At 72.0% G+C, this 55,206-nt stretch carries 56 protein-coding genes and 1 tRNA gene (2 of these 57 running past the window's edge); 26 read left to right on the forward strand and 31 right to left on the reverse strand.

Translation table 11 applies throughout. From position 1 onward, the window contains the following. The 4 genes in view from prcB to CWN80_RS07980 are tightly spaced (at most 33 nt apart) and all read right to left on the reverse strand, a layout consistent with a single transcriptional unit that may run on beyond the window. On the reverse strand, window positions 1–83 hold the 5' end (the start) of the coding sequence (gene prcB / locus CWN80_RS07965; protein ID WP_007924236.1) for a proteasome subunit beta. Its footprint begins 742 nt before the window's first position; the window shows 83 of its 825 coding nt (coding positions 1–83); the start codon lies at window positions 81–83; its stop codon lies beyond the left edge, outside the window. Beyond that, a complete protein-coding gene (locus CWN80_RS07970) occupies window positions 80–277 on the reverse strand; it encodes a ubiquitin-like protein Pup (RefSeq protein ID WP_007924235.1) in 198 nt (65 codons plus the stop codon). Before CWN80_RS07970 ends, prcB begins: the two co-directional genes overlap by 4 nt. A gap of 33 nt (window positions 278–310) precedes the next feature. Next, window positions 311–1,807 carry a depupylase/deamidase Dop gene (gene dop, locus CWN80_RS07975; RefSeq protein ID WP_007924233.1) on the reverse strand — a complete coding sequence of 499 codons (1,497 nt, stop codon included), beginning with the start codon at window positions 1,805–1,807 and terminating at the stop codon, window positions 311–313. A 9-nt stretch (window positions 1,808–1,816) separates the two neighbouring features. Further along, on the reverse strand, window positions 1,817–2,362 hold the full coding sequence (locus tag CWN80_RS07980) for a GNAT family N-acetyltransferase (protein WP_128277104.1): 546 nt from the start codon (window positions 2,360–2,362) through the stop codon (window positions 1,817–1,819). Window positions 2,363–2,636: 274 nt separating this feature from the next. On the opposite strand from CWN80_RS07980, the gene CWN80_RS07985 reads away from it, so the two are divergent. Genes CWN80_RS07985 through CWN80_RS15535 form a run of 3 tightly spaced genes read left to right on the forward strand, consistent with a single transcriptional unit; the run spans window position 2,637 to window position 5,183 of the window. Next, on the forward strand, window positions 2,637–3,590 hold the full coding sequence (locus CWN80_RS07985; RefSeq protein ID WP_007924231.1) for an alpha/beta hydrolase: 954 nt from the start codon (window positions 2,637–2,639) through the stop codon (window positions 3,588–3,590). Continuing rightward, a complete protein-coding gene (locus CWN80_RS07990; protein ID WP_007924230.1) occupies window positions 3,587–4,591 on the forward strand; it encodes an alpha/beta hydrolase in 1,005 nt (334 codons plus the stop codon). The genes CWN80_RS07985 and CWN80_RS07990 overlap by 4 nt, the downstream gene beginning before the upstream one ends. Then, entirely contained in the window at window positions 4,584–5,183 is a 600-nt protein-coding gene (locus tag CWN80_RS15535) for a DUF3054 domain-containing protein (RefSeq protein WP_192899850.1), read from the forward strand. Before CWN80_RS07990 ends, CWN80_RS15535 begins: the two co-directional genes overlap by 8 nt. 17 nt (window positions 5,184–5,200) lie before the next feature. On the opposite strand, the gene arc is transcribed toward CWN80_RS15535, so the two are convergent. The 3 genes from arc to CWN80_RS08010 are packed head-to-tail and all read right to left on the reverse strand — an operon-like array spanning window position 5,201 to window position 9,057. Then, window positions 5,201–6,859 (reverse strand): proteasome ATPase, encoded by a 1,659-nt coding sequence (gene arc / locus CWN80_RS08000; protein WP_128277106.1) that lies wholly within the window; start codon window positions 6,857–6,859, stop codon window positions 5,201–5,203. Window positions 6,860–6,919: 60 nt separating this feature from the next. After that, window positions 6,920–7,939 (reverse strand): tRNA (adenine-N1)-methyltransferase, encoded by a 1,020-nt coding sequence (locus CWN80_RS08005; RefSeq protein ID WP_040880507.1) that lies wholly within the window; start codon window positions 7,937–7,939, stop codon window positions 6,920–6,922. Between the two features lie 11 nt (window positions 7,940–7,950). Then, window positions 7,951–9,057 carry a site-2 protease family protein gene (locus CWN80_RS08010; RefSeq protein WP_128277107.1) on the reverse strand — a complete coding sequence of 369 codons (1,107 nt, stop codon included), beginning with the start codon at window positions 9,055–9,057 and terminating at the stop codon, window positions 7,951–7,953. 76 nt (window positions 9,058–9,133) lie between these two features. Here CWN80_RS08010 and metH point away from each other — a divergent pair, with 76 nt between their 5' ends. Together metH and CWN80_RS08020 are read left to right on the forward strand one after the other, a co-directional pair. After that, window positions 9,134–12,856, forward strand: a complete 3,723-nt coding sequence (gene metH / locus CWN80_RS08015) for a methionine synthase (RefSeq protein WP_202865231.1) — start codon at window positions 9,134–9,136, stop codon at window positions 12,854–12,856. Continuing rightward, window positions 12,853–13,692 (forward strand): RecB family exonuclease, encoded by an 840-nt coding sequence (locus CWN80_RS08020; RefSeq protein WP_007924225.1) that lies wholly within the window; start codon window positions 12,853–12,855, stop codon window positions 13,690–13,692. Before metH ends, CWN80_RS08020 begins: the two co-directional genes overlap by 4 nt. Here the strand turns inward: CWN80_RS08020 and CWN80_RS08025 are convergent. Next, window positions 13,689–14,387: an HAD family hydrolase gene (locus CWN80_RS08025; protein WP_007924224.1), complete on the reverse strand. Its 699-nt coding sequence runs from the start codon at window positions 14,385–14,387 to the stop codon at window positions 13,689–13,691. The two genes, CWN80_RS08020 and CWN80_RS08025, sit on opposite strands and share 4 nt — an antisense overlap. A 34-nt stretch (window positions 14,388–14,421) precedes the next feature. Between CWN80_RS08025 and CWN80_RS08030 the strand changes: the two genes are divergently transcribed. Further along, on the forward strand, window positions 14,422–15,279 hold the full coding sequence (locus tag CWN80_RS08030) for a PAC2 family protein (RefSeq protein ID WP_007924223.1): 858 nt from the start codon (window positions 14,422–14,424) through the stop codon (window positions 15,277–15,279). Between the two features lie 161 nt (window positions 15,280–15,440). Here the strand turns inward: CWN80_RS08030 and mshC are convergent, their stop codons facing one another. The 4 genes from mshC to CWN80_RS08050 are packed head-to-tail and all read right to left on the reverse strand — an operon-like array spanning window position 15,441 to window position 18,734. Next, window positions 15,441–16,682, reverse strand: a complete 1,242-nt coding sequence (gene mshC / locus CWN80_RS08035) for a cysteine--1-D-myo-inosityl 2-amino-2-deoxy-alpha-D-glucopyranoside ligase (RefSeq protein WP_040880506.1) — start codon at window positions 16,680–16,682, stop codon at window positions 15,441–15,443. A 23-nt stretch (window positions 16,683–16,705) separates the two neighbouring features. Beyond that, entirely contained in the window at window positions 16,706–17,494 is a 789-nt protein-coding gene (locus CWN80_RS08040; protein ID WP_238148127.1) for an SCO1664 family protein, read from the reverse strand. Between the two features lie 2 nt (window positions 17,495–17,496). Beyond that, window positions 17,497–18,021, reverse strand: a complete 525-nt coding sequence (locus tag CWN80_RS08045; protein ID WP_007924220.1) for a DUF3090 family protein — start codon at window positions 18,019–18,021, stop codon at window positions 17,497–17,499. After that, window positions 18,018–18,734, reverse strand: coding sequence for an MSMEG_4193 family putative phosphomutase (locus CWN80_RS08050; RefSeq protein ID WP_007924219.1), 717 nt, complete (start codon window positions 18,732–18,734; stop codon window positions 18,018–18,020). Before CWN80_RS08050 ends, CWN80_RS08045 begins: the two co-directional genes overlap by 4 nt. 49 nt (window positions 18,735–18,783) lie before the next feature. Here CWN80_RS08050 and CWN80_RS08055 point away from each other — a divergent pair, with 49 nt between their 5' ends. Then, window positions 18,784–19,788 carry a magnesium and cobalt transport protein CorA gene (locus CWN80_RS08055; RefSeq protein ID WP_007924218.1) on the forward strand — a complete coding sequence of 335 codons (1,005 nt, stop codon included), beginning with the start codon at window positions 18,784–18,786 and terminating at the stop codon, window positions 19,786–19,788. A gap of 13 nt (window positions 19,789–19,801) precedes the next feature. Here CWN80_RS08055 and CWN80_RS08060 read toward each other — a convergent pair whose 3' ends face one another. Beyond that, window positions 19,802–20,110: a primosomal protein gene (locus CWN80_RS08060; protein WP_306511886.1), complete on the reverse strand. Its 309-nt coding sequence runs from the start codon at window positions 20,108–20,110 to the stop codon at window positions 19,802–19,804. A gap of 38 nt (window positions 20,111–20,148) precedes the next feature. On the opposite strand from CWN80_RS08060, the gene CWN80_RS08065 reads away from it, so the two are divergent. Next, window positions 20,149–20,349 carry a DUF5703 family protein gene (locus CWN80_RS08065; RefSeq protein WP_202865232.1) on the forward strand — a complete coding sequence of 67 codons (201 nt, stop codon included), beginning with the start codon at window positions 20,149–20,151 and terminating at the stop codon, window positions 20,347–20,349. A gap of 48 nt (window positions 20,350–20,397) precedes the next feature. On the opposite strand, the gene CWN80_RS08070 is transcribed toward CWN80_RS08065, so the two are convergent. Next, window positions 20,398–21,747 (reverse strand): M20/M25/M40 family metallo-hydrolase, encoded by a 1,350-nt coding sequence (locus tag CWN80_RS08070; RefSeq protein ID WP_007924215.1) that lies wholly within the window; start codon window positions 21,745–21,747, stop codon window positions 20,398–20,400. A 129-nt stretch (window positions 21,748–21,876) separates the two neighbouring features. Between CWN80_RS08070 and CWN80_RS15540 the strand changes: the two genes are divergently transcribed. Beyond that, window positions 21,877–22,311 carry an HNH endonuclease gene (locus CWN80_RS15540; protein WP_156811704.1) on the forward strand — a complete coding sequence of 145 codons (435 nt, stop codon included), beginning with the start codon at window positions 21,877–21,879 and terminating at the stop codon, window positions 22,309–22,311. A gap of 71 nt (window positions 22,312–22,382) precedes the next feature. Further along, a complete protein-coding gene (locus CWN80_RS08075; protein ID WP_007924211.1) occupies window positions 22,383–23,117 on the forward strand; it encodes an MOSC domain-containing protein in 735 nt (244 codons plus the stop codon). A 115-nt stretch (window positions 23,118–23,232) separates the two neighbouring features. On the opposite strand, the gene CWN80_RS08080 is transcribed toward CWN80_RS08075, so the two are convergent. Beyond that, on the reverse strand, window positions 23,233–23,598 hold the full coding sequence (locus CWN80_RS08080; protein ID WP_007924209.1) for a VOC family protein: 366 nt from the start codon (window positions 23,596–23,598) through the stop codon (window positions 23,233–23,235). A 45-nt stretch (window positions 23,599–23,643) separates the two neighbouring features. Between CWN80_RS08080 and CWN80_RS15370 the strand changes: the two genes are divergently transcribed. From CWN80_RS15370 to CWN80_RS15550, 3 genes are all read left to right on the forward strand, one after another. After that, the gene (locus CWN80_RS15370; RefSeq protein WP_156811703.1) at window positions 23,644–23,781 is read left to right on the forward strand and encodes a hypothetical protein; all 138 of its coding nucleotides are present in this window, start codon (window positions 23,644–23,646) and stop codon (window positions 23,779–23,781) included. A 149-nt stretch (window positions 23,782–23,930) separates the two neighbouring features. Beyond that, on the forward strand, window positions 23,931–25,073 hold the full coding sequence (locus CWN80_RS15545; protein ID WP_238148129.1) for an MFS transporter: 1,143 nt from the start codon (window positions 23,931–23,933) through the stop codon (window positions 25,071–25,073). A gap of 8 nt (window positions 25,074–25,081) precedes the next feature. Then, window positions 25,082–26,458: a GH1 family beta-glucosidase gene (locus CWN80_RS15550; RefSeq protein ID WP_192899851.1), complete on the forward strand. Its 1,377-nt coding sequence runs from the start codon at window positions 25,082–25,084 to the stop codon at window positions 26,456–26,458. Here CWN80_RS15550 and CWN80_RS08090 read toward each other — a convergent pair. From CWN80_RS08090 to CWN80_RS08105, 4 genes are all read right to left on the reverse strand, one after another. Further along, window positions 26,450–26,914: a hypothetical protein gene (locus CWN80_RS08090; RefSeq protein WP_007924204.1), complete on the reverse strand. Its 465-nt coding sequence runs from the start codon at window positions 26,912–26,914 to the stop codon at window positions 26,450–26,452. The two genes, CWN80_RS15550 and CWN80_RS08090, sit on opposite strands and share 9 nt — an antisense overlap. A gap of 119 nt (window positions 26,915–27,033) precedes the next feature. Continuing rightward, window positions 27,034–27,879 (reverse strand): MaoC/PaaZ C-terminal domain-containing protein, encoded by an 846-nt coding sequence (locus tag CWN80_RS08095; protein WP_007924203.1) that lies wholly within the window; start codon window positions 27,877–27,879, stop codon window positions 27,034–27,036. Continuing rightward, the gene (locus CWN80_RS08100) at window positions 27,879–29,216 is read right to left on the reverse strand and encodes a 3-oxoacyl-ACP reductase (protein WP_007924202.1); all 1,338 of its coding nucleotides are present in this window, start codon (window positions 29,214–29,216) and stop codon (window positions 27,879–27,881) included. The genes CWN80_RS08095 and CWN80_RS08100 overlap by 1 nt, the downstream gene beginning before the upstream one ends. Window positions 29,217–29,250: 34 nt before the next feature. Then, window positions 29,251–30,540 carry an acetyl-CoA C-acetyltransferase gene (locus tag CWN80_RS08105; RefSeq protein ID WP_007924201.1) on the reverse strand — a complete coding sequence of 430 codons (1,290 nt, stop codon included), beginning with the start codon at window positions 30,538–30,540 and terminating at the stop codon, window positions 29,251–29,253. A gap of 124 nt (window positions 30,541–30,664) precedes the next feature. On the opposite strand from CWN80_RS08105, the gene CWN80_RS08110 reads away from it, so the two are divergent. The 3 genes from CWN80_RS08110 to CWN80_RS08120 are packed head-to-tail and all read left to right on the forward strand — an operon-like array spanning window position 30,665 to window position 34,153. After that, window positions 30,665–31,339, forward strand: a complete 675-nt coding sequence (locus CWN80_RS08110; protein ID WP_007924199.1) for a TetR/AcrR family transcriptional regulator — start codon at window positions 30,665–30,667, stop codon at window positions 31,337–31,339. Between the two features lie 25 nt (window positions 31,340–31,364). Then, window positions 31,365–32,738, forward strand: a complete 1,374-nt coding sequence (locus tag CWN80_RS08115) for a M20/M25/M40 family metallo-hydrolase (RefSeq protein ID WP_128277110.1) — start codon at window positions 31,365–31,367, stop codon at window positions 32,736–32,738. After that, window positions 32,735–34,153: an MFS transporter gene (locus CWN80_RS08120; RefSeq protein WP_007924196.1), complete on the forward strand. Its 1,419-nt coding sequence runs from the start codon at window positions 32,735–32,737 to the stop codon at window positions 34,151–34,153. Before CWN80_RS08115 ends, CWN80_RS08120 begins: the two co-directional genes overlap by 4 nt. A gap of 92 nt (window positions 34,154–34,245) precedes the next feature. On the opposite strand, the gene CWN80_RS08125 is transcribed toward CWN80_RS08120, so the two are convergent. Beyond that, window positions 34,246–35,154: a TetR-type transcription factor C-terminal domain-containing protein gene (locus tag CWN80_RS08125; RefSeq protein WP_007924195.1), complete on the reverse strand. Its 909-nt coding sequence runs from the start codon at window positions 35,152–35,154 to the stop codon at window positions 34,246–34,248. A gap of 137 nt (window positions 35,155–35,291) precedes the next feature. Between CWN80_RS08125 and CWN80_RS08130 the strand changes: the two genes are divergently transcribed. The 4 genes from CWN80_RS08130 to CWN80_RS08145 all read left to right on the forward strand — a co-directional run bounded on the left by CWN80_RS08130 (window position 35,292) and on the right by CWN80_RS08145 (window position 40,970). Continuing rightward, the gene (locus CWN80_RS08130) at window positions 35,292–36,248 is read left to right on the forward strand and encodes a cyclase family protein (RefSeq protein ID WP_007924193.1); all 957 of its coding nucleotides are present in this window, start codon (window positions 35,292–35,294) and stop codon (window positions 36,246–36,248) included. A 7-nt stretch (window positions 36,249–36,255) separates the two neighbouring features. After that, window positions 36,256–37,902, forward strand: a complete 1,647-nt coding sequence (locus CWN80_RS08135) for an AMP-binding protein (RefSeq protein ID WP_128277111.1) — start codon at window positions 36,256–36,258, stop codon at window positions 37,900–37,902. Next, entirely contained in the window at window positions 37,895–38,929 is a 1,035-nt protein-coding gene (locus CWN80_RS08140) for a phosphotransferase family protein (protein WP_007924191.1), read from the forward strand. The genes CWN80_RS08135 and CWN80_RS08140 overlap by 8 nt, the downstream gene beginning before the upstream one ends. Before the next feature lie 106 nt (window positions 38,930–39,035). Continuing rightward, complete coding sequence (locus CWN80_RS08145) at window positions 39,036–40,970, forward strand: acyl-CoA dehydrogenase family protein (protein ID WP_051987791.1); 1,935 nt, start codon at window positions 39,036–39,038, stop codon at window positions 40,968–40,970. A 31-nt stretch (window positions 40,971–41,001) separates the two neighbouring features. On the opposite strand, the gene CWN80_RS08150 is transcribed toward CWN80_RS08145, so the two are convergent. From CWN80_RS08150 to CWN80_RS08160, 3 genes are all read right to left on the reverse strand, one after another. Then, window positions 41,002–42,687, reverse strand: coding sequence for an ABC-F family ATP-binding cassette domain-containing protein (locus tag CWN80_RS08150; protein ID WP_007924189.1), 1,686 nt, complete (start codon window positions 42,685–42,687; stop codon window positions 41,002–41,004). Between the two features lie 216 nt (window positions 42,688–42,903). Continuing rightward, entirely contained in the window at window positions 42,904–43,137 is a 234-nt protein-coding gene (locus tag CWN80_RS08155) for a superinfection immunity protein (protein WP_007924188.1), read from the reverse strand. Between the two features lie 15 nt (window positions 43,138–43,152). Further along, the gene (locus tag CWN80_RS08160) at window positions 43,153–43,995 is read right to left on the reverse strand and encodes a PhzF family phenazine biosynthesis protein (protein ID WP_128277112.1); all 843 of its coding nucleotides are present in this window, start codon (window positions 43,993–43,995) and stop codon (window positions 43,153–43,155) included. Between the two features lie 64 nt (window positions 43,996–44,059). Here CWN80_RS08160 and CWN80_RS08165 point away from each other — a divergent pair, with 64 nt between their 5' ends. Beyond that, complete coding sequence (locus tag CWN80_RS08165; protein WP_007925041.1) at window positions 44,060–45,187, forward strand: cysteine desulfurase family protein; 1,128 nt, start codon at window positions 44,060–44,062, stop codon at window positions 45,185–45,187. Continuing rightward, entirely contained in the window at window positions 45,184–45,837 is a 654-nt protein-coding gene (locus CWN80_RS08170) for a hypothetical protein (RefSeq protein WP_007925043.1), read from the forward strand. Before CWN80_RS08165 ends, CWN80_RS08170 begins: the two co-directional genes overlap by 4 nt. A 7-nt stretch (window positions 45,838–45,844) precedes the next feature. Here the strand turns inward: CWN80_RS08170 and CWN80_RS08175 are convergent, their stop codons facing one another. The 6 genes from CWN80_RS08175 to CWN80_RS08200 all read right to left on the reverse strand — a co-directional run bounded on the left by CWN80_RS08175 (window position 45,845) and on the right by CWN80_RS08200 (window position 50,237). After that, window positions 45,845–46,966, reverse strand: coding sequence for a methyltransferase (locus CWN80_RS08175; RefSeq protein WP_007925045.1), 1,122 nt, complete (start codon window positions 46,964–46,966; stop codon window positions 45,845–45,847). 102 nt (window positions 46,967–47,068) lie between these two features. After that, a tRNA-Val gene (locus CWN80_RS08180) sits at window positions 47,069–47,145 on the reverse strand. 234 nt (window positions 47,146–47,379) lie between these two features. Continuing rightward, window positions 47,380–47,940, reverse strand: coding sequence for a PGPGW domain-containing protein (locus tag CWN80_RS08185; RefSeq protein WP_007925047.1), 561 nt, complete (start codon window positions 47,938–47,940; stop codon window positions 47,380–47,382). A gap of 17 nt (window positions 47,941–47,957) precedes the next feature. After that, complete coding sequence (locus tag CWN80_RS08190; RefSeq protein WP_007925049.1) at window positions 47,958–48,806, reverse strand: aminotransferase class IV; 849 nt, start codon at window positions 48,804–48,806, stop codon at window positions 47,958–47,960. Continuing rightward, on the reverse strand, window positions 48,803–49,825 hold the full coding sequence (locus CWN80_RS08195) for a chorismate-binding protein (protein WP_128277113.1): 1,023 nt from the start codon (window positions 49,823–49,825) through the stop codon (window positions 48,803–48,805). Before CWN80_RS08195 ends, CWN80_RS08190 begins: the two co-directional genes overlap by 4 nt. A gap of 19 nt (window positions 49,826–49,844) precedes the next feature. Further along, complete coding sequence (locus tag CWN80_RS08200; protein ID WP_040880679.1) at window positions 49,845–50,237, reverse strand: MmcQ/YjbR family DNA-binding protein; 393 nt, start codon at window positions 50,235–50,237, stop codon at window positions 49,845–49,847. A 120-nt stretch (window positions 50,238–50,357) separates the two neighbouring features. Here CWN80_RS08200 and CWN80_RS16095 point away from each other — a divergent pair, with 120 nt between their 5' ends. The 3 genes from CWN80_RS16095 to CWN80_RS15965 all read left to right on the forward strand — a co-directional run bounded on the left by CWN80_RS16095 (window position 50,358) and on the right by CWN80_RS15965 (window position 51,117). Beyond that, entirely contained in the window at window positions 50,358–50,573 is a 216-nt protein-coding gene (locus CWN80_RS16095; protein WP_420319493.1) for a hypothetical protein, read from the forward strand. A gap of 147 nt (window positions 50,574–50,720) precedes the next feature. Then, a complete protein-coding gene (locus tag CWN80_RS08210; RefSeq protein WP_007925056.1) occupies window positions 50,721–51,041 on the forward strand; it encodes a hypothetical protein in 321 nt (106 codons plus the stop codon). Beyond that, complete coding sequence (locus CWN80_RS15965; RefSeq protein WP_272948434.1) at window positions 50,992–51,117, forward strand: hypothetical protein; 126 nt, start codon at window positions 50,992–50,994, stop codon at window positions 51,115–51,117. The genes CWN80_RS08210 and CWN80_RS15965 overlap by 50 nt, the downstream gene beginning before the upstream one ends. A 34-nt stretch (window positions 51,118–51,151) precedes the next feature. On the opposite strand, the gene CWN80_RS08215 is transcribed toward CWN80_RS15965, so the two are convergent. Further along, window positions 51,152–52,543, reverse strand: coding sequence for a condensation domain-containing protein (locus tag CWN80_RS08215; protein ID WP_128277114.1), 1,392 nt, complete (start codon window positions 52,541–52,543; stop codon window positions 51,152–51,154). Beyond that, entirely contained in the window at window positions 52,540–53,904 is a 1,365-nt protein-coding gene (locus CWN80_RS08220) for a condensation domain-containing protein (RefSeq protein ID WP_128277115.1), read from the reverse strand. The genes CWN80_RS08215 and CWN80_RS08220 overlap by 4 nt, the downstream gene beginning before the upstream one ends. A 193-nt stretch (window positions 53,905–54,097) precedes the next feature. On the opposite strand from CWN80_RS08220, the gene CWN80_RS08225 reads away from it, so the two are divergent. After that, a protein-coding gene (locus CWN80_RS08225; protein WP_007925061.1) for an MMPL family transporter crosses the window boundary here: on the forward strand, window positions 54,098–55,206 show its 5' portion. 1,105 nt of this gene lie beyond the right edge of the window; the window shows 1,109 of its 2,214 coding nt (coding positions 1–1,109); it begins with the start codon at window positions 54,098–54,100; its stop codon lies off the right edge, out of view.

The raw sequence follows: 55,206 nt of genomic DNA on the forward strand, positions 1-55,206 counted from the left end.
GCGGCGACGAAGTCCGTGAAGGAGGAGCTGCCGGCCGCGAGATAGGCGGCCGGCAGTCGTCCGTCGACGGGGTCGCGGCTCACTGGCCGCCCTTCTGCACGAAGCCCTTGACGAACTCCTCGGCATTGGCCTCGAGGACACCGTCGATCTCGTCGAGCACGGAGTCGACCTCCTCGTCGCGCGCGGCGTTGGTCGCCGCGACCTGACCGAAGCCCGTGTCCGGCTCGACGTCGTCGCCGCCACCGCTCGACTGGGGACGGATCTGCTCCTGGGCCATCGTTGCTCCTTCGCTACGGGTCGTGCCCCGACCCTATGCCCCGAGGCCGGCGACGAGGGAGTCCACGTCACCGGCCGAGACGAGGGCCTCCGTGCCGTCCCGACCAAGGGCCAGCGGGTCGGGCATCGCCACGCGGACCACGCGCCCGGCCCGCGGGAGCCGCAGCACGAGGGCGTCCCAGGACGCGGAGACGACCTGCTCGCCGAAGGCCCCGACCACCCGCCCGCGCAACCACGCGCGGGTGTCGGCCGGTGGGGTCGAGACGGCCGCCTCGACCTCGGCGTCGGTCGTCAGCCGGGTGATCCGTCCCGCGGCCTCGAGCTTGTGGAAGACGCCCTTGTCCGGGCGCACGTCCGACCACTGGATGTCGATGGCGCGCAGCCGGTGGTCGTCCCACGCCAGGCCGTCGCGGTCGCGGTAGCGCTGCAGGAGAGCGAGCTTGGCGACCCAGTCGATGTCTGCGGCAGCGTCGAGCGGGTCGTGGGCCAGCAGGCCGAGCAGCCGCTCCCAGTGGTCGAGGACCTCGTCGGTCGCCGGGTCGCTGCCCTCGCGATCGACGAAGGCGCGCGCCATCTCGAGGTACTCGGCGAGGATCTGCACCGCCGTGAGGTCGCGGCCGTCGCGCATCCGCACCGTCGCGCGGCAGGTCGGGTCGTGCGAGACCACCCGCAGCGCCTCGACGGGGTGGAGCACCTCGAGGTCGCGGTCCACGGCGCCGGCCTCGATGAGCCGCAGGACGAGCGAGGTCGCGCCGACCTTGACCAGACCCGCGACGTCGGCCTGGTTGGCGTCGCCGATGATGACGTGCAGCCGGCGCCAGCGGTCGGGGTCGGCGTGCGGCTCGTCGCGGGTGTTGATGATCGGCCGCTTGAAGGTCGTCTCGAGACCGACGGTCGCCTCGAAGAAGTCGCTGCGCGAGGAGATCTGGTAGCCGGCCCGCTCGCTCTCCTGGCCGATGCCGACCCTCCCGGCACCGCAGAGCACCTGCCGGGCGACGAAGAAGGGGGTCAGCTGCGCGACGATCCGCTCGAAGGGGGTGCTCCGCTCGACGAGGTAGTTTTCGTGCGTGCCGTAGGAGGCGCCCTTGCCGTCGGTGTTGTTCTTGTAGAGGTTGATGCCCGGCTCGCGTCCGGCCAGCCGGGCGACGACCTCGCGCATGACCAGCTCGCCCGCGCGGTCCCAGACGAGCGCGTCGCGCGGCGAGGTCACCTCCGGCGAGGAGTACTCGGGGTGGGCGTGGTCCACGTAGAGGCGCGCGCCGTTGACGAGCACGACGTTGGCGAGCGTCGGGTCCTCGACGTCGGTGAGCTGGGAGGCGTCGGCGCGCGAGCGCGGCAGCTCGAAGCCGCGCGCGTCGACGAGCGGGTGCTCGTCGCTGTAGTCCCACGCCCCGTGACCGGAGCGCAGTCCGTGCGCCCGCGCATATGTCGTGACGACCTCGCCGGACGCGGTCATCGGGTTGGCCCAGGGCTGCCCGGGCACCGCGATGCCGTACTCGGTCTCGATGCCCATGACCCGCCGCACGCTCATGGGCCCACCTTAGGTGCGGTCCCTCGCGAGCAGCCCGAAGACCCACGAGTCGGAGACGACCCCGTCGACGACGCAGTCCTCCCGCAGGGTGCCCTCGAGGACGAAGCCCAGCTTGTGCAGGACGCGCCCGCAGGCGATGTTGCGCGTGTCGGCCATGGCCTGGACGCGGTTGAGGTCGAGGGTGGCGTAGGCCCAGTCGAGCAGGGCCGCGCCCGCCTCGGTCGCGTGACCGTGCCCCCAGGAGGCATGCCCGAAGCACAGGGTCAGCTCCGCGCTGCGGAAGGCCGGGTCCCAGCTGCTCACCCCGCACCACCCCAGCCGCTCACCGTCCTGCGCCCTCTCGACCAGCACCCGCGCACCACTCCCGTCGGAGGCGGCGCTGCGGGACTGGTCGACGAACCTCTGGGCCCGCGACGGATCCCTCCACGGCGGCTCGTCCCAGTAGCGCAGGACGAAGGGGGCGGACATCAGCTCCCAGAGGAAGCCTGCGTCCTCATCCTCCACCGGGCGCAGCCGCAGCCGCTCGGTCACCAGGGTCGGGGTCACCAGACTCATGACGGCCATGCTCGTGCAACGGGCCCCGGGGCACCACCGACTTTCGGGGCCAGATCCCTTCGAGACGGTCGCTGGGCGACCTCCTCAGGGACCGGGGGGCGGTCTCCTGGGCGACCTCCTCAGGGATCGGGGGGAGGTCTCGCTGGGCGACCTGCTCAGGAACCGGAGGAAAGCGAATTTGCCTAGGGAGATGCGCGCACCAGCCAGCCCGAGACCTCCTCAGGGATCGGACGAGGAGGCCGCATGCTGGAATGGGGCGATGAGGACGACGTGGATGCCCTGGCGGACGCGGGTGCTGGGGTGGCTGACCCGCAAGGGCGTGCCCGCCGAGGAGATGACGGCCGCCCAGCTGTCGCGGATGCGCGCCAACATCCCGATGCGGGCCCCGTACACGTGGTTCTTCGGACGCCCCGAGCGCGGCGTGACCTCGCAGACCCGGCGGATCGCGGCCCGCGACGGCCACGAGCTGAAGATCCGGGTCCACCGCCCCGAGGCCGACGGGCCGCTCCCGCTGCTCATGCACTTCCACGGCGGCGGCTTCGTCCTCGGCCACATGGGCGTCTACGACCCGCTGTGCACGCGGATCGCCGCGCAGGCACGGGTCGTCGTCGTCACGGTCGGCTACCGGATGGCTCCCGAGCACCGCGCTCCCCTGGCGGCCCACGACTGCCTCGACGCCACCCGCTGGGCGATCGAGCACGCTGCCGAGATCGGCGCGCGCACCGATGCCGTCGGGGTGACCGGCGACAGCGCCGGTGGCAACCTCGCCGCCGGCATCGCCCAGGTCCTGCGCGACGAGGGCTTCCCGGGGCTGCGGCACCAGGCCCTCGTCTACCCCGCGCCGGACCTCACCGACCGCGAGACCGACGACCTGCAGCTGCTCAACCAGCGCTACCCGGTGCTCACCCCCGACATGATGCGGTCCTTCCGCAGCCTCTACCTCGGTGAGGAGGGCGACGACCGCGACCCCGTCATCTCACCCGCTCTCGGTGACCTCACCGGTCTGCCGCCGGCGCTCGTGCAGACGGCGGAGGTCGACCCCCTTCGTCCCGACGGCGACGCCTACGCGCAGGCGCTGCGTGAGGCGGGGGTCGAGGTCCGCCACACGACCTACCGCGGCGCGCCCCACGGCTACCAGACCTTCCCCGGGCTCGCACCGGCCGCCCAGCCCGCTCTCGAAGAGCTCATCGGCGAGATCGCCCACCACCTGCACGAGGAGCACCCGTGAAGCGCCCCTACCCCGGCCTGCCCCCGCTCGTCGCGGCCCTGACGACCTTCCTCGACAACATCGGTCGGGTTTCGATCGTCGACGCCACGCTCGACGACATCCGCGCAGCCCGCGCCAGGGTCTACCCGACCACTCCCCCCTTCTCGTGGATCACCGGGCGGGTGCCCTCGGGCGTGACGATCGACGAGAGCTCCGCGCCGGCCCGCGACGGGGCGAGCATCCCCCTGCGCTGGTACACGCCGGCCGGACGAAGGGAGGACCGCCCCCTCCTCGTCTACCTCCACGGCGGCGGCTGGGTCCAGGGGTCGACCCGGATGTACGACCCGCTGTGCGGCCACCTCGCGGCCGAGCTCGACGCGGTCGTCGTGAGCGTCGACTACCGGATGGCGCCCGAGCACCGGGCGCCTACCGCCTCGTACGACGCGATCGACGTCGTGCGCTGGCTCCACGACCATGCCGACCACGGCGTCGACCGGGACCGGATCGGTCTGTGCGGCGACTCCGCCGGCGGCAACCTCTCCGCCATCGTCGCCCAGCAGCTGCGGGACCTGCGCACGAGTGCCGGCGAGCCGGTGATCCGCCACCAGGCGCTGATCTACCCTGCGACGGACCTGACGATGGCCTCGCCCTCGATCAGGGAGCACGCCGACGGGGCGATCCTCACCGAGGACAAGATCATCGCCTTCCGCACGCTCTACATCGGCGACGCGCAGGACGCGGTCGCCTACACCGACCCGATCGTCTCGCCGCTCTTCGGCGACGTCACCGGAGTCGCCCCGGCCCTGGTGCAGACCGCCGACCTCGACCCGATCCGCGACGACGGCCTGCGCTACGCCGAGGCCCTGCGCGCCGTCGGCGTCGAGGTGCGCGTCACCAACTACCTCGGGCTGCCGCACGGCTTCGCGAGCTTCCCGGGGGTGGCCCGAGCCGGCGCGCAGAGCCGCCACGAGCTCGTCACCGAGATCCGACGGCACCTCGTCGGGGGTGACGGCCGTGCGTGAGCGGGACGAGCCCCTCACCGCCCCGCGGGGCCGGACCGCCCTCGCGGCCGGCCTCGACGTGCTCGTCGTCGCCGTCTTCACGCTCATCGGGCGGCGCACCCACGAGGAGCCGCTCGACCCCGCCGGCTGGTGGGACACGGCCTGGCCCTTCCTCGGCGGGCTGGCTCTCGGCTGGCTCGTCGTCCTCCTGTCGAGCCAGACCTGGCCGACCCGCTGGTGGCACGGCCTGACGGTCTGGATCGCCACGGTCTTCGGCGGGATGGCCCTGCGCGACATGGTCGGTCAGGGCACGGCCCTGCCCTTCGTCATCGTCGCGACGATCTTCCTCGGGGTCACCCTCGTGGGCTGGCGCCTCGTCCTGTGGGCGATCGATCGGCGCCGCCCCACCCCCGCCCCGCAGGAGCGCCCGCGCAGCCAGCGTCGCGGCCGGGTGCCCACGCAGCACACCCGCGTCGGCGACCCGCTCGACCTCGAGTCGCTCGAGGGACCGCGCGACGAGACCCGCGGGCGCGGGCTCGTCGACCCGGCCGACCGCGACCGGGTCGTCGACGAGCTCGGGATCCGCCAGCCCCGCTCGCCCGAGGACCGCTGAGGGGACCGCCCCGGCCGTCAGAGGTACTGGCCGGTGCGCGAGCCAGTGTCGATCGAGCGCCCCGGTTCCGCGCCCCCGGACTTGCCGCCGATGAGGGTGCGGATGTAGACGATCCGCTCGCCCTTCTTGCCCGAGATCCGCGCCCAGTCGTCCGGGTTGGTCGTGTTGGGCAGGTCCTCGTTTTCCTTGAACTCCGCGACGCAGGCGTCGAGCAGGTGCCCCACGCGCACACCCTCGGTGCCGGTGCCGAGGAAGTCCTTGATCGCGGACTTCTTCGCGCGGTCGACGATGTTTTGGATCATCGCGCCCGAGTTGAAGTCCTTGAAGTAGAGGATCTCCTTGTCGCCGCCCTGGTAGGTCACCTCGAGGAACTGGTTGTCGTCGGACTCCGCGTACATGTGGTCCACGGCCGCCTCGATCATCCCGTCGACCGTCGCCTGCCGGTCGCCGTCGTGCTCCTCGAGGTCCTCCGGGTGCAGCGGCAGGTCCGCGGTGAGGTACTTGGTGAAGATGTCCCGCGCGCCCTCGGCGTCGGGGCGCTCGATCTTGATCTTCACGTCGAGCCGCCCCGGCCGCAGGATCGCGGGGTCGATCATGTCCTCGCGGTTGGTCGCCCCGATGACGATGACGTTGTCCAGGCCCTCCACGCCGTCGATCTCGGCGAGCAGCTGCGGGACGATCGTCGTCTCGACGTCCGAGGAGACCCCCGAGCCGCGGGTGCGGAAGAGGCTGTCCATCTCGTCGAAGAAGACGACGACGGGGGTGCCGTCGCTCGACTTCTCCCGGGCCCGGTGGAAGATCAGGCGGATGTGCCGCTCGGTCTCGCCGACGTACTTGTTGAGCAGCTCCGGGCCCTTGATGTTGAGGAAGTAGGCCGTCGCGCTCTCCTGACCGGTGCGCTCGGCCACCTTGCGGGCCAGCGAGGCCGCGACCGCCTTGGCGATCATCGTCTTGCCGTTGCCGGGAGGACCGTAGAGCAGGACCCCCTTCGGCGCCTTGAGCTGGTGCCGCTCGTAGAGGTCGGCATGCAGGTAGGGCAGCTCGACGGCATCGCGGATCGCCTCGATCTGCTCGCTCAGCCCCCCGATGTCGTCGTAGCCGAGGTCGGGGACCTCCTCGAGGACCAGGTCGGCAACCTCCGCCCGCGGGATCCGCTCGACCGCGATGTTGCTGCGCTGGTCGACGAGGACGGCGTCACCGACCCGCACCTGCGTGCCCGTGACCCGGGCGCCGCGGCGCACGACCCGCTCCTCGTCCTGGCGCATGAGGACGAGCAGCCGATCCTCGTCGAGCACCTCCTTGACGACGACCACCTCGCCGGCGACGTCCTCCGGGTGCACCGACACGATGTTCATCGCTTCGTTGAGCCGCACCTCGCGGCCGACCCCGAGCTCCCCCGACTCCACCGCCGGCGAGACCGCGACGTGCATCTTGCGGCCCCCGCTCAGCACGTCGGCGCTGCCGTCGTCGTGGACGTCAACGACCACCGCGTAGGACGAAGGGGGCTGGGCCAGGCGCTCGATCTCCTCACGCAGGGTGACGATCTGCTGGCGAGCATCCTTGAGGGTCCGCACGAGTCGTTCGTTCTGCGAGGCCACGCTCGCCATCTGCGACTGCTGGTGGGTGAGCTTGTCCTGCAGTGCCCGCACGTCCTGGGGGGTGGGCTCTGTCGTCATCTGTCGTGCTCCCTTCCCGCCGAGGTGACGGCGCTCTGGGTCCCAGTGTCCCCCTTCGCCTCACCGTGGGGTCGGGGGGACCACACCTCGGGCGAGCTTGCGCATCTTCTTCTCCGAGGCGACCCGCTCACCGAGGGCCTCCGACGTCCACTCGGCGTCGTCGGCGCCGGGCATCGGCTCGGGGGCCACGTCCGGCTGGCCGGACTCCTCCTGGGCCGCGTAGCCCTTGCCCGGGCGACGCTTGCGCATCGGCGGCGTCACGCCTGGGGCGAGGCGGCGGGTCGTGATGAGGAAGCCGGTGTGGCCGTGCATCCGGTGCTGCGGGCGCACGGCGAGACCCTCGAGGTGCCAGCCGCGCACGAGCGACTCCCAGGCCTCCGGCTCGGTGAAGGTGCCGAAGTCACGCATCGCCTCGGCGACCTTGCTCAGCTGGGTCGCGGTCGCGACGTAGCAGATGAGGACCCCGCCCGGAGTCAGCGCGTCGGCGACGACCTCGAGGCACTCCCACGGCGCGAGCATGTCGAGCACGACACGGTCGACGGAGCCCGGCTCGACCGCCGACGGCAGCGACTCGACGAGGTCGCCCACGGTGACGGACCACGCCGGGTGGTCCTCCCCGAAGAAGGCCTGCGCATTGGCCCTGGCGATCTCGGCGAAGTCCGCCCGCCGCTCGAAGGACAGCACCCGCCCCTCGTCGCCGACCGCGCGCAGCAGCGACATCGACAGCGCACCCGACCCCACACCGGCCTCGACGACCGTCGCCCCTGGGAAGACGTCGGCCATCTGGACGATCTGGCCCGCGTCCTTGGGGTAGACGACGGCGGCGCCGCGCGGCATCGACATGACGTAGTCGGACAGCAGCGGTCGCAGCGCGAGGTACTCGGTGCCCGCCGTGTTGGTGATCGTCGACCCGTCGGGCGCACCGATGAGGTCGTCGTGCTTGACGTGCCCGCGGTGGGTGTGGAACTGCTTGCCCGGCGTGAGCGTGATCGTGTGCAGGCGCCCCTTGGGGTCGGTCAGCTGCACGCGGTCACCTTCACGGAAGGGGCCGCGGCGGTAGGCGGATCCGGTGGCGGTCATGGTCGGCGAGTCTAGTTGCGTCCGAAGGCCGCGTTGACCCGCTCGACCCGCACGATGCCCCGCAGCGCTCCCCCTTCGGTCACCGCGACGACCCGGCCGCGCGACTCCTGGAAGGCGGTGACGAGGTCGACCGCCTCGTGTCCGGGGACGAGCTCGACGGCCCAGCCCTCCGGCGCCGCGACGGTCACGGCGGAGACCGGGGTGCGGTCGACGGCGTCAGGGGCGATCCCGCGCAGGGCGTCGTGGTCGATGACCCCGACCGGCCGGCCCGCCTCGTCGACCACCACGGGCAGGGCACGAAGGGAGGTCAGCTCGCCCACCGGGGCGTCCCGGTGGATCGGCGCGGCCGGCTCGATCAGCGAGCGCACGTCGAGGCGGTTGATCTGCTGCAGCGCCCGGCCGTGGGCGATGGCGGAGGTCGCCCCGGTCCACAGGAAGCTCCCGACGAGCGCGGTCCACAGGACCGTCGTCAGCTGTGGTGAGCGTCCGGCCAGCAGGGGCACGCCGATGACGGCGACGACGATGACGACGACCAGACCGCGGCCCAAGACGCCGGCGACGACCCGGGCCCGCCCCTGGTCACGGGTCACCGCCCACACGCCGGCCTCGACGATCTGCCCGCCGTCGAGGGGCAGGCCCGGCAGCAGGTTGAGCACCGCGAGCGCGCCGTTGACGAAGGCGATGCCGCCGAGCACCAGTCCGGGGATGCCCGACCCGAGCACCGCCGAGGCGACGAGGCAGACGATGGCGATCACCGCATTGGTCAGCGGGCCGACCACGGCGATGGCCGCGGCCGTGGCCGGGGTCGAGCGCGCCGCCTCGAAGGCCGTGTGCCCGCCCCAGAGGTCGGCCACGACCCGGTGGACCGTGTGCCCGAAGGCGCGTGCGGTCACGGCGTGGGCCGCCTCGTGGGCGAGGACGCTCAGCAGGAGCGCGAGCGCGTAGACGACCGCGATGCCGTACCCGGTCACCGGGCCGTGCGCCTGCGCGCTGCCCGGCCCGACGATGAAGACGATGAGTCCACCCATGAGCAGCCAGGACCAGCCGAGGTACACGGGGACCGAGCCGATGGTGGCCAGACGGATGCCTCGGGGGTGCTCCTGGGGGGTCTCGGCCATGCCCAGACCCTAGGCGAGGAGACCGAATGGTGATAATGGCGGTTGCCCATCGAGCCTTCTGCGACAGGATCACCCGGTGACCGACACCGCCCTCCGCCCCGACGCCACACCCCAGCTCGAGGAGGCGCTCCGCGAGCGCGTCCTCATCATGGACGGCGCGATGGGCACGATGATCCAGCGCCAGGGCCTGTCCGAGGAGGACTTCCGCGGGGAGCGCTTCGCCGACTGGAGCAGCGACCTCAAGGGCAACAACGACCTGCTCGTGCTCACCCAACCGGAGCTGATCACCCAGCTGCACCGGGAGTACCTCGAGGCCGGCGCGGACCTCATCGAGACCAACACCTTCAACGCGCAGCGCATCTCGATGGCCGACTACGGCATGGAGGAGCTCTCCCGGGAGATGAACGTCGCGGCCGCGCGCCTGGCCCGCGCCGCTGCGGACGAGTACACGGCCAAGGACGCGACCCGACCGCGCTGGGTCATGGGTGCGCTCGGCCCGACGAACCGCACGGCGTCCATCTCCCCCGACGTCAACGACCCCGCGAAGCGCAACATCACCTTCGACGAGCTCGTCACGGCCTACCTCGAGCAGGCGGAAGGCCTCGTCGAGGGCGGTGTCGACCTGCTCATCATCGAGACGATCTTCGACACGCTCAACGCCAAGGCCGCGATCTTCGCGCTCGAGACGCTCTTCGAGCAGCACGGTCGCCGCTGGCCGGTCATCATCTCGGGGACGATCACCGATGCCTCGGGGCGCACGCTCACGGGGCAGACGACCGAGGCCTTCTGGAACTCGGTCCGGCACGCGCAGCCACTCGCCGTCGGGCTCAACTGCGCCCTCGGTGCCGAGGAGCTGCGGCAGTACATCGTGGAGATGGGCCGGGTCGCCGACACCTTCGTCTCGGCCTACCCGAATGCCGGGCTGCCCAATGCCTTCGGCGAGTACGACCAGGACCCCGCGCACATGGCCTCCCTCGTCGCGGAGTTCGCGACGAGCGGCCTGGTCAACCTGCTCGGTGGATGCTGCGGCTCGACCCCCGAGCACATCGCCGCCATCGCGGAGGGGGCGGCCGGCGCCACCCCGCACGTGCCGGCCGAGGTCGAGCCGGCACTGCGACTGTCGGGCCTGGAGCCCTTCAACGTCACCGCCGACTCCCTCTTCGTCAACGTCGGCGAGCGGACCAACGTCACCGGATCGGCGAAGTTCCGCAAGCTCATCGAGGCCGACGACTACCCGGCCGCCCTCGCCGTCGCGGCCCAGCAGGTCGAGAGCGGCGCGCAGGTCATCGACATCAACATGGACGAGGGCATGCTCGACGGCGTCGCCGCCATGGGCACCTTCGTCAACCTCGTCAGTTCCGAGCCGGACATCTCCCGCGTCCCGCTGATGATCGACTCCTCCAAGTGGGAGGTCATCGAGACCGGCCTGCAGCGCACCCAGGGCAAGGCGATCGTCAACTCCATCTCGATGAAGGAGGGGGTCGAGCCCTTCGTCGAGCAGGCCCGGCTGTGCCGCAAGTACGGGGCCGCGGTCGTCGTCATGGGCTTCGACGAGGAGGGCCAGGCCGACAACCTCGAGCGTCGCAAGGAGATCGCCCAGCGGGCCTACACGATCCTCACCGAGGAGGTCGGCTTCCCTGCCGAGGACATCGTCTTCGACCCCAACATCTTCGCTCTGGCCACGGGCATCGAGGAGCACGCCGCCTACGGCACCGACTTCATCGAGGCCACCCGGTGGATCAAGGACAACCTGCCGGGGGCGCTCGTCTCCGGCGGCGTCTCCAACGTCTCCTTCAGCTTCCGCGGCAACAACCCCGTCCGCGAGGCGATCCACGCCGTCTTCCTGTACCACTCGATCAACGCCGGCATGGATATGGGCATCGTCAACGCCGGCGCCCTCGTCCCCTACGACACGCTCGATCCGCAGCTGCGCGAGCGGATCGAGGACGTCGTGCTCAACCGGCGTCCCGACTCCACGGAGCGACTGCTCGAGATCGCCGAGCAGCACCGTGGCACCGGCGCCGTCGAGGAGACCGCGACCCAGGAGTGGCGCGAGCTGCCCCTGCGTGAGCGGATCACCCACTCCCTCGTCAAGGGCATCGACACCTGGGTCGTCGAGGACACCGAGGCCCTGCGCCTCGAGATCGACGCCGCCGGCGGTGCGCCGCTCGAGGTCATCGAGGGCCCCCTCATGGACGGCATGGGCGTCGTCGGCGACCTCTTCGGCGAGGGCAAGATGTTTCTCCCGCAGGTCGTGAAGTCGGCCCGCGTGATGAAGAAGGCCGTCGCCCACCTCATCCCCTTCATCGAGGCGGCGAAGAAGCCGGGCGACGAGAGCCGGTCCAAGGGCCTGATCGTCATGGCGACGGTCAAGGGCGACGTCCACGACATCGGCAAGAACATCGTCGGCGTCGTGCTGCAGTGCAACAACTACGAGGTCATAGACCTCGGGGTCATGGTGCCGACGCAAAAGATCCTCGACACGGCCAAGGAGCACGGGGCCGACGTCATCGGACTGTCCGGGCTGATCACCCCTTCGCTCGACGAGATGGTCGGGGTGGCCTCCGAGATGCAGCGTCAGGGCTTCGACATCCCGCTGCTCCTCGGTGGTGCGACGACCTCCCGGGCCCACACCGCGGTCAAGGTGGACCAGCAGTACGACGGGCCCGTCGTCTGGGTCAAGGACGCCTCGCGGTCGGTGCCCGTCGTCAGCCAGCTGCTCAGCGACACGGGGCGGACCAAGCTGCTCGACGAGATCGCTGCCGACTACGAGTCGTTGCGTCAGCGGCACGCGGCCAAGACCAATGATCGGCCGATGCTGAGCTACGACGAGGCCCGTGACGCGCGGACCCCGATCGACTGGAGCGTCGAGCACCCGCACCTCACCGGGGTCACGCCGACGCGGATGGTCTTTGCCGACTACGACCTCGCCGAGCTGCGCGAGTACTTCGACTGGCAGCCCTTCTTCAACGCGTGGGAGCTCAAGGGGTCCTTCCCCGACATCCTCAACAACCCGGCGACGGGCAAGGTGGCACGCAAGCTCTACGACGAGGCTCAGACGATGCTCGACCGCATCATCGAGGAGCGGTGGCTGACGGCGAAGGGGGTCATCGGCCTCTTCCCCGCCAATGCCGTCGGCGACGACATCGAGATCTACACCGACGAGTCGCGCACCGAGGTCGCCCACACGCTCCACATGCTGCGCCAGCAGGGCAAGCACCGGCCCGGGGTGCCCAACCGGAGCCTCGCGGACTTCGTCGCGCCACGGGAGACGGGGGTGGCCGACTGGATCGGCGCTTTCGCGGTCACCGGTGGCCTCGGCGTCGCGGAGCGGATCGCGCAGTTCAAGGCGGACAACGACGACTACAACGCGATCCTCCTCGAGGCGCTCGCCGACCGCTTCGCCGAGGCCTTCGCCGAGCGGCTGCACGAGCGGGTGCGCACGGAGTTCTGGGGCTACGCACCGCAGGAGTCCCTGGACAACACCGAGCTCATCAAGGAGGCCTACTCCGGCATCCGTCCGGCCCCGGGCTACCCCGCCTGCCCCGACCACACCGAGAAGCAGACCCTGTGGTCGCTGCTCGACGTCGACGAGATCGGCATCGAGCTCACTGAGGGGATGGCGATGTGGCCGGGAGCCGCGGTCTCGGGGTGGTACTTCGGGCACCCGGAGAGCCAGTACTTCGTCGTCGGACGCCTCGGTCGCGACCAGGTGGAGGACTACGCCGCGCGCAAGGGCTGGACGATGCGTGAGGCCGAGCGCTGGCTCGGCCCCAACCTCGGCTACTCCCCCGAGTGAGGGCCGCGCTCTCCCCCTCGCGGGCCGCCGACTTCAAGCAGTGCCCGCTGAAGTTTCGCCTGCGGACGATCGACCGCCTCGACGAAGTCCCGTCCCCGGTGGCGGCCCGCGGGACCCTCGTCCACGCGGTCCTCGAGGAGGTCTTCGACCTGCCGGCGGCCGAGCGCACGCCGCAGGCAGCCCGCGCCCTCGTGCCGGGGTGCTGGGCGGCGCTCGTCGCCGAGCGCCCCGAGCTGGCCGACCTGATCGCCGACGACCCGTCACTCTCCGAGGAGTCGTGGTTCGCTGCCGCCGAGCGCCTCGTCGACCGGTGGTTCACCCTCGAGGACCCGTCGAGGCTCGAGCCCTCTCAACGTGAGGTACAGGTCGAGACCCAGCTCGACGGACTGCTGCTGCGCGGCATCATCGACCGGGTCGACATCGCGCCCACGGGTCAGGTCCGCATCGTCGACTACAAGACGGGCCGCACCCCGGCCGCGGGCTTCGAGGGCAAGGCGCTCTTCCAGATGAAGTTCTACGGCCTCGTCATGTGGCGACGGACCGGGCGGGTCCCCGACCTGCTGCAGCTCGTCTACCTCAAGGACGGCACGATCGTGCGCTACGAGCCGGACGAGGCGGACCTGCTGGCGCTCGAGCGCAACGTCCGCGCCGTCTGGACCGCCATCGAGCAGGCCGTCGCCACGCGCGACTTCCGGCCGAGCCCGTCGAAGCTGTGCGGCTGGTGCGACTTCAAGCCGCTGTGCCCCGCCTTCGGCGGCACGCCGCCGGCCCTGCCGGAGACGATCGAGATCGTCACCCCGGAGGCCGAGCCGCCCCCTTCGCCTGCCGGGTCCTAAGGCCGCGCGACCGCGCCCAGCGCGAGCGGCATGAGGTCGAAGGGGGTGACCCCGGTGAGCGTCGGGATCCGCACCGAGCCCGCGATGTCGGGCACCTCGACCACGTGAGGGACCGCGAGGGTCGGCACGCCGGCCGCAGCGGCCGACCGGACGCCCGTCGGCGAGTCCTCGATGGCGACGCAGGTCGCCGGCTCCACCCCCAGTCGCTCGGCCGCGGTCTCGTAGGGCTCCGGGTGCGGCTTGCCGTGGGTCACCTGGTCGCCGGAGACGACCAGGCCGAAGGAGCCGGGCTCCGTGGCGTCGACGACCGCACCGGCGAGATCGGCCCACGACATCGTCACCAGCGCCTGCGGGATGTCGAGCTCGCGACAGGCCGCGAGCAGCTCGCGGGCCCCGGGGCGCCACGGCACCTCGTCGGCGATCTGCTCGATCACCCGGGACTGCAGCCGGTGCACGACCTGCTCCGCGGGCAGGTCGACGGGCGAGTTGTCGATGATGAACTGCGCCGAGACCAGGAGCGGGTTGCCGACGAGCTGGAGCGCCAGCTCGTGGGTCCAGGTGCCGCCGAACTCCTCGACGAGCTCGTGCTCCGCGATGATCCAGTAGGGCTCGGTGTCGACGAGGGTCCCGTCCATGTCCCACAGGACCGCGGCGGGCAGGTCGCGGACGTCGGACCGCGTGGTGTCGGTGCTCACGAGGCCCCACCGTACGCGTCGTAGGCTGGTCGACGTGATCCAGATCGAGGAGCTACCCGAACTGCACGACCCGGTGATGATCTGCGCCTTCGAAGGATGGAACGACGCGGGTGAGGCCGCCTCCCGCCTCGTCGGGCACCTCGCCTCGCTGTGGGACGCCGAGATCGTCGCCGCGATCGACCCGGAGGACTACTACGACTTCCAGGTCAACCGCCCGCGGGTGACCAACCAGGGGCAGGGCCGGGGCATCCACTGGGACACCACGCGCATCATGCTGGCCTCCCCGGACAGCCTCGGTCGCGACGTCATCCTCGTCGTCGGCACCGAGCCCTCCTTCCGGTGGCGGGCCTACACCACCGAGATCCTCGACCTGGCGGCCTCGCACGGGGTGCGCACGGTCATCACCCTCGGCGCACTGCTCTCGGACGTGCCGCACTCCCGCCCGATCCCGGTGTCGTGCACGAGCGACGACGAGGCGACGGCCTACCGCTTCGACCTGGAGCCCGCCCGCTACGAAGGCCCCACCGGCATCACCGGTGTCGTCGCCGACGGCGCCCGTCAGGCCGAGATGGCCTCGATCGCCGTGTGGGCCGAGATCCCCCACTACGCCGCGCAGGTGCCCTGCCCCAAGGCGACCCTCGCGATGCTCGTGCGGCTCGAGGACCTGCTCGACACCGTCATCGACCACGACGACCTCGAGGACGAGGCCCAGGCCTGGGAGCGGGGCGTCGACGAGCTGGCCCGCACCGACGAGGACGTCGCCGACTACGTCTCCGCCCTGGAGAGCGCCCAGGACACGACCGAGCTGCCCGAGGCCAGCGGCGATGCGATCGCCAAGGAGTTCGAGCGGTACCTTCGCCGCCGGGGCGACGGCGCCCCCGGCAAGGGCTGACCCGGCGCTCCTCCCCCTTCGCCCGCCCCCCACCCGCCGCATTTCCCTAGGGAGATGCGGACTACAGCCCCATCCAGACGCATTTCCCTAGGCAAATCCCAGCTCAGGGCGACATTTCCCTGGGGAAATGCGGACCCCAGTCCCTCGGCGGGGAGGTGGGTTCAGAGGCGGATGCCGAGCAGCGCGTCGATCGCTCGGGCCAGCTCGCCGGGTGCCGAGCGGATCTGCCCACCCTGCCCGAGCGACTGCTCCACCCAGGCGTCGACCGCGGCCAGGGCCTGCGGCGTGTCGAGGTCGTCGGCGATGGCGGCACGCACGGCGGCGACGGTGGCGGTCGCGTCGGGCCCGCCGTCGGTGGACAGGCCGGCCCGCCACCGCTCGAGGCGAGCCCTCGCCTCGTCGAGGTCGGCGTCCGTCCACTCCCACTCGCTGCGGTAGTGGTGCGCGAGGAGCACGAGTCGGATGGCCATTGGGTCGACGCCTTCGCCGCGCAGGGTCGACACGCGCACGAGATTGCCCTTGGACTTGCTCATCTTCTCGCCGTCGTAGGCGACCATCGCCTGGTGCGTCGTGTGAGAGGCAAAGGGTCGCTCCCCCGTGAGCGCCTCTGCCTGCACGATCGACATCTCGTGGTGCGGGAAGACGAGGTCGGTGCCGCCGCCCTGCACGTCGACGTGGTCGCCGAGGTGCGCCATGGCGATCGCCGTGCACTCGATGTGCCAGCCGGGGCGGCCAGGGCCGAGATCGCCTGCGTCCCAAGCCGGCTCGCCCGCGCGCTCACCCCGCCAGAGCATCGGGTCGAGGGGGTCACGCTTGCCGGCACGCTGCGGGTCGCCGCCGCGCTCGGCCGAGTAGCCGAGCATCGTCTCGCGGTCGAGATGGCTCAGCTCGCCGAGCCCGCCGGCCGCACCCAGGTCGAGGTAGATGTCGCGGACCCCGTCCTCGACGACCTCGTAGGTCACACCTCGGGCGACGAGCTGCTGCACAGCCGCGATGATCTGCGGCATCGACTCCATGACGCCCATGAAGTGCTCCGGCGGGATGACCCCGAGCGCCGTCATGTCCTCGAGAAAGAGCGCGATCTGGTCCTGCCCGAGGTCGCGCCAGTCGACCCCGTCACGGGCGGCCCGCTCGAAGAGCGGGTCGTCGACGTCGGTGACGTTTTGCACGTACGTGACCTGACGGCCGCCGTCACGCAGCGCCCGGTTGACCAGGTCGAAGGTCACGTAGGTCGCGGCGTGCCCCATGTGCGTCGTGTCGTAGGGGGTGACGCCGCAGACGTAGAGCCGAGCGGGGTCCGTCGGCTCCACCGGTGCCACCTCGTCGCGGGCCACGTCGTGCAGGCGAAGGGAGATCGGCTCTCCGGGGACGACGGGTAGGTGGGGGGACGGCCAGGCTCTCACGCGCACAGCCTACGAGGTGCGGCTCACAGTGGTGGCCACGGGATCGAAGGCCACTCCCCCGACGGCTCTGGATGACGCCCTTCGCCCAGCAGGTCGGCGACCCGCTCGGCGAGGGCCGCCAGCTCGACGGGGGTGATGAGCACGGTCAGCTCGGCCCGTACCTCGGCCCGGTCCAACGCCGCGTCGAGGCGGGAGAGCCGCTCCAGGTCAGCCGGCTGGATCGGGTCACCCGCCCACCCCCACAGGACCGTGCGCAGCTTGGGCTCGGCGTGCAGGCCGACGCCGTGGTCGATGCCCCAGAGGCGACCGTCGTGCTCGAGGATGTGCCCACCCTTGCGGTCGGAGTTGTTGAGCACCGCGTCGAGGACAGCCATCGTGCGCAGGCGCGGGTCGTCCGGGTGGGAGACGAGCAGGGGCGCCCCCTCGGCGTCCTCGCCCTCGAGCACGACGATGTTGCCGTCGGGCACGGCATCGGGTGGCGTCACGGCCACCGGGGTCGGGCAGAGGCTGGTCGCGTCGCCGACCCACCGCTGCACCGCTCCGGGGCCGGCCGGTCCGTCGCGCCACACGGTCTCGGGCACGAGGTCGAAGCCACCGAGCCGGTCGACGACCGAGGCGGCCACCTCGCGGGCCGCGAGCGTCCCGTCGGGGAAGTCCCACAGCGGCCGCTCGCCGTCGACGGGCTTGTAGGCGACGAGCAGCGGCTCGTGGCCGGCGGCGCGGACCTCGGCGACGAGCACGACATTGCTCGCGAGAGGGTGCCGGCCGAGGACCGCGAGCTCACCGTCGACGAGCGAAGGGGGACCTGCCACCGTCAGCGCTTGTAGCCGTTGGCTCGGGGGCAGATGTGCCCGTCCTCGTCGACCGGGCCACCGCAGAAGGGGCAGGCCGGACGGCCGGCGCGCACGACGGTCTCGCACCGCTGGGCGAAGGCCCGCGCCTGCGCCGGGGGCAACGAGACGCGCAGGCTGTTGAGCTGCACCATGATGTCCTCCTCGACCTCGTCCGGGTCGTGGTCATGGGCCTCGATGACGACGACCTGCCGCTCGTCGTCCCACGAGAGGGCGAGGGCACTGACCCGGAAGTCCTCGTAGATCGGGGTGTCGAGCGGTGCGTTGTCCGCCGCTTCCACGGCGGCCGCGACGGTCGCTGCGGCCCCGCCCACCTGGTCGAGCAGCTCGCCGATGCGCTCGGCGAGGATCTGAGCGTGCAGCTTTTCGAGGGAGACCTGCACCCGCCGGGACCCGTCGTTGGCCTGGAGGAAGAAGGTGCGTTGTCCGGGCGGTCCCACCGTCCCGAGGACGAAGCGCTCCGGCGGATCGAACTCGACGAGGCTCATGGCGTCGACCCTAGTCCTGCTCCGCCACCGACGGGCGCGTCCCCTGCTGGCGGGGTGTCCCCCTTCGGCCGGGGTGGGGTGAGGGCCGACCGGCCGGTGTCGTTGCTGCGCAGCAGCATGGGGCGGGTCGCGGTGTAGTGGACGACGGAGACCGACGCCGGGTCGACGTGCAGGCGCTGGAAGTCGTCGAGCGCCGTGGCCGTCGCGTCCGCGAGCACGGACTTGATGACGTCCCCGTGGCTCACGGCGGCCCACACGGCGTGCTCGCCGTGCTCGGCCGTGACGGCGGCATCGATCTCCCGGACCGCCGCGACGGCGCGGTCGGCCATCGACCGGATCGACTCCCCCGGGTGCTCCAGCCCGTCGGGGAAGGTGGCCAGGCTCGGCTGGTCCTGCACGACCCGCCACAGCGGCTCGCCCGCGAGCTCGGACAGGGGGCGACCGGTCCAGGCGCCGTAGTGGCACTCACCGAGCCCCTCGTGGACCTGGGCGGTGAGCCCGTGGGCCTCGAGCAGGGGCTGTGCGGTCTCCCGGCACCGCTGCAGCGGACTCGTCGCCACGTGGACGAAGGGGGTGCCCTCCAGCCGCGTCACGAGCGCGGCGGCCTGCTCCCGCCCGGTGTCGTCGAGGGCCACGCCGGGGGTCCACCCGGCGAGCACACCCGCGGTGTTGGCCGTGGACCGGCCGTGCCTGATGAGGATGCAGTACGCCACGCGCCTCACCCTAGGCGCAGGGCGGCGCCGCACCTGCAACGATGCGGGGGTGATCGTCGACCAGGCCCGGTACCACGACGGACGACGCCTGCCCTGTGGGGACATCAGCGAGACCCTGGACGACATCCGGGCCAGTGGCAGCTCGGACTTCCTGTGGATCGGGATGCGCGACCCATCGGACGAGACCTTCGAGCGGGTGTCCGAGGAGCTCGGGCTGCACCCCTTGGCCATCGAGGACTCCGTCACGGGCGACCAGCGACCCAAGATCGAGCGGTACGGCGACGGGCACTTCGTCGTCCTGCGGCCGCTGCGCTACGTCGAGGCGAGCTCGGACGTCGAGTCGGGCGAGATCATGGTCTTCATCGGCGCCGACCACATCGTCACGATCCGCAAGGGAGAGGCGAGTCCGCTGGCGGGCCTGCGCAGCCGGCTCGAGGCCGACGGCCACGATGCCCTGCGGCACGGGCCGTGGGGGGTCTTCCACGCGATCATCGACTTCGTCGTCGACCAGTACCTCGAGATCGAGGACGAGATCCAGCAGGACCTCGACGACATCGAGGCCGGGGTCTTTTCCCCCGACGGGTCGGTGTCGACCGCCGAGATCTACGCGCTCAAGCGCGAGGTCCTCGAGTTCAAGCGGGCCGCTCTGCCGCTGGCCCGACCACTGGCGCTGCTCGTCGGCACGGGGACGCCGGTGCCGACCGAGGAGCTGCGCCTGCGCTTCCGCGACGTCAACGACCACCTGTCGCTCGTCAACGACAACACCGAGTCCCAGGACCGGCTGCTGTCAGACGTGCTGAGCGCGCACCTGGCCCAGGTCGGCGTGCAGCAGAACCAGGACATGCGCAAGATCTCGGCCTGGGCCGCGATGCTCGCGCTCCCGACGATGATCGCCGGGATCTACGGGATGAACTTCGAGGGCATGCCGGAGCTGTCGGCCAGCGTGAGCGTCGGGGGTCACGAGATCCACTACGGCTACCCGCTGGCGCTGCTCGTCATGGTGCTGGCCTGCGTCGTGCTCCACCGGCTCTTCCGGCGCTCCGGCTGGCTGTGAGTCGGAGGCCGACTCAGCGCCGGGCGTCGTCCGCGTCGTAGTCCTCGTCGTCGAGGCCGGAGTAGGACTGCTCGTCCTCGTCGTCGTCGTAGTCGTCGGACTCGTCGTCATCGACCATGAACTGCTCGTCGACGACGACGAGAGGCGTCATCTCGCCGGTGGCGTCGTGCAGGGCGTCGTCGTAGGCCTCGAAGGCGTCGGCGAGATCCTCGTAGGCCGCCACGACGGTGGGGTCGTCCTCACCACGGCGCTGTGCCGAGGCCTCGAGGTGACGTTCGAAGGCGGCGATCAGCTGGTTCAGGGCGGGGCGCGGGTCGCTCATGGGCATGACGCTACCGCCCGTGGGCCACAATGGCACCGATGCCCGAGTACGAGTTCCGCACCATCCAGTTCCCGCGCGGCGCAGGCCGCGCCGCGATCCGCCAGGAGCTGGCCGACCACGCCGAGTACGGCCGCTGGGAGCTGCACCGCACCGTCGTGTACATCAGTGGTCGGCAGAAGGCCTGGTTGCGTCGCAAGATCATCCGCGTACCGCGCCCGCCGGCGCTGCCCTCACGTTGAGCGCACCGGCGCTGCGCTGACGCCGAGCGTCGCCGCCACGTCGGACCGTCAGCAGTCGCCGACGAGCCGCCACAGGACCTTGGCGCCGAACTCGAGCGACTCCAGCGGGACCCGCTCGTCGATGCCGTGGAACATCGGCGCGAAGTCGAGGTCGGCCGGCAGCCGCAGCGGCGCGAAGCCGTACCCGACGATGCCCATCGTCGACAGCGCCTTGTTGTCCGTCCCCCCGGAGAGGCAGTAGGGCAGGATCGACGCCTCGGGGTCCTCGGCGAGCAGCGCCCCACGCATCCGCTCGACGAGGTCGCCGGCGAAGGGCGAGTCCAGCGAGATGTCCTTGTGGTCGACGACGACCTCGACGTGCTCGCCGGCGAGGTCGCGGATCGTGGCCATGAGGTCCTCCTCGTGGCCGGGGAGGAAGCGGCAGTCCAGCGATGCCGTGGCGCTCTGCGGGACGACGTTGTGCTTGTACCCCGCGTCGAGCATCGTGACGTTGGCGGTGTCCTGCAGGGCTCCCCGGACGAAGCCTGCGGCTGGGCCGATCCGCTCGAGCAGCTCCTCGGCGTCCTCGTCGCTGTAGCCGACGCCGGTGATCTCGGACAGGCCGTCGAGCAGCCCCCGGACGCTGGCGATGAACTCGCGGGGCCACTTGTGCGCGTCGATCCGGGCGATGGCCTCGGCGAGGTGGACGATCGGGTTGTCGGAGGTCGGGACCGACCCGTGGCCGGCCGTGCCGCGGGCCACGAGCTTGAGCCAGGCGATGCCCTTCTCCGCGGTCTGGAGCAGGTAGGCGCGGTGGGGCTCCCCCTGCGCGTCCTCGACGGTGACGCTATACCCGCCGACCTCGCTGATCGCCTCCGTGACCCCCTCGAAGACCTCCGGGTGCTCGCGGACCATGAACTGGCTGCCGAGGACCCCGCCGGCCTCTTCGTCGGCGAAGAAGACGAAGAGCAGGTCACGCGGCGGCACCGTCCCGGTGCGGGCGAGGTGGCGGACGCAGGCGAGCATCATCGCGACCATGTCCTTCATGTCGACGGCGCCGCGTCCCCACAGGCAGCCGTCGCGTTCCTCCCCGGCGAAGGGAGGGACGCTCCAGTCCTCGGCATGGGCCGGCACGACGTCGAGGTGGCCGTGGATGCACAGCGCCCCGCGGTCGCGGTCGGCGCCGGCGATGCGCACGGCGACGGTCGTGCGGCCCGGGTCGGACTCGAAGACCTGCGGGTCCAGCCCCACCTCACGCAGCTGGGCGACGACGTAGTCCGCGGCCTCGCGCTCCCCCGGCCCGTCCTGGCCGGGGCCGTAGTTGCTCGTGTCGATGCGCAGCAGGTCGCGGCAGATGCGGACGACCTCGTGCTCGGGCGCGGTGGGGGCACCACCCGCGTGCGGGGGAATCTCGCTCATGCGGGCAGGCTACGCGGTACCCGGCGGACCTTGGCCGGTGCGGGTCCCGCGTCTGGCGCGGCAGGGTCCGGACCGGGGCTCGAGGTCGCGCGCAGAGCGTTGTCGGGGGTCGCTCATAGGGTCAACGGAATGTCAGAGCTGACGGCGCGCCACCACGATCCGGGAGTGCTTCCCGGGGTGCGTGATGCGGTGCGTGCGCTGCTGGTGATGGACGAGGGCACGACGTGGCAGCTGCCGGACGGTGACGTGTCGGAGGCGCTGGCCTGCGCCGCCGGGATCGTCCCCGTCATGCTCGGCACCGAGAGCGAACCCCTCGAGCTGGGCCGCGCGACCCGCTACTTCACCCCTGGCCAGCGCCGCCTCCTCGTCCTGCGCGACGGCGGGTGCACCTACCCCGGGTGCACCATGCCCGCCCAGTGGACCGACGCCCACCACCTGACCCACTGGTCCCGCGGTGGACACACCGACATCGCCAACGCCGCCCTGCTCTGCGAACGACACCACACCCATGTCCACGTCCCCGACCTGACCGCCACGGCCCGCGGCGTGACCTGGCACGTCTAGCGACCCCGCCCCGCCCCCGACCACCCCGGTCGGGGGTACTGGCGCGTCCTGAACATGGTTCACTGACGGGCGTGCACCTGACCCGCATCGGCCTCACCCCGCTCAAGGGCGCCCGCCACACCGACCTCGACCGGGTGCATCTCGACCCGACGGGACCGCGCGGCGACCGCCTCTACTGCCTGCTGGAGACCGGCCGCGACCGGGTGCTGCGCACCGTCGACAACCCGACGATGGTCCTCGTCACCGCCGCCTGGGACGGGGCGGACCTGACGGTGACCACCCCGGGCGAGGGCACGGTGACCGCCGCACCCCTCCCCACGGGCGAGGTCCGCACCTGCAGCTACTGGGACCGCGCAGCGCGGCTGGAGGTCATGACGTCACCGCACGCCGACCAGCTGTCGGCCCACCTCGGTCGGCACGTCCGGCTAGCGCGGATCCGCACGGCGGGCGAGGTCGTCTACGGCGGCTCGGTGACCCTCGTGACGACCGGCGCCCTGCGCCGCCTGTGCGAGGCTCAGGACTCCCGCTTTAGGGCCACCTTCACGGTCGCCGCCGAGCAGGACCCGGAGCCGGGGACATTCCTGCAGGTCGGTGGCGCGACCGTGCGCGTGCGCGGCCCGGTCCCCCGCTGCCGGGTCGTCGACATCAACCCGGACACCGCCGCCCTCGACACACGCCACCTCCACACGATCGCCGGGCAGGGGCGAGCGGAGCGCGACGTCCCCTTCGGGATCGATGCCGATGTCGTGACGCCCGGCGAGGCGCGCCTCGGGGACGCGGTCACCCCCGTGCCCAGTCCTGGGTGAGCGCCCCGGGCTCAGCGGGTCCGGGACACCACTCGTCGGACGGCCCCGGGACCCCTCGCCGGACGGGGACCGAACCCGGCCGGCCTTCGTCGGCACGCGTGCCGGACAGCCTTGGTCAGGAGGCCTCGGTCGTCCCCTCGTAGAGACCGATGTGGTTGCCGTCAGGGTCGGCGATCACGGCGAACCAGCTCGTCTCGCTGATCGGCGATTTGTCCATGACGACCGAGCCGCCCGACTGCGTCGCCCGGGCCAGGACCTCCTCGATCGAGTCGACCTCGACGTAGGAGCGCGGGTGCTCGAAGCCGTCGCCGCGTGGCGCGAGGCCGCCCCCGCTGATCTTGTTGGGCGCCTGCCACATGGGGTAGCCCTCGAAGCCGGGGATCTCGGCGATCTGCCAGCCGAAGAGCCCACCGTAGAAGGCCGCTCCTGTTTGCGGGTCGCTGACCGGGATGTCGATGTGCGTGATGTCTCCGTGTGCCATGGACCAAGCATGGCGGCAGGGTGTGACAGCCACCACAGCCGTGAGGTGAACGGTCGAGTCACCCTCGGGCGACGCCACCACCTCGTCCACCGCGCCGGCAGCGAGGGCCTGCCCGCGGTGGCCGCGGTCATCGAGGCGATCACCGGCAGCCACACCTACCCGAGCGGGGCTACCGGCGAGTAGCATGCGCTCCATGCAGCCCGCACGGGTCGTCGACGCAGACGGCCACGACCCCTTCGCCGAGCCGACGACGCCCGTCCCCGCAGGGTGGATCGCCCGGCTCGGGCTCGCCGGGGTCGGGATGTGCGCCGGGCTGGTTCGGCCCGATCCAGGTGCTCCTCGGGCTGCAGGCCGCCGCCCTGACACCCGACCACAAGGAGGCGACCCTCTCCCTCGTCACGGGCATCGGCGCCGCGGTGTCGACACTCGCCAACCCGCTCGCGGGAGCCTTCAGCGACCGCACGACATCGCGGCTGGGCCGTCGCGTGCCGTGGCTCGTCGGCGGGACCGTCGTCGGCGCGCTCGGGCTCGTCGTCCTCGCCCTCGCCGACACGGTGCCCGTCATGGTGCTCGGCTGGTGCCTCGTCCAGGCCGGGCTCAACGGCACGCTCGCGGCGCTCACCGCAGCCGTGCCCGACCTCGTGCCGGTCGAGCAGCGCGGTCTCGTGAGCGGCGTCGTCGGCATGACCCAGACCCTCGGCATCGTCGTCGGCACCGGCGTGGCGACGCTCGTCGCCGGCACCACCGGCGCCTACCTCGTCCTGGCCGTGCTCGTCGTCGCGGCGGTCACCCCCTTCGTCCTGCGCTCGATGGATCGCCCGCTCCCCCGCGGCCACCTGCCGCCGACACGCGTCGCGGACTTCCTCCGGGGCTTCTGGATCTCGCCCCGGCAGCATCCCGACTTCGCGTGGGCCTGGGCCACCCGCTTCCTCGCGACGATCGCCAACTCGATCTGCACGATGTACCTGCTCTTCTTCCTCACCGACGCGGTGCGTGTCGACGACCCCGAGCTCGGCGTCCTCGTGCTCACCCTGCTCTACGCCGCCTGCCTCGTCGTCTCCGCGATCGTCGCCGGGATGTGGTCCGACCGTCTCGGCGTACGCAAGCCCTTCGTCATGGTCTCCGGCCTCGTCATGTCGTCGGCCGCGGTCCTCCTCGCCCTCGTCCAGACGTGGCCGGCCGCGCTGGTCGGCGCGGTGATCCTCGGGGTGGGCTACGGCATCTACCTCGCCGTGGACTTCGCGCTCATCACCCAGGTCCTCCCCCGGGCCGGCGACCGGGCGCGCGACCTGGGGGTCATCAACATCGCCAACGCCCTGCCCCAGGTCCTCGCGCCCGCACTCGCCGGCCCGATCATCACGTGGTCGGCGAGGCACGGCACGCACGCCGACGGCTACCGCACCCTCTACCTCCTCGCGGCCGCCATCGGTGTCGCCGCCGCCCTGCTCATCCGCAAGATCCGCTCCGTCGACTAGGAGAGCCCGTGCCCCTGCCCCGTGACCTCGTGATCGGCACCTCGACCGCCAGCTACCAGATCGAAGGGGGTGTGACCGCCGGTGGTCGTGGCCGCAGCATCTGGGACGACTTCTGCGACCGGCCCGACGCGATCGCCGACGGGTCGTCGGGTGCCGTCGCCTGCGACAGCTACCACCGCTGGGACGAGGACGTCGACCTGCTGCGCGGCCTTGGTGTCGATGCCTACCGCTTCTCGATCGCCTGGCCCCGCATCCAGCCGACGGGTGACGGCGCGGCCAACCCTGTCGGCCTCGACTTCTACGACCGGGCGGTCGACGCCCTGTGCGAGGCGGGGGTCGCTCCCTTCGCCACGCTCTACCACTGGGACCTGCCGTCGGCCCTCCAGGCGAAGGGGGGCTGGATGGCCCGCGAGACCGCCGAGCGCTTCGGCGACTACGCCGCTCTCGTCGCCGCTCGGCTGGCCGACCGGGTCGCGATGTGGATGCCGGTCAACGAGCCGGTCGTCTCGACCCTCTTCGGGCATGCGATCGGCATCCACGCGCCCGGTGAGTCGCGTGGCTTCGAGGCGCTCGCCGCCGGCCACCACCTCCTCCTCGGGCACGGCCTGGCCACCCGGGCGCTGCGGGCCGCGGGGGCGCGCGCTGTCGGGACCGCCAACAACCACACGCCCGTGCACGCGGTGGGCGATGCCGACGAGGACGTCGCCGCCGCCGCGCTCTACGACACGATCCACAACCGCGCCTTCGCCGAGCCGATCCTGCTCGGCGAGTACCCCAACGGCATGGGCGATGGCATGCCCGGTCCCGTCGCCGAGGACCTGGCGGTCATCAGCGAGCCGCTCGACGCCTACGGCGTCAACTACTACAACCCCACCCTCGTCGGGGCACCCGGATTACCGGCGACCGTCGCCGCCCGGGCTGCGGCGCCCCGGCTCGAGGCGCAGCTGAGCGTGCCGGAGGGCATCCCCTTCGACGTCGTGCCGATGGCGGCGGACGAGTACACGGCCTTCGGCTGGCCGGTCGCCCCCGAGGGACTGACCGAGGTGCTCGTCCAGCTGCGGGACCGCTACGGCGACCGCCTGCCACCCGTGCACGTCACCGAGTCGGGGTGCTCGACCGACGACGTCGTCGAGGACGGCACCGTCCACGACGAGGCGCGCATCCGATACCTCGACCGGCACTTGGAGGCCGTCGCCGCCGCGATCGATGCGGGAGTCGACGTCCGGGGCTACTTCGTGTGGTCGCTGCTCGACAACTTCGAGTGGGCCGAGGGCTACACGCAGCGCTTCGGCCTCGTCCACGTCGGCGCCGACCAGGAGCGGGTCCCCAAGGACTCCTACGCCTGGCTGCGCGACCGCACCCGGACCCTGCGGTCCTCAGGCTGAGGCACGCCAGACGGGCAGGCCGGTGCCGCGCAGCTCACGCCCCTGACCGCTCGCGACGATGCCCCACGTGCACAGCACGAGGTGCCAGAGCGAGACCAGGGCCCAGGCCGTGATGATGAGGCCGAAGGGGAAGAAGCCCTCGATCCCGTCGGGGTCGTCGGCGGTGAGGTACCAGAGCAGCCCGAAGTGCGTACCGACGAGGACGACCGTGAGGACGAGGTAGGTCAGACCCCAGTTGGCCGCATGGACACCGTTGCGCGCGGCGAGCCCTCCCTTCGACCGCAGGGACAGGCCGACGGTGATCATGAGGACGCTCGCGAGCACGCTGCCGACGAAGGGCAGGCACATGAGGACGGCCAGGCCCATCGCCCAGGCGATCGTCCCGCGGCCGGGTCCCGGCACGGGCTGCTGGAACTGCTGGACCTGCGGGGGTGGCGGCAGCGGCGGGGACGTCATGCCCCCATCGTCTCGCACGGATCGTCCGGGGAGGCCGCCGGCACGCGACGCGAGACGGCACGGGACGCACGATGGCCCGCACCCCGGTCGAGGGTGCGGGCCATCGTGTCGACGACTCGTCAGACGAGGGTGAGCACGAGGTGCTCGATCTCCGGCTTGCGCGTGCTGCGCAGCCCGGCGACCGTCTCCGCACCATCGGTGTCGATGACGAAGTCGACCTTGGCCGGCAGGAGCACCGGCTTCTTGAACCACACGTGGCTCGTGCACGGGCCGCTGGTACGCGGACCAATGGCGCCCAGGACCCGGGCATAGGTCCACATCCCGTGGGCGATCGCCGACGGGAAACCCATCGCCTTGGCCGTCAGCCCGCTCATGTGGATCGGGTTGATGTCGCCGGAGGCGAGCCCGTAGGTGCGCCCGAGGTTGGCCGGCAGGCTCCACGTGGCGGCGGCCTGACCGGTCGGGATCGCCGGGGGCTGGGCCCCCCGCTCGGCGTCGGCGTCACCCTTGCCACGGGCGAGGTAGGTCGAGCGCCCCTCCCAGACCCGCTCGCCCTCGACGTCCACCTCGGTGACGAGGTCGACGACCTTGCCCTTGGGGTGGGGCCGCAGGGCCTCGGCACGCACGGTGATGTCGAGGGCCTCGTCGAAGCGGATCTCACGGTGGACCGTGATGACGTTTTCGACGTGCACCAGACCCATGAGCGGCAGGGGGAAGCCCTTGCCGGACATCAGCTGCATCTGGAGCGGGAAGCCCACGACGTGCGGGTAGGTGTGCGGCAGGACGTCGCTGTTGTTGAAGCCGCAGATCCGCTGGTACTCCAGCAGGTCCGAGCGGTCGATCGCGTGCCCCTCCAGGCGCAGGGTGACGTCCGGCAGCGAGCTGCCGCCACCCTTGCCCGGCAGTGCCGCCTTGGCGTAGATCGGCCCGAGCGCCGGGATGCTCTTGACGGTCGTGACCGACATCAGGCGCCCAGGATCATCTGGCCGCAGACCCGCACGGTGTTGCCCGTGACGGCGCGGTTGGCGTCCCAGGAGAACCAGCCGATCGTCTCGGCCACGTCGATCGGCTGACCGCCCTGCGACAGGGAGTTGGTCAGGCGACCGATCTCGCGGGTGGCGAGCGGGATCTTGGCGGTCATCTCGGTCTCGATGAAGCCCGGGGCCACGGCGTTGACCGTGATGCCCTTGGCGAGGACCTGCGGGTCCTTGGCCAGGCTCGAGGTCATGCCGATGACGCCGGCCTTGCTCGCCGCGTAGTTGGCCTGACCGCGGTTGCCCGCGATGCCGGCGATCGAGGCGACGTTGACGATGTGCCCGCCCTCGTTGATGGCCGGGACGAGCGCCTCGTTCATCTTGAGGATCGACAGCAGGTTGACGTTGAGCACCGAGCCCCAACGGTCCGCGTCGGTGTTGACGAGGAGCTTGTCGCGGGTGATGCCGGCGTTGTGCACGACGATGTCGAAGCCGCCGTGCAGCGAGCGCGCGTGCTCGACGATCTTGGCGCCCGCGTCCTCGGCGGTGACGTCGACCTGGAGGGCCGAGCCCCCGAGCTTGTTGGCGACCGCGGAGAGCGGGCCACCGGCAGCCGGGATGTCGACGCACACGACGGTCGCGCCGTCGCGGGCGAGCACCTCGGCGATGGCCGCGCCGATGCCGCGAGCGGCACCGGTGACGACGGCGACCTTGCCGGCGAGCGGGGCGTCCCAGCTCTCGGGCACGTCGATGTCGGCGACGGCGTCACCGACGTGCACGACCTGCGCCGAGACGTAGGCCGAGCGGCCGGAGAGGAAGAAGCGGATCGTCGCCTCGACGTTGGCGTCGGCGCCCTCGGAGACGTAGACGAGGTTGGCCGTGCCACCCGCGCGCATCTCCTTGCCGACCGACCGGACGATGCCCTCGAGGGCGCGGCGGGCCGCGGCCTCGGCGACGTCCTCGGTCTCCTCGACCGGGCGGCCGATGACGATGACGCGACCGGTCGGGGCCAGCGTCTTCAGCGCCGGGGCGAGGATGCCGCGCAGCGTCTCGAGGTCGGCCGGGGTGGCCGCCTGGGTCATGTCGACGACGACGCCCGCGACCGAGGTCGACGGGGAGGTCGCGATCTGGACGCCGTCGGCCGAGAGGGCCTCGGTGAGCAGCGCCGCGACGGGGGCGTCACCGTGACCGGCGAGCAGCACCGCGCCGTTGATGAGCGAGCCACCGGCCTTGTGACGACGCAGTGTCGTCGGGCGGGGCAGGCCGAGGGTGTTGGCGATCTGCTTGCCCAGGCCGGAGCTGACGAACTTGCCGTACTCGAATCCCATGTGATGTCTCCTAGGAGGTGTGTCGGTGGAAGGCTCAGGCGCCTTCGAGGATGGCCACGACGCCCTGTCCACCCGCGGCGCAGATGGAGATCAGGCCGCGGCTGCCCGGACCCTTGGCGTGGAGCATCTTCGACAGCGCGGCGACGATGCGGCCACCGGTGGCGGCGAAGGGGTGGCCCGCGGCGAGCGAGGAGCCGTTGACGTTGAGCTTGTCGCGGTCGATCGACCCGAGCGGGGCGTCGCGGCCGAGCTTCTCGCGGCAGAAGTCCTCGTCCTCCCACGCCTTGAGGGTGGACAGCACGGTCGCGGCGAAGGCCTCGTGGATCTCGTAGTAGTCGAAGTCCTGCAGCGTCAGGCCGTTGCGCTCGAGCATGCGCGGGATGGCGTAGGCCGGGGCCATGAGCAGACCCTCGGCACCGTGGACGTAGTCGACCGCCGCGGCCTGGCCGTCGACGAACCACGCGAGCGGGGTGAGGCCCTGCTCGGCGGCCCACTCCTCGGAGCCGAGGAGGACGACGGAGGCGCCGTCGGTCAGGGGCGTGGAGTTGCCGGCGGTCATCGTCGCGTCATCGCCCTTGCCGAAGACCGGCTTGAGCTTCGCGAGCTTTTCCATCGAGGAGTCGGCCCGCATGTTCTGGTCCTTGGCCAGACCCATGAAGCTCGTGACGAGGTCGTCCTGGAAGCCCTCGTCGTAGGAGCGGGCCAGGTTGTGGTGGCTCTTCATCGCCAGCTCGTCCTGCGCCTCGCGGGTGATGCCCCACTTCTTGGCCGTGATGGCCATGTGGTCACCCATCGACAGGCCGGTGCGCGGCTCGACGTTGGCCGGGGTCGCGATGCCGAAGTCCGTCGGACGGATCTTGGTGAGGGCGAGGGCCTGCGCCTTGCCGCCCTTCGCGCGGTTGACCTTGAGCAGCTTCTTGCGCAGGGACTCGGTGACGGTGATCGGGGCGTCGGAGGCGGTGTCGACGCCACCGGCGATGCCGGACTCGATCTGGCCGAGCTTGATCTTGTTGGAGACGAGGATCGCGGTCTCGAGGCCGGTGCCGCAGGCCTGCTGCAGGTCGTAGGCGGAGCTCGTCGGGGCCAGCGCGGAGCCGAGGACGGCCTCACGGACGAGGTTGAAGTCGCGGGAGTGCTTGATGACGGCACCGCCGGCAACCTCGTCGATGTGCTTGCCGCCGAGGTTGTAGCGCGCGACGAGCCCGTCGAGGGCAGCGGTGAACATGTCCTGGTTGGACGCCTCGGCGTAGGCGCCGAACTGACGGGCGAAGGGGATGCGGTTGCCACCGAGGACGGCGGCGCGACGCGGCAGGTTGTTAGCCACCACAGGTCTCCTGGTCGTGAGTGTTGGAGTCGGGACGGTCCGGGCGGATGCCGGCGCCCCCGAGTGTGCACTTATACGATACGGACGGTAGCAGGTACTCGCGGTACCTGCTACCGTCCGTCCTGTGAGCACCACCACCGACGGCCGCAGCTCCCGCTGGGAGGCGCATCGACAGGAGCGACGACGCACGCTCGTCGAGTCCGCGATCCGCACGATCCGCGCGCGGGGCGCTTCCGTCGGCATGGACGAGCTCGCCGCGGAGGCCGGCACCTCCAAGACCGTCTTCTACCGCCACTTCAGCGACCGTCACGGCCTCTACCAGGCCGTCGCCGAGCGGGTCGACGAGCTGATCCTGCGCGACATCGGCAAGGTCCTGGGCGAAAACACCAAGCGCACGGGCCTGAGCGCCCTCGACGTCGACCCCCGCTCCGTCGTCCGCGCGGCCATCGACGCCTACCTCCAGCTCGTCGAGCGCGACCCCGAGCTCTACCGCTTCATCGTCTCCGCACCCATCGTCGTCTCCGACCGGTCCGGCAATGCGGCGGAGGCCGTCGCCACCGCCACCGGCAAGATCGCCGGCCAGATCAGCGACCTCATCTCCGCGGCGCTCGTCGACCGCGGCAACGACCCGGCCCCCGCCCGCCTGTGGGGCCACTCCCTCGTCGGGCTCGTGCGGGCCGGCGCCGATGCCTGGCTCGCCGGGCTCGCCGGTGACCTCACTCGCGGCGAGCTGACCGAGCGGCTCACCGACCTCGCCTGGTCGGGCACGAAGATCGCCTGGAAACGCCCCTCCTCCTGACGCCCGGCGTGGGTAGGGTCGGGCCATGGCGACCACCGAGGCACCGTCCGTCACCGCCCTCAGGGAGGTCCTGCGACTCCACACCGTCGCCTCGGACGACCCGGACCGGACAGACCCGGCCCCCTTCGTCGAGCTGCACGCGGTGCTCCGCCGGCACTTCCCGCGGGTGCACGAGGCCGGGGAGGTCGTCGACGTTCCTCCCCACGGGCTACTGATCCGGGTCCCGGCCGACCCCGGCTCCCCGACCTGCGACGCCGACCCCGTGGTCCTCATGGCCCACATGGACGTCGTGCCCATCGGTGACGAGTCGCTGTGGACCCACCCGCCGCTGGCTGCCGAGGTCGTCGACGGCATGATCTGGGGGCGCGGCACGCTCGACGACAAGGGCCAGCTCGTCGCAGTCATGGCAGCGGTCGAGTCCCTCCTCGCCGAGGGCCTGGCCCCGGCACGCGACGTGTGGCTCTCCTTCGGCAGCGACGAGGAGGTCATGGGCACGTGCGCGCTCGCCGCGGTCGAGCTGCTCCGCGAGCGCGGGGTGCGGCCGTGGTTCGTGCTCGACGAAGGGGGTGCCGTCGCCTCCGACGCCTTCCCCGGCGTGACCCGCTCCCTGGGCGTCGTCGGCGTATCCGAAAAGGGGGTGCTCTCCCTTCGACTCACCGCCAGTGGCCGCGGCGGCCACGCCTCACGACCGGCGAAGGGGGGACCCGCCGCCCGCATCGCCGCGGCCATCACCCGACTGGAGCGCCACCCCTTCCCCGCGCACGTCTCCCCCGCGACGCTCGAGATGCTCGGGCGCCTGGTGCCGCACCTGCCGCGCGCACTGCGGCCGGTCGTGGCTCGCGCGGAGCGCGCCCCCTCGCTCCTCGCACGCGTCCTCGTGGCGGCAGGCCCCGAGGCCGCTGCCCTCGCGCGGACGACGGTCGCCGTGACGACGCTCAGCGGCTCGCCGGCGATCAACGTCAACCCGACCTCCGTCGTCGCCGGGCTCAACCTGCGCATCGCCGTCGGCGAGACGACCGCGGCGGCGACCGAGCGCATCCGCCGCGTCGTCGGTCGGACCATCGATGTCGAGGTCGCCGAAGCGCACGAGCCGAGCCCGCTCTCCCCGACGGACGACCCCGCCTTCGCCCTGCTCGAGCGGACGGTGACGACGGTCTTCCCCGAGGCCGTCCCCGTGCCGTACGTCATGTACGCGGCGACCGATGCCCGGCACTTCACGACGATCTGCCCGCGCGTCTACCGCTTCGCCCCCTTCCGGATGAGCGCCGAGCAGCGCGAGTCGATCCACAGCTACGACGAACGTCTGGGCGTGCAGGACTTCCTCGACGGGGTGCGGTGGTACCGCACCCTGCTCGACGGTCTCACCCACGAGTCCGTCGCTGCGGCGGTGGCCGGATGAGCCCGGCCATCTGGCGGATCGTCGGCTTCCTCGCGGCGGTCGAGATCGCCTCCGGCGTCCTGCAGGGGTACTACACGCCGATCTACTCCGACATCGCCGACCACCTCGCGATCCCCGACGGCGACGTCAACTGGTTCGAGGCGGCCCAGCTCATCGTCGCGGCCCTCGCCGTACCCGTGCTCTCCCGCCTCGGCGACCTGCACGGTCACCGACGGGTGCTCATCGTCGCGACGCTCATCACGGCCATCGGCGGCTGGCTCGTCGCACTCGCCCCGGGCTTCTGGACCTTCCTCGTCGGCTGGGCGATCCAGGGCGCCTACACCGTGTGGCTGCCGATGGAGATCGCCATCCTCCACGAGCGCACGCGCGACCGCCCCGACCAACCCGCCCTGGTGCGTCGAGGGGCCGCGCTGCTCGTGCTCGCCCTCGAGGTCGGCGTCATCATCGGTGCGCTCGGGGCGGGCGCGCTCCAGCCCGTGATCGGGATGACCGGGTTGCTCGCCGTCCCGGCGGCGGCGACCACCCTGGCGCTCGTGGCGATCGTCCTCGGCGTGCGCGACGAGTCGGCGCCGGCCACCGGCCGGCTCGACCTCGCCGGCACCGCCCTGCTCTCGAGCGGGCTGCTCCTCGTGCTCGGCGGTCTGGTCGTCATCCGGCTGCAGGGTCTGACGAGCGGGCTCGCGTGGGCACTCGTCATCGGGGGATGCCTCGTCATGTGGGCCTTCGTCCGCGTCGAGTCGCGGGCCGACTCGCCGCTCGTCGACGTGCGGGCCCTGGCTGCGCCGGGCATGTGGCCGGTGCAGCTGGCCGCGGCCCTCTTCGGCATGAGTGTGCTTGGTGCGCAGATCCCCCTGTCGACCTTCGCCCGGACCGACCCGGCGGAGGTGGGCTACGGGCTCGGTGTCGACGCCGGTGCGATCGCCAACCTCATCGGCCTCTACGTCGCGTGCATGGCGGTCGGGGCGCTGCTCTCCCCCGTCGCGGCACGCTGGGTGGGAGTCCGGTGGATGCTCGTCGGCGCCGCCGGGCTCGTCGCCCTCGGTTACGCGACCTTCCTGCCGCTCCACACCGCCCTGGCGCACACGATGCTCGCCATGGGGGTGGCCGGCCTGGGCTCGGGGGCCCTCGTCGCCTCCCTGCCGGCCGCAGCGGCCGCGGTCGCCGCCCACGGCGGCACCGCCGAGGCAGCGGGGCTGACCAATGCGACCAAGACCGTGGGCGGCTGCATCGCCTCGGCGATCTTCGCCGTCGCCCTCGCCTCCACCGGCAGCATCTCCGACCCGGCCGCGGGGCACGCCCCGATGTCGGGCTACCTCACCGTGTGGGGCGTGTGTGCCGGGTCGGCACTGCTCGCGGCGATCGCCCTCTCGCGACTGCCGGCGACCGATCGGGAACGTGAGCCCGTCGAGGTCTGAGTCGTCTCCGAGCGGGCAGCTCAGAGACAGCCCGCGCGCCCCGACACGCGGGACGTCTTTGACTCCGCACGTGCGTCCCCTGTCCCGATGCCCTACGTCAGGGCGACCCCGGGCCGGAGCGCCGGGTCGCAGCGCACGAGGTCGAGGGCGAAGTCGACGTACCACTGCGCGACCTGCTCGGGCGTGGAGTCACCCTCGTGCCGGTACCACTGCGGGATGGCCGTGCACATCGTCACGACCGCGCGGGCGGCCTCGTGCGGCAGCGGCGTGGCGAAGGCCCCAGCCCGGCAAGCGGCCCGCACCTCGTCGTCGATGCGCGCCTGCTCCTCCCGACGGACCCGCGCGATGCGCGCCCGGGCCGGGCCGGCGAGGCTGCGCATCTCGGTCGCCCCGATGAAGCCGAGCTCGCGCCGGTGGCTGTGGAAGAGCGCCTGGCACTCGACGAGCCGGGCGAACCGGGTCCACGGGTCCTCCGCCTCGGCCTGCGCTGCGGAGGTGCGACGGGTCAGGTCGTCCATGGTGCGGTCGAGGAGTGACACGAGCAGCTGCTGCTTGGAGGAGGAGTAGTGGTACAGGCCGGCGACCGACAGCCCGGCGCGCTCGGCGACTCCCCGCATCGTCGAGCCGTGGTAACCCAGCTCGAGGAAGCACGCGAGCGCGCCGCGCAGGGCGGGGTCGAGGTCGAGCGGCTCGAAGCGGCGCCAGTGCCCGGCCCCGGCGGCCTCCCCTTCGCCCGCGGTCACGCGCCACCGCTCGTCGCGGATCGGCTCGGCGACGCCCTGCAGCAGCCGCTCGGGCCGCACGCCGAGCACGTCGGCGAGTTGGACAGCACGCTCGGTGGAGGTCGCGACACGGCCGTTTTCGACGGCGCTGACGGTGCCGATGCTCACCCCGAGCTGGTCGGCGAGCTGACGCACGGTGAGGCCACGCCTCGTGCGCAGATCACGGACCGCGCGGCCCATGGCGACCCGGTGCAGCGACGGTTCCTCGGGCACGCCCACGGCCGGCTCCCTTCGTCCCAGATGTTCAGCGATACTGAACAAGATCGTCGTTGACACCCTAGAGGCCCTACCAGCACGGTAGGCACATCACGGATCGACCAAGTGATTGTTCAGACCGTTGTGCTCAAGGAGGAGCCATGACCGACGCTGCGCCCGACCTGACCGACCTGCTCAAGGACGCTCCCACCAACTGGGGCAAGTGGGGCCCTGAGGACGAGGTGGGCTCGCTCAACTACCTCGGCCCGGAGCAGGTGATCGCGGCGGCCGGCCTGATCCGCAGCGGCAAGGTCTTCCCGATCCAGCGACTCATCGGCGACCCGAAGGGGGATCCGGTGTGGCCGAGCCGCGAGCCGGCGACCCGCACGCAGATCTTCGACGAGTCCACCTGGGACGGCGACGACGCGCCGGTCTTCCCCGGCGGCCTGCACTACGCGGACGACAAGATCGAGGCCTTCCTCCAGGGGTCGACGCAGTACGACGCCCTCGGACACGTCTGGTACGGCGGCAAGCTGTGGAACGGCTACGACGCCCGCACCACCGTCGGCGGGATGGACAAGGCCAGCGTCCAGCCCATCGCCGAGCGCGGTGTCGTCGGCCGTGCGGTGCTGCTCGACATGGCCCGCTACCGTGGCAAGGGGAGCCTCGACTCCGCCGAGACCTACACCCATGAGGACCTGCTCGCGTGCGCCGCGCAACAGGGCGTCGAACTGCGCAAGCGCGACATCATCCTCATCCGCACCAACTACCTCGCCCGCTTCCACGAGCTCGGCGCCGCCTTCTACGACGACTTCTGCGAGCCGGGCCTGATCTACAGCTCCGAGCTCGTCCAGTGGTTCGCCGACATGGAGATCCCCAACCTCGTCACCGACACCATCGCCAACGAGGTAACGACCGACCCCGAGACCGGCGTCGCGCTGACGCTGCACAACGCCCTGATGCGCAACCTCGGCATCGCCTTCACCGAGATCGTCGACCTCGAGGACCTCGCCGCCGACTGCGCCGCGGACGGCGCCTACGACGTCTTCTACGCCGCGGCCCCGCTCAAGGTGCACCAAGGCTCCGGCTCGCCGGTCAACCCGATCGTCATCAAGTGAGGCGTGGATGAGTGCCTACGACGACAAGCCCTGGCTGGGGCTCTACGGCGAGATGCCGGAGACGCTCGACCCGGAGCACACCTCTGCCCTGGAGATGTTTCGCGCCGGCGTGCAGACCGACCCCAACGGCGACGCCATCCGCTACTTCGACGGGGTGATCTCGCGGCGCGAGCTCGACGAGATGAGTGACGCCCTGGCCGTCGGGCTGCTCGCCGAGGGCTTCGCCGCAGGTGACCGGCTGGCGGTGTACCTGCAAAACATCCCGCAGTTCGTCATCGCAATGGTCGCCGCGTGGAAGGCGGGCGGGATGCTCGTGTCGATCAACCCGATGAGTCGCGAGCGCGAGCTGCGCTACCTGCTCGAGGACTCGGGCGCGCGCGTCCTGCTGTCGCAGGAGGGGCTCTACGACGAGGTCGCCCGCCACGTCGTGCCCGACTCCCCCGTGCAGCTGGTGCTCACCACGAGCGAGCTCGAGCACCAGACCGAGGCCGACGAGCGGCTCTTCGCCGGCAGCAGCCGGGCGCGGCACGAGGGGACGAGCGACCTCGCCGAGCTCATCGCGCGCCACCGCGGCGAGGTGCCACCACCGGTCAGCCCGAGCGCGGACGACATCGCCTTCCTCACCTACACGTCCGGCACGACCGGCCGCCCCAAGGGCGCGATGAACACGCACGGCAACGTCGTCTTCACCGCGATGGTCTACCGCGACTGCGCGATGTTTGCGCCCGGCGGGTCGGTCCTGGCCATCGCGCCGCTCTTCCACATCACCGGACTCATCGGGCACATCGCGCTGAGCCTGCTCGCGCCGATGCCGCTCGTGCTGGCCTACCGCTTCGAGCCGGGCGTCATGCTCGACACCCTCGAGCGCCACCGGCCGACGTGCACGATCGGGGCGATCACCGCGCTCAACGCACTGCTCGACCACCCCGACGTCACGCCGGAGCACTTCGCCTCGCTCGACACGGTCTACTCCGGTGGCGCGCCCATCTCCCCGACGGCGGAGCGGCGCTTCCACGAGGTCACCGGCCGCCAGGTCCACAACGCCTACGGCCTGACCGAGACGACGAGCCCGATGACGCTCACCCCCTTCGGCGTGCAGTCGCCGATCGACCCGGCATCCGGCGCCCTGTCCGTCGGGGCACCGGTCCCGTCGACGATCGTGCGGATCCAGGACGACGAAGGGAGGGACCTGCCGCTCGGCGAGATCGGCGAGATCGTGGCCGAGGGCCCGCAGGTCGTCGCCGGCTACTGGGACAAGCCCGAGGAGACCCGGGCCTCGCTGCCCGGCGGTGCCCTGCACAGCGGCGACGTGGGCTTCATGAACGAGCAGGGCTGGATCTTCATCGTCGACCGCAAGAAGGACATGATCAACGCCTCGGGCTACAAGGTGTGGCCGCGCGAGGTCGAGGACGTCCTCGCCGAGCACCCGGCCGTCCGTGAGGCGGCCGTCGTCGGCGTGCCTGACGACAAGCGCGGCGAGACGGTCAAGGCCTTCGTCTCCACCCGGGCGGGCGCACAGGTGGAGCCCGACGAGATCATCGCCTTCTGCAAGGAGCGCATGGCCGCCTACAAGTACCCGCGTCAGGTCGAGGTCCTCGACGAGCTGCCCAAGACGGTGACCGGCAAGATCCTGCGGCGTGAGCTGCGTGGCTGAGCCGACCATCGCCGTCGCCGGCGAGGACCTGCCGGGGCTCCCCCTCCGTCGGTTGGCGCCGTACCTCGCCCGGCACGTACCGGAGATCGGCGACGTCCCCCTCACGGCGTCGCTGATCTCCGGGGGACGGTCCAACCTCACCTACCTGCTCACCGACGGGCAGCGGCGCTGGGTGCTGCGTCGGCCCCCGCTCGGGGCAGCGCTCGAGACGGCGCACGACATGGGGCGGGAGCACCGGATGATCTCGGCGCTCCACCCCACCGCCGTCCCCGTCCCCCGCCCTGTGCACCTCGCGGGGCCGGAGGGCGAGGATCTGCTCGGCACCCCCTTCTTCGTCATGGGCTTCGCCGAAGGGGAGGTCCTGCGTGATCGGGAGCAGCTCGCCGCGGTGCCGGAGCCGGGGCGGCTCGCCCGCCACCTCATGCGGTGCCTCGCCGACCTCCACGAGGTCGTCCCCGACGAGGTGGGGCTCGCCGGCCTCGGCCGGCCCGACGGCTACCTCTCCCGCCAGCTCGACACCTGGCTGCGTCAGGTCTCGGCCGTCGGCTCGCCGCTGCTGGGGGACTTCGAGGACGTCGCGCGGTGCCTGCGGCGGAGCCTGCCCACGACCCAGCGCACCCGACTGGTGCACGGCGACTACCGGCTCGACAACGTCGTCGTCGGCCCCGACGACCAGATCGACGCCGTGCTCGACTGGGAGATGGCGACGAGGGGCGACCCCCTGGCCGACGTCGCCTCCACGCTCGTGTGGTGGGACGGCATGCGTGGGCTGGACTCCCCCGTGGCGGCCCACCCGGGCGACGTGCCCGGCTACCCGGACCGGCGCGAGCTCGTCGCGGCCTACGCCGAGGTCTCCACGCTCGACCTCTCCGGCCTCGACTGGTACGTCGGCTTCGCCCTGTACAAGGTCGCCGCGATCTTCGAGGGCATCCGGCACCGGCACGACGAGGGGCTCACGGTCGGTGAGGGATTCGAGCGGCTCGGCCCGCTCGTGCCCCACCTGCTCGACTCCGCCCGCGACGCCTGACCCGGCGGCTGCGCTGAGGTCTGCGTGACGCCCTTGGGGTCCGCGTGACGCGCTCGGCACCCGCCCCGGTGCCCGTGACGACCGTGCATCTGCGAGCATGCGGAGCATGAGCGCCGAGCAGACCAAGGACCCCGTCGCCGAGCAGATCCGATCCGTCCTCGACGGTCGGTGGGAGGCCATCCGGCAGCAGCTGCGCGCGGACCCGCGCTTCCCGGTCGCCGAGCCCGACCTGCGGCTCGACCTCGAGGCGCACCGGGCGCGCACCCTCGAGCTCGTCACCGCACTCACCGACAGCGAGCTCGTCCGGGCGACCCTGCCGGTCGACCTCGGTGGCACGGGTGACGTCGGGGCCTCGGTCACCGGGCTGGAGATGATCGGCCACGGCGACCTGTCGGTCTTCGTCAAGGCGGGCGTGCAGTTCGGTCTCTTCGGCGGGGCCATCGCCAACCTCGGCACCGAGCGCCACCACCGCGAGTACCTGCCCGGCATGGCCGACCTGTCGCTGCCCGGGTGCTTCGCGATGACCGAGACCGGCCACGGCTCCGACGTGCAGTCGATCCTCACCACCGCGACCTACGACCCCGCGACCGACGAGCTGGTCGTCCACTCCCCTTCGCCCGCCGCCCGCAAGGACTACATCGGTGGTGCCGCGCGCGATGCCCGGCTCGCAGCGGTCTTCGCCCAGCTCGTCGTCGGCGAGGAGCAGCACGGCGTGCACTGCGTCCTCGTCCCCCTGCGCGACGAGGCGGGGCAGCCGATGCCCGGCGTGACGATCGGCGACTGCGGGGCCAAGCTCGGGCTCAAGGGGGTCGACAACGGCCGGCTGATGTTCGACCAGGTCCGTGTGCCGCGGGCCAACCTGCTCAACAAGTACGGCGACATCGACGACCAGGGCCGTTACTCCTCGCCCATCGAGAGCGTCAACCGGCGCTTCTTCACCATGCTGGGCACCCTCGTGCGCGGCCGGGTGACGGTCGCCGCCGGCGCGGGTGCGGCCACCCGCAGCGCCCTGACCCTCGCGGTGCGCTACGGACTGCAGCGCACGCAGTTCACCTACCCCGACGGCGAGCACGAGGTCGTCGTCATGGACTACCGGGCCCACCAGCGCAAGCTCCTGCCCCGGCTCGCGAAGTCCTACGCGCTGGCCTTCGCGCAAAACGCGCTGACCGGCAAGCTCGCCGACATCAACACCGGCGAGATCACCGACGAGTCGTCGCAGCGCGAGCTCGAGGCACGCGCCGCCGGCCTCAAGGCGATCACCACCGAGCACGCCAACGACACCATCCAGGCCTGCCGCGAGGCGTGCGGCGGGGCCGGCTACATGGCGCTCAACCGCTTCGCCGACCTCAAGGCCGACACCGACGTCTTCGCGACCTTCGAGGGCGACAACACGGTGCTGCTGCAGCTGCTCGCCAAGGGCATGCTCACCGACTACAAGAGCGACTTCCAGGAGCTCGACACCCGTGGCGCGATCCTCTTCGGGGCCCGGCAGGTGACGACCTCGGTCATCGAGCACACCATCGGCGGGTCGATCATCCAGCGGCTGATCTCCGGCGCGCCGGGCAAGGACGGCGACAACGCCCTCGAGGACCGCGGCGGTCAGCTCGCCTTCTTCGAGGACCGGGAGTCGCACCTCACCGAGACGCTCGCGATGCGCCTGCGTCGCGCCGGCGAGGAGGGCGCCGACTCCTTCCGCGTCTTCAACGAGGCGCAGGACCACCTGCTCGAGTCGGCCCGCGCGCACATCGACCGGATCGCGCTCGAGGCCTTCGTCACCGCGATCGAGGAGGCCCCCGACGGGCCCGGACGGGACCTGCTCAACCTCGTGTGCGACCTCTTCGTCTTCAGCACCGTCGAGGCCAACCGCGCGTGGTTCATCGAGCACGGCCGGCTGAGCGCCAGCCAGTCCAAGGCGGTCGTCGCCCGGGTCAACGAGCTGTGTGGCCAGCTGCGCCCCCACGCGGGGACGCTCATCTCCGGCTTCGGCATCCCCGACTCGTGGCTGACGACCGAGATGATGTCGGACCTGGCCAGTTTCTAGCGCGACCGGGGCCACGCCACGGCCGCGCCGCTCACCGCCCGCGGGCGACGCGCCCTTCGTCCCAGACCGGGCCGTCGCTCTCGCGCACCCGACCGTCGGCCCCGTAGACGAGGAAGCGGTCGAAGCCGCGCGCGAACCACCGGTCGTGGGTCACCGCGAGGACCGTGCCCTCGAAGGCGGCCAGACCCTCCTCGAGCGCCTCCGCGGACTCGACGTCGAGGTTGTCGGTCGGCTCGTCGAGCAGGAGGAGCGTCGCCCCGGACAGCTCGAGCAGCAGGATCTGGAAGCGCGCCTGCTGCCCGCCGGACAGCGACTCGAAGGTCTGCTCCCCCGCGTGCGCGAGCTCGTAGCGGTCGAGGACCCGGCTGGCCGCCTCGCGGCCCAGGCCCGACCGGTGATCGTCGCCGCGGTGGAGGATCGCCAGCAGGGTGCGGCCGATGAGCTCGGGGTGCTCATGGGTCTGGACGAACCACCCCGGGCGCACCCGCGCTCCGAGCCTCGCCCGGCCGGTGTGCGCCACGGGCGCGATGACCGCCTCGCCGACCGGCAGGTTGTCCACCTCGGGGTCGCTGCCACCGGCGGCGAGCAGCCGCAGGAAGTGCGACTTGCCCGAGCCGTTGGAGCCGAGCACCGCGACCCGTTCGCCGTACCAGACCTCGAGGTCGAAGGGCTGCATGAGCCCGGTGAGCTCGAGCCGCTCGCAGATGACGGCGCGCTTGCCGGTGCGGCCGCCGTGCAGCCGCATCGTCACCCTCTGCTCGCGTGGCTGCTCGGTGGGTGGCCCGTCGGCCTCGAAGCGCTCCAGCCGGGTCCGCGCCGACTGGTAGCGGGTGGCCATGTCGGAGTTGTACTTGGCTTTTTGCTTGTACATGAGCACGAGCGCCTTGAGCTTGGCGTGCTCCTCGTCCCACCGCTTGCGCAGCTCCTCGAAGCGGGCGAAGCGCTCCTGCCGCGCCTCGTGGTAGGTCCCGAACCCACCGGGGTGGGTCCACACGCGGTTGCCCGCGCTGCCCAGCTCGACGGTGACGACGCGGGTGGCGGTGTTGGCGAGCAGCTCGCGGTCGTGACTGATGTAGAGGATCGTCTTGTCGCTGGCCCGGATCTGCTCCTCCATCCAGATCTTGCCGGGGACGTCGAGGTAGTTGTCCGGCTCGTCGAGGAGCAGCACCTCGTCGGGTCCGCGGAGCAGGTACTCGAGGACGAGCCGCTTCTGCTCGCCGCCGGAGAGGGTGCTCAGTTCCCGGTACTTGCACCGCTCGAAGGGCACGCCCAGCGCGGCCGTCGTGCACACGTCCCACACGACCTCCTGGTCGTAGCCACCGGCGTCCACGTAGTCGGTGAGGGCCGTGGCGTAGCGCATCTGCGTGCGCTCGTCCTCGGTCTCCATGAGGGCCAGCTCGAGCCGGTCGACCTCCGCCGCCGCATCGCGGACCGGCTGCGGAGAGACCGACATGAGCAGGTCGGCGACGGTGGGCGCCTCCCCCAGGCCGGCGCCGACGTGCTGGCGCATCACACCGAGACCACCGCTGCGGGCGACGGATCCCGCGTGCGGGGTCAGCTCGCCGGTGACGATGCGCAGCAGCGTCGTCTTGCCGGCGCCGTTGGCCCCGACGAGCGCGACCTTGGCCCCCTCACCGACGCGGAAGGAGACCTCGTCGAGCAGCACCCGCCCGTCCGAGAGCTCGTACCTGACACCGGCGACGTCGACATGTCCCACGAAGGGGGATCCTCCCCGATCCGCCCGGTGTCACCAACCGCATTTCGGCCCCCACGCTCCCTGAGGAGCGAGGCGTCTGCGGCCGGCCGTCTCGAAGGGCTGGTCCCTGAGGAGGCCGCCCGCGGCCGTCTCGAAGGGCCGGTCCCTGATGAGGCCGCCCGCGGCCGTCTCGAAGGGCCGGTCCCTGAGGAGGCCGCCCGCGGCCGTCTCGAAGGGTCAGCGCACCTCGAGGATGCGGTGCTCCTTGATCGACATGACGAGCGCGATGATCCAGCCGATGACGGTCCAGCCGAGGAGCAGGTTGACCCAGTTTACGGACCACGCGTTGCGGTTGCCGCGCACGGCCGCGATGGCCCACGGGAGCATGTAGCCGGCGGAGAGGATGGCGACGATGATCGCCACCGGGGCGCTGACGACTCGGGTCTTCTGGTCGGTGACGATGCGTGGCATGGCCCCAGCCTAGGCTCAGAGCCTGATCGTCCCCTCCACGAGCGAGACGACTGCGCCGCCGACCCGCACCTCGCCGTCGTCAGCAGCCGTCAGCGACAGCACCCCCGCCCGACCGATGCACCCACCCTGCGTGACGCTCCAGCGGTGCGGGACCTCCCCTTCGCCCGCGAGCCACTGGGCGATGCCGGCGTTGAGGCTGCCGGTCACGGGGTCCTCGCCGACGCCGAGGCCCGGGACGAAGGCCCGCGTCTCGTAGAGGTGCTCGCCGCCGTCCTCGTGCCAGCCGATGACCCCGACCTTGGCGTCGGGGGCGCGCGACCAGTCCGGCTTGAGAGCCCGCACCTGCTCGGCGGAGCGCAGCCGCACCGCGGCCCAGCCCGGGCCGTTGTCGACCCACTGGTGTCCGACGACGTCGGCGCGGGTGATCCCCAGAGCCGCGACGAGCCGGTCGAGATCGGCGTCGTCCAACGGCCCCGTGCGCACGAGCGGCGGTGCGGTGAAGGCGAGCTCGCTCCCGGCGCGGTGGACGTCGACGAGACCGGCGCCGCACTCCTGGACGACGCGGTCGGCCTGCCGTGGGGTGCCGCCGTGGGCCAGCCAGGCGTGCGCGGTCCCGAGCGTCGGGTGCCCGGCGAAGGGGAGCTCGCCGCCGGGGGTCATGATGCGCACCCGGTAGTCGGCCTCGGGCGTCGTCGGCGGGAGGACGAAGGTGGTCTCGGACAAATTGGTCCACCGCGCGACGTCCTGCAGCGCCGCATCGTCGAGCCCTTCGGCGTCGAGGACGACGGCAAGCGGGTTGCCGGCGTAGGGCCGGGAGCCGAAGACGTCGACCTGGGCGAAGGCACGGGAGCGGGGCATCGCGGTCCTCTCGTCGGGGTGGCCCCATCCTCCCCGGCCGGGTCCCGCCCGACATCATGGGGGCATGGCCGCCGACCCCGTGTACCTCGACCACAACGCGACGACGCCCATCGCCCGCCAGGTCGCCGAGGCGATGTGGCCGCACCTCACCGAGGACTTCGGCAACCCGTCGAGCGCCTCGGTGCAGGGTCGGCGAGCCCGGGCGGCGCTCGACCGGGCCCGCGAGCAGGTCGCCGCCCTCGTCTGCGCGCACCCGGACGAGATCGTCTTCACCTCTGGCGGCACCGAGGCCAACAACATCGCGATCCGGGGCGCCGCTCGGCACCTCGCGACCCGGGTGGCCGTCACGTCGTGCGTCGAGCACCCGGCGACGGCCGCACCCCTGGCGCACCTGCGGGAGCACCACGGCTGGCGGGTGCACGAGCTGCCGGTCGACGGCGAGTGCCGGGTGCGCCTGGAGGAGCTGCCCACCGGGGCGATCGGGCTCGGCACGCTGATCCTCGCGCACAACGAGACCGGCGCGCTCCAGCCCGTCGCCGACCTCGCCGAGCGGGTCCACGCCGCCGGTGGGCTGGTCCACGCCGACGCAGCCCAGGCGGTCGGCAAGGTGCCGGTCGACGTCGCGGACCTCGGCGTCGACCTGCTGTCGATCGCCGGGCACAAGCTCTACGGACCGAAGGGGGTCGGTGCCCTCTTCGTGCGGCGAGGCACCCGCGTCGCGCCGGTCGTCGTCGGCGCCGGTCAGGAAGGGGGCCTGCGCCCGGGGACGGAAAATGTCGCGCTCATCGTCGGTCTCGGGGTCGCCGCCGACCTCGCCGCGGGCCTGCTCGTCGCCGAGGCCGATCGACAGATCGCCCTGCGAGAGACGTTGTGGCACAGCCTTGCCCGTGCCGTGCCGGGGCTGGTCCGGGTGTCGCCCGAGCAGGGCTGCCTGCCCAACACCCTCATGGTGGCGCTGCCCGGTCGCGTGGGAGCCGAGGCCCTCGAGACCGTCCCCGAGATCGCAGCGTCGACCGGCAGCGCCTGCCACGCGGGCGTGCACTCCCCGGGCGCCGCGCTGCTCGCCATGGGGCTCGACGCCGACACTGCCCTCGGGGCGCTGCGCCTGTCCCTCGGGCGGTCGACGAGCTCCGCCGACGTCGACCGCGCCGTGCCCGCCCTCGTCAGCGCGCTCACCGGGCGGCCGGCATGAGCTCGGCACCGGCCTGGCTGGGTCCGGTGGTGCGCTCGTACCGGATCACGCCCGCGGTCTACGACCTCGTGCTGCTCAGCGCCGTCCCCCTCGCGCTGCTCGTCGGGGCCGTGGTCTTCGGGGACCGGGACGAGCTGCCCATCCTGCTCGTGGCCACGGCCCTCGTCGGTCTCGTCGCCTTCGGGTGGATCGCGTGGTCGCTGTCGTCCTTCCTCCACCTGCACGCCCACGGGGTGCGTATCGGCCGCCACCTCGGCACGGTGCGGGCGATCCCCTTCGGCTCGATCGACCCGGCCTCGATCGCCACGTACACCGACATCTCCACCGCGATCGGGATGCGGCGGATGGTCCCGTCCCGGTGGCACGTCTTCCCGGCCTCGGGCGCCGCGGTTTCCTTCGTCGGGCCCTCCCCGACGACCGAAGGGGGTCCCGGCTACGTCCCGCCTCCGGTCCCCGGTGACGGGTTCGTCGTCTTCGCGTCGTCGCGGGCCCCGGAGATCGATGCCGAGCTGCGCCGGGCGCTCGTGGCCCATGGCGTGCCGGCAGAGCTCGCGTGGTGGTCCGGGCGTCAGGGGCCCTTCCCGCTGAGCGGGCTGGCCGTCGCGGCGCGCTGCTCGATGCCCGGCTACCTGCCGACCTGGCGCCCCTGAGGTCGACTCAGGGGCCCACCGGTGCGAGCTGCCAGAGGGAGGTGACCTCGGCCCGGCGTGCCTCGTGCAGGGCGTCTCGGGCATCACTGGTGCGCCCGTGCCGCGGCACCGTGTCGAGGCGCTGGACCACCTGCAGCCCGGCGTCGGCGACCCAGCCGAGCAGGTCGTCGCGGCTGCGCAGGCCGAGGCGCTCGGCGATGTCGGAGATGACGAGCCAGCCCTGGCCGCCCGGCTCGAGGTGCTCGGCCAGACCGGCGAGGAAGCGTCGCAGCATGTCGGACGCCGGGTCGTAGATGCCCACCTCGAGGTCCGAGGTGGGCTCGCCGGGCAGCCACGGCGGGTTGCACACGACGAGGTCGGCACGGCCCGGCGGGTAGAGGTCGGCCTCGACGACGCTGACCCGGTCGGCGACACCAAGCCGAGCGGTGTTGTCCGCGGCGCTGGCGACGGCGCGAGGGTTGATGTCCGTGGCGACGACCCGGTCCACGCCACGCTGGGCGAGGACCGCGGCGAGGACGCCGGTCCCCGTCCCCAGGTCGAAGGCCGTGCCCGGGACAGGGTCCGCCAGAGGGGCATGGGCGACGAGGTCGACGTACTCACCACGGACAGGTGAAAAGACGCCGTAGCCCGGGTGGACGGTGGCGCCGAGGGCCGGGACGTGCACCCCCTTCGTCTGCCACTGGTGGGCGCCGATGACACCGAGGAGCTCTTGCACGGCGACGATCATCGGCCCCTCGCCCACGCCGTAGGCCGCGCGGGCGGCCTCGCCCACGTCCGGCGCCCGGCGCAGGTCCAGCTCGCGGTCGGCGTCGAGCTCGACGACGAGGTGGGCGAGCAGGGTCGCGCGCTCGGTCCGCTGGGCGCGATGACGGGCGAAGGTCACTCGACCGCGCTGACGGCGCGCGGCGCGGCGCTCGATGCGGCGGTCCATGGCCTTCAGCAGCTGGCGGGCGTTGTGGTAGTCCCCACGCCACAGGATCGCGGTGCCGCGCGCGGCCAGGCGCATCGCGGAGTCGGCGGTCAGCGCGTCGTCGGCGACGACGACCTCGGTGGGGGCCGGGGCCCCGCTCTCGGAGTGCCACTCGGCCTGGTTGTCGGTGCCGTGCTCGACCCAGCGGATGGTGTCCATGGTGCGGCGAGTCTACGGCCGCCCTCGTCCGGGACCTGCGACGCCCTGGGGGACGACGAAGGCCCGAGAGGCTGACTGTCGCAGCACCTCGGGCCTTTGGTGTGGTGGACGTAAAGGGACTCGAACCCCTGACCTTTCGCGTGTGAAGCGAACGCTCTAACCAACTGAGCTATACGTCCGTGGTGCTCCCCGAGCCAGCGTCCCGGCCGGGCAACCTGAGCAGAGTACCCGGCCCTCTCCCTTCGGTGCCAATCGGTCCGCCGGCGTCCCTTCGAGACGGCCGCGGGGCGGCCTCCTCAGGGAACGGAGACGGCCGCGGGGCGGCCTCCTCAGGGAACGGAGACGGCCGCGGGGCCGGCCTCCTCAGGGAGCGATGCTGGCCGGCAGGGAGCGAGGGTGGCCGGACCGCGCGATCAGGCCGGCTGGAGACCGGGCACCTGCAGGACGAGCTCTTCGACGGCGTCGGGCGTCCACCCGGGCACACCCGTGATGAGCAAGGCCAGGTAGAAGCACAACCAGCCGAAGGCCGCAGAGAGCAGCAGCATCGGGATCTTCGCCTTCCACGGCAGGGCCCTCGTGTACTGCTCGAAGGCCTTGACCTCGGCCTTGACGAACTGCGTCACGCGGCGGGCCCAGATGAACTCCGTGCTCCACACGAAGAGACCGATGAAGATCACCGCCCAGCCCGGCCCGACGAGCGGGACCATGGGGATGCCGGCGATGATGAGCAGCAGGCCGAGGACCGCGACGACGGCCCGGTAGACCGGCCCGATGACCGGGTTGGTGCGCAGCGTCCGCCGCCACCGGATCGGGTCCTCGTGGGCGTCGATCCGCCCGTTCTCGCCAAAGCGGTCGAGCAGCTCCTGGCGCACGATCGCGTGCTGCTCGTGCCGGATGTCCCGGAAGGAGCGGCGGTTGCCCTGCCGATCCTTGCCCCGCCCGGCGTCCTCGCCGGTGATGTCCACGTCCCCCATGGCGGTCTCCACGGCGCTCAGGGGTTGAGGTCCGCTGCGGACGCGGTCGCGAAGGCCTCACGCACCCGGGTGGTGAGAGGTCCGGGGGCCGGCAGCTCGCGGCCGTCGATCGCGTGGATCGGCTGGACGTCGCGCGTGCTGCTCGTGAGGAAGGCCTCATCGGCGGTCTCGAGCACGGTCATCGGCAGGGTCTCCTCGACGACGTCGATGCCCGCGGCACGGGCGTACTCGATCGTCAGCTCGCGGGTGATGCCCGCGAGGCAGGCGCTGTCGAGCGGCGGCGTGCGCAGCACCCCCTCGACGACGACGAAGATGTTGCTCCCGGTCCCCTCGCACAGCTCGTCACGGTCGTTGGCGAAGATCGCCTCGCTGCCGCCCTTCGCCTTGGCGTGGGCCAGCGCGATGACGTTGTCCGCGTAGGAGGTCGTCTTGAGCCCGGCGGTCGCGGCCCGCGAGTTGCGGGTCCACGGCACGGTCGCCACGGCCGTCGTGTCGGCATAGGGCGCCACCTCCGCCGCGGTGACGATGTAGCTCTGCCCCTGGTCACCCCGGTCGGAGCCGAGCGGCCCCGGCCCCCCGGTGATCGTGTACCGCAGCCGGCCGAAGCCGATCGTCGGTCGGGCAGCGAGCACCGCGTCGACACCCTGCTGCAGCCGTGCCCGGTCGACCGGCGGCAGGCCCAGCCCGGCCAGCGTGCGGTCCATCCGCGCCAGGTGACGGTCGGCGGCGAAGACCTGACCGTCGACGATCTTGCACGTCTCGAAGGCGCCGTCCCCCACGGTGATGCCGTGGTCCAGCGCGGCGAGTGCCGGCTCGTCCGTCCCCACGAGAGCGCCGTTGACCCACACCCTGACCTCGTTGCTCATGTGACCACTCTTCCAGATGCCAGCCCGACGAGGACGTCGGCCTTGAGCTCGCACTCGGCCCACTCCCCTGCGGGATCGGATGCCCACGTGATCCCGGCTCCGGTGCCGAACCGCAGGCGACGGACCCCGTCGGGGTCCACCGTCGCGAAGAACGAGCGGATGCCCACGGCGAGTTCCCCGCACGGGCCGGCGGGGTGGTCCGCGTCGACCCAGCCGATCGCGCCGCAGTACGGGCCCCGCGGGGTCGGCTCGAGGTCGGCGATGGCGGTGAGCGCGCTCGACTTCGGCGCGCCGCTCACCGACCCGGGCGGGAAGGTCGCCGACAGCACGTCGGCCCACGTGATCCCGGGGCGCAGCGTCCCGACGACGTCGCTGACGAGGTGGACCAGGCCCGGGTGCGACTCCGGGGCGCACAGCCGCTCGACGGCGACCGTCCCGGGCTCGCAGACGTGCTGCAGGTCGTTGCGCACCAGGTCGACGATCATGACGTTTTCGGCGACGTCCTTGGTGAGCATCGCCTCGATCGTCGGTGCCGTGCCCTTGATCGGGCTCGAGACCAGTCGTGGGCCCTCACGGGTGAGGTAGCGCTCCGGCGAGGCGGTGACGACGTCGAGCCCGGCGGACGGCACGTGCACGACCCCGGCGAAGGGAGCGGGGTTGCCCCCCGCGAGCACCGCCGCGAGGTCGGGCAGGTGGGCCTCCTCCGGCAGCGGCGTCTCGAGGAGAGTCGTGAGGTTGACCTGGTAGACGGTGCCGGCGGCGATCCGCCGCCGGATCTCCTCGACCCCATCGACATAGCCCCTGCTGTCCAGGGTCGGGCGCCAGCCGGTGGTGCCCGGCCAGCGGCGCGCATCACCCGGAGGCACTCCCCCGTCGTGCCTGCGACCGAAGCGGACGGCCGTCAGCTCACCTTCGAAGGTGACGACGACGGCCCAGCAGCCGCGCTCGAGGTCGCTCGGGTCGTGGGTGACCTCGAGGGGGTCGGACCACGTCGTCGACCCGAAGTGCGCGAACTCCACCCGGTGAGGATAGGGGGTGTCAGCGGGCGTCGAGCCTGGCGATGTCGCGGACGCCGGCGGTACGGCGGAACGACATCTCGACGAGCTCGACGACCTCCTGCACGTCCGTGGCGTCGTCGAGGTCGAGCCCCACCCAGCCGCTCGGGCCGAGGTAGGCGGGGCGATAGCAGCGAGGGTCCTGCAGGAGGGCGCGAGCCTCCTCCTCGTCCGGGAGCACGACGAGCGAGTGCTCGTGCTGCTCGTACTCGCCATCGACCTTGATCGAGCCGCCGAAGTAGGCGAAGACCTTCGTCGTGAAGAAGGCCGGACGACCGTGGCTGATCTTTTCGTCCGCGCCGGGGAAGCCGAGGGCGATCTGGCGCACGAGCAGCAGCAGCGGGTCGTCGTCGTCGAACATCAGCGGGTGGACCATCGACCGAGGCTACGCCCCCGCCAGTCCGATGGACCGGCAATCCGGCGGCAACCTTGACGTCACCTGTGGTGTTGCTGGACGGACCGCCGCTACCTTGGGCGCGGACAGACCCAGGGCCAGCTGAGCACGGCCTCCGGGGTCAGCGTCCGGACGATCCGCGGGCTCGAGCGCGGCGAGATCCTCACCCCGCAGCTCGCCACCCTCCAGCAGCTCGCGCTCGCGCTGCGTCTGGGCCCGCAGGCCCAGGCCGAGTTCATGCACGCGTGGTCCACGCCCCGGGGGGTCGGCCTCGACCAGCTCCTCGTCGACCCGAGCTCGAGCAGATCCAGCAGCTGACGCGCTCTGCCCTCGGCACGTACCGCGTCATCAGCCAGGTGTGGCGCACCCACGTCTCCGCGGACCGTCGGCTGACTCACACCGGCTGCCACAGCGGCATCTCCGCTGTGGCCGACGGGCTCGACCGGGTCTTCAACGTGCAGAGCGGTGACGCCGGGACCTCGGACCGACCTCGAGTTCACCCCGCTGCTCGGCTGCGAGCTCATCAGCCGACGGGTCTTCCCGGAGAGCAACGTCGCCGTCTTCGAGGTCGGGCTCGGCCGGACACTGGCGAAGGGCGAGACGCACGCCTACGCGTACGAGATCGTCGACCGGGGGCCGCTCGAGGGTCGCACCGACTCCGACGGCTTCGTCTGGGGCCCGCCGCACACGGCGCGCCCTCATCGTCTCCGTGGACTTCGAGGTGCCGCCCGCGACCGTGACGCGCATCGAGCGCGCGCCCGGCGCGGACTTCGTCGAGCGCGGTGAGGTCGAGCTCGACCCGCAGAACCGCGCCTCGCTCGTCCTCGAGGACGGCGGCCCCGGAGCCTTCGGCTTCGCCTAGACCTGGTGACCACCCGCCGCCGGTCGGGACGAGGTCACCGCAACGCGCGCAGGTGCTCCCCGGCGCGCGCGAAGAGCCGCTGCACACCGTCGGTCGCCTGCGGGGTGTCGGGCAGGATCGCGAGCACGTGCATCGCCGACTCCTCGCGCATGACCCACGCGGTGACATTGCTGTCCCGACCCCCTCGGGAGACCAGCACCGCGTCGGCGTCACCCCAGGTCGCCGCGCCGGGGAGGTGGCGCAGGTCCATGTACGAGAGCATGAAGCGCTCCCCGACCTGGGAGAGCTTGGCCCCGATGGCCTGCTCGACGACGTCGTAGACCTTCATCGCGGGCAGGGCCGAGGCACCGCGCGCCTCGCGGAAGGACTGGCGCACCAGGCCGGCCACCTCGACGAGGTCACCCTCGGCCACGTCGACGTGCACGGGCATGACATTGATGAACCACCCGGCGGCAAGCAGCCACTCCGGGGCGTCCCGCGTGTGCACCGGGTTGAGGAAGCGCAGGGTCTGCGCCCCGCCGAGCTCGCGCGCGGCGAGTCCGACCGCGGCGTAGACGAGCTGGGTCGTGCGCACGCCGAGCCGCTCGGCGGCGGCGTCGAGGCCGGCCGCCTCCTCCCCCGTGAGCAGCACCTCGTGGTAGCGCTCGAGCTCCACGGGGTCGTCCGCGGTGGCGCCCACCGGGAGCGGAAATCGCCCGAGCTCCTCGTCGCCCGCGAACCAGAAGGCGGCCCAGGCGGCGAGCGCGGGGTGGGTCAGGTCGACGTCCTCGTGACGCCGGCGCTCGAGCTGCGCGAAGTCCATGAAGTCGCCGACCGGCGGGAGCTCGATCGCCTCGCCGCCGGTCTCCTCGCGGTACATCGCGTCGAGCTCGAAGAAGATGAGGAAGAAGGAGAAGCCGTCGGTGTAGCTGTGGTCGAGCCCGAGGTAGAGGATCGTCTCGTCCTCGGCGACGACGGCCCGGAAGCAGTACCCGATGCGACCGAGCGGGTTGCAGCCCGCCCGGAAGTCGTCACTCACCCGGGCATTGGCCTCCTCCGCTGTGACGCTCCCTTCGGCCCGTGCCTCGAAGGAGATCTCCTCCGGCGCCAGGTCGACCCGTGCCCACCCCGTCGGACGCTGCTCGTCCCGGGTGAACCACCCGCGCATGACGCCGTGCCGGCGCACCCACCGCGTGATGGTCCGCGCCAGCGCATCGGCATCGAGGCGGCCGGGGATCCGGTAGGTGAAGCCGAGCCAGATGTCGTCCTGGGCGCCGGTGCCGATCGTGTCGGACCGCAGGTCGAGGTGCGCGGCCTGCATGTAGGAGGGCTCGCGGTCCCCGGGCGTCGCCGAGGCGATCGCGTGCTCCGTGGCGGGCGTGGGGACGATGGTGAGGTACTCCCCACCGATCGTCTCGCGGTCGGTGATGCGCTGCATCTTGATCATGCGGTCAGCTCCTGCGGGGCGAAGGGGGCCGCCCTCTCGGCGTCGACGAGAGCGGTGAGACGCGCGGCGACGCCGTCGAGCCAGGTCCGGCTGCCCGGCGCCAGCGGCAGGCGGGTCACGAGGCTGACCCCCTCGGGCAGGATCGTCAGCCACAGGTGGGTCTGGCTGCTCGGCGGGACGTCGCCGAGCTGGATCCCGGCACCGAGCGTCCGCCACCACTCGTGACCGTCGACGCGCGACCCGTCGATCGTCGAGATGACGACCTGGGGGCAGACGGGCACGTCGAGCAGGCGGTGGACGAGGCCGAGCGGGAGAGCTGCGGCGGGGGCTGACACCCGCCACGTCTCCACGGCCGCGAGGACCCAGTCACGGGTGCTGGCACCCGTGGGCATCGACAGGGCGAAGGGGGCCACCCCCGCAAACCACCCCACCGACTCCTTCCACAGTGGCGATGGTCGCCCGTGCGTGGAGACCATGGCGTGCACCTCGTCGCCCATCGCCTGCATGAGCAGGGCCGTCCAGAGCATCCCCGTCGGGATGCCCTCGGCCGCGTAGTGCAGGTCGAGCCGCGCGGCGACCTCCCCGTCGCAGATGTCGTGGCGCACGAGGTCGTGGTCGTAGCGGCCGTCGGGCGCGATCCCGGAGGCGGCGGGGGCACCGGGCACCGACCCGCCGGACAGGAACTCGCTCCAGGGCAGCAGTCGGGCGTCGTCGTCACCCAGCCCGTCCGCGACGGCCCGCTCGAGCGCCGTGGTCTCGACGTGGCTCGGCGAGGTGCGCGGCTCGTGCACGCCGGCGACGATCGCGGTGTGCAGCCCCGCGATCGCACCCACCCCGGCGTAGGCCGACAACCCGTCGAAGGTGACGTGGTCGAAGGCGGCGTGCAGGACGTGGCCGGCGTCGACCGCGACCGTGAAGAACGCGAAGGCAGGGGCGCAGCCCGGTCGGCAGCGGGAGTGGAACTCCGTGATGAGGAGCTCGCGCAGCGCCTGCGGGTCGTGCTCGCCCAGGGCCGTCCCGGCCACCTCCACCGCCTCGGGCGGGAGCGTGCGTCGCTGCTCACTCCCCTCTGCGTCGAGGGTCAGTCGGCTGCGGAGGGACTCGTGCTGCCGGACCCAGGCGGTGAGCGTGGCCGCGACGCTCTCCGGCGTCGCGTCCGGCAGCAGCACCGACAGACCGATCCACGCGGACCAGGGCGAGTCGCCGTCCGGGTCCTCGTGGAGGCGGCCGAGCTGGTCGAAGCTCGCCGGTCGCGGGTCGGGGGGTTGTCCGCTCCAGCGCGCGAGGGTGGCGGCGTCGAGCTCCCATCGGATGACGTCACCGCCCAGCAGCTCCTGGTCGGCCAGCGTGCAGGGGATCATGCGGCCTCCGTCGGGGTGGGTGAAGTGCGCTGCAAGAGTGGCAGCGGCCGCCGCGTGCCGCGACCGCTGCCGGTGTGATCTACCTCTCCGCTGGGACGACCGGGCGCCCTTCCGCCACAAGGGATCTGGGGACGCGTGGGGATCATCGGGCAGCAACCGCGCAACCGCGGCCACCTGCTGGCAGGCTGTCCCGGTGACCAGCCACCGTGACCGCCGGACCTTCCTGCACCGACTCGGCTCCGGCACGGCCCGGCACCCCTGGGTCGTCGTCGGGTCCTGGGTGGCGCTCGTGGCGGGCTTCTTCGCCCTCGCGCTGGGCGGGGTCACGGGCGAGGGCCTCTTCGACCGGCTGCACAGCGGAGACATGACCACCCCCGGCGAGGCCCAGGAGGCCCGAGAGCTGCTCACCGACGCCGGTGGTGGTGAGCTGGCCAACGACACGCTCATGGTCTCGGGGTCGCCCGCCACCGACCCCTTCGTCCGTCGTGCCGTCGCCGAGCCGATCCGCCGCATCCACGACATGCGCGGGGTCTCCTCCGTCGTCAACCCGCTCGTGCTCGACAAAGGGGTCAAGGACCCGCGCGCCGAGCCGCTCGTCGTCGACGAGCCGGGCAAACGCTGGGGCTTCCTCACGGTCGTCGAGTACGACAGCACCCTGAGCGACGAGGAGCTCGCGCGGGTACGCCGCGATGTCGCGGTCCAGCTCGACGAGGTCGCTCTCGGGTCCCAGGGCACGAGCAGCCAGCGCGGGAGCGTCGCCGACCTCGTCGACGAGGTGGTCGGGCAGGTCGAGACCGACATGAAGGTCGGCGAGGGCCTGGCCCTGCCCATCTCCTTCGTCGTCATGGTCCTCGTCTTCGGCGGGTTCCTCGCGGCCGGCATCCCCATCGCCGGCGCCATCGCCTCGATCGGCGGTGCGCTCGCCTCCCTCTGGGGCTTCTCCCACGTCATCGACCTCGACGCGACGGTCGTCAACATCGTGAGCGTCCTCGGCCTGGGCCTGTGCATCGACTACGGGCTGCTCGTCGTCTCCCGCTTCCGCGAGGAGATGCGCGACCTGCTCGACGGGCAGCCGCTCGGCCCGGACTCCCGTCAGCTCGTCGTCGAGGCCACCGGGCGCACCGTCGACCGAGCCGGCCGCACCGTCGTCTTCTCCGCGGTGACCGTGGCCATCGCGCTGTCGGGCCTGCTCTTCTTCCCGTCGACCTTCATGCGGGCGGCCGGCGCCGCCGGCGTCTCCGTGGTCGTCCTGTGCCTGCTCGTCGCCGTGACCCTCGTCCCGGCCGTCTGCGCCCTCGCGGC

This window comes from Janibacter hoylei PVAS-1 (assembly GCF_004025845.1).
GTDB classification, from domain to species: domain Bacteria; phylum Actinomycetota; class Actinomycetes; order Actinomycetales; family Dermatophilaceae; genus Janibacter; species Janibacter hoylei.

Excerpts from the sequence above, each read along its gene's own strand:
- CWN80_RS08135 (WP_128277111.1), top strand. The coding sequence starts at position 36,256 with ATGAGTGCCTACGACGACAAGCCCTGGCTGGGGCTCTACGGCGAGATG.
- CWN80_RS08005 (WP_040880507.1), bottom strand. The coding sequence starts at position 7,939 with ATGACCGCCACCGGATCCGCCTACCGCCGCGGCCCCTTCCGTGAAGGT.
- CWN80_RS08095 (WP_007924203.1), bottom strand. The coding sequence starts at position 27,879 with ATGTCGGTCACGACCGTCAAGAGCATCCCGGCGCTCGGGCCGATCTAC.
- CWN80_RS08215 (WP_128277114.1), bottom strand. The coding sequence starts at position 52,543 with ATGATCAAGATGCAGCGCATCACCGACCGCGAGACGATCGGTGGGGAG.
- CWN80_RS08200 (WP_040880679.1), bottom strand. The coding sequence starts at position 50,237 with ATGGTCCACCCGCTGATGTTCGACGACGACGACCCGCTGCTGCTGCTC.
- CWN80_RS08160 (WP_128277112.1), bottom strand. The coding sequence starts at position 43,995 with ATGCCCCGCTCCCGTGCCTTCGCCCAGGTCGACGTCTTCGGCTCCCGG.
- CWN80_RS07985 (WP_007924231.1), top strand. The coding sequence starts at position 2,637 with ATGCCCTGGCGGACGCGGGTGCTGGGGTGGCTGACCCGCAAGGGCGTG.
- CWN80_RS08070 (WP_007924215.1), bottom strand. The coding sequence starts at position 21,747 with ATGAGCGAGATTCCCCCGCACGCGGGTGGTGCCCCCACCGCGCCCGAG.
- CWN80_RS08090 (WP_007924204.1), bottom strand. The coding sequence starts at position 26,914 with ATGACGTCCCCGCCGCTGCCGCCACCCCCGCAGGTCCAGCAGTTCCAG.
- CWN80_RS15540 (WP_156811704.1), top strand. The coding sequence starts at position 21,877 with ATGTCAGAGCTGACGGCGCGCCACCACGATCCGGGAGTGCTTCCCGGG.
- CWN80_RS08220 (WP_128277115.1), bottom strand. The coding sequence starts at position 53,904 with ATGATCCCCTGCACGCTGGCCGACCAGGAGCTGCTGGGCGGTGACGTC.
- CWN80_RS08080 (WP_007924209.1), bottom strand. The coding sequence starts at position 23,598 with ATGGCACACGGAGACATCACGCACATCGACATCCCGGTCAGCGACCCG.
- CWN80_RS08145 (WP_051987791.1), top strand. The coding sequence starts at position 39,036 with ATGAGCGCCGAGCAGACCAAGGACCCCGTCGCCGAGCAGATCCGATCC.
- CWN80_RS07970 (WP_007924235.1), bottom strand. The coding sequence starts at position 277 with ATGGCCCAGGAGCAGATCCGTCCCCAGTCGAGCGGTGGCGGCGACGAC.
- CWN80_RS08130 (WP_007924193.1), top strand. The coding sequence starts at position 35,292 with ATGACCGACGCTGCGCCCGACCTGACCGACCTGCTCAAGGACGCTCCC.
- CWN80_RS08185 (WP_007925047.1), bottom strand. The coding sequence starts at position 47,940 with ATGGGGGACGTGGACATCACCGGCGAGGACGCCGGGCGGGGCAAGGAT.
- CWN80_RS08165 (WP_007925041.1), top strand. The coding sequence starts at position 44,060 with ATGGCCGCCGACCCCGTGTACCTCGACCACAACGCGACGACGCCCATC.
- CWN80_RS08100 (WP_007924202.1), bottom strand. The coding sequence starts at position 29,216 with ATGGGATTCGAGTACGGCAAGTTCGTCAGCTCCGGCCTGGGCAAGCAG.
- CWN80_RS08170 (WP_007925043.1), top strand. The coding sequence starts at position 45,184 with ATGAGCTCGGCACCGGCCTGGCTGGGTCCGGTGGTGCGCTCGTACCGG.
- CWN80_RS08115 (WP_128277110.1), top strand. The coding sequence starts at position 31,365 with ATGGCGACCACCGAGGCACCGTCCGTCACCGCCCTCAGGGAGGTCCTG.
- CWN80_RS08065 (WP_202865232.1), top strand. The coding sequence starts at position 20,149 with ATGCCCGAGTACGAGTTCCGCACCATCCAGTTCCCGCGCGGCGCAGGC.
- CWN80_RS08060 (WP_306511886.1), bottom strand. The coding sequence starts at position 20,110 with ATGAGCGACCCGCGCCCCGCCCTGAACCAGCTGATCGCCGCCTTCGAA.
- CWN80_RS08175 (WP_007925045.1), bottom strand. The coding sequence starts at position 46,966 with ATGGACACCATCCGCTGGGTCGAGCACGGCACCGACAACCAGGCCGAG.
- CWN80_RS08120 (WP_007924196.1), top strand. The coding sequence starts at position 32,735 with ATGAGCCCGGCCATCTGGCGGATCGTCGGCTTCCTCGCGGCGGTCGAG.
- CWN80_RS08010 (WP_128277107.1), bottom strand. The coding sequence starts at position 9,057 with ATGGCCGAGACCCCCCAGGAGCACCCCCGAGGCATCCGTCTGGCCACC.
- dop (WP_007924233.1), bottom strand. The coding sequence starts at position 1,807 with ATGAGCGTGCGGCGGGTCATGGGCATCGAGACCGAGTACGGCATCGCG.
- CWN80_RS08190 (WP_007925049.1), bottom strand. The coding sequence starts at position 48,806 with ATGAGCAACGAGGTCAGGGTGTGGGTCAACGGCGCTCTCGTGGGGACG.
- CWN80_RS08155 (WP_007924188.1), bottom strand. The coding sequence starts at position 43,137 with ATGCCACGCATCGTCACCGACCAGAAGACCCGAGTCGTCAGCGCCCCG.
- arc (WP_128277106.1), bottom strand. The coding sequence starts at position 6,859 with ATGACGACAGAGCCCACCCCCCAGGACGTGCGGGCACTGCAGGACAAG.
- CWN80_RS07980 (WP_128277104.1), bottom strand. The coding sequence starts at position 2,362 with ATGAGTCTGGTGACCCCGACCCTGGTGACCGAGCGGCTGCGGCTGCGC.
- CWN80_RS08045 (WP_007924220.1), bottom strand. The coding sequence starts at position 18,021 with ATGAGCCTCGTCGAGTTCGATCCGCCGGAGCGCTTCGTCCTCGGGACG.